Below are 53182 nucleotides of genomic sequence, written 5' to 3'. Positions count from 1 at the left end.
CTCCTGTCCGGATCAACAACCGTTGACCTTTCGAGCGACTGAGTAATCCGGTAAATAAGAGAATGACGAATACGAAAGCTAAAAATCCACCAATCGAGAGCACCGTGTAGCTGTACCATTGTTGATCCTGCCATTGTTCGAGCAACGGACTGAGTCGCGGTACGTCATAGACGCCGAGGACCAGTAAACCGACGCTGACTAACCCAAGCAGGCCGATGAGAACGAGTAAAAAACGATTGAACCCATTCATCTTCATCTCTCCTTTAGATAACGTTGTAAGATTCTTTCACATAAGACTTTCGCTAGCTGAAATATTATGTGTATGGTGTGTTTATTCCCGTTCACTAGACCTTAAAACATTTAAATGCACTTTTAATTAAAGTCCCATTATTCTGATAATTTAAAGGCAAATTCGCTAAAAACCAGTGTTTTATTTACTATATTTCATAAAAAAAGTCCCTTCCGTTAAAAAATAAAGGAAGGAACTTTCGTATTTCATGAAAAACGGTATTTACCATACGCTTCTTTCGTTGTCAATATCATTTTACCAGGACAGGAAAAGCGACGTTGCCGTCCCCTTTTTTCCACCAGGCATAGACATGATAGATATAAAGCCCTTTTTGGCTGGGAGCGGTAATCTGTTCATTCTTCAGCCGAATTGTTTTTTTCGTGTCCCCCTTCTGCCATTGTTCGGCCTTGATTCGCGTTGGGGAAGGACCATCATTAAATGCAACATCAATTTTCTCACCGGGTTTGACGATGGTTGGTGTTTGTTCCGCTGTCATGTCGAGTGGTATCGTCTCACTAAGGTCGATACACTTGCTGTTTAACAGGCTCTTCCAGCAGGACGAACCACTCGTCACAGCAATGTCCGTCCCGTTGACCGAAACATCCGGTTCCGGAGGGGTTCCGCGAAACGATTCGAGATATAACATCAATCCGACTACTAATAGAAGAACAAGCCAAAATCGTTTTTTCATGGTCGGGTTCCTTTCTTCCTTCGAACTGTCGGTCCGAGGTTTGCTTGTGTTGAAAAAAGGCTAATACTTTTAGGGTTGAGTTAAAAAATATACAGGAGGTTTTTTATATGGTCGAAAACAAAGTCGTCATCATTACAGGAGCATCAAGTGGTATTGGGGAAGCTACGGCTAAGTTACTGGCGAAACAGGGCGCGCAACTGGTTCTCGCAGCACGCCGGGAAGATCGTCTGAAAACCTTGCAACAGGAAATTGAACAGCTTGGCGGTAAAGCCGTTTATCAAGTAACAGACGTTACGGATTCAGCGCAAGTGGAGCAACTCGCAAAACTTGCCCAGGATACGTTTGGTTCGGTCGACGTCCTCGTCAACAACGCCGGTTTGATGCCGCTGTCGAAGCTGAATAAAAACAAGCAGGATGAGTGGAACACGATGGTTGACGTCAACATTAAAGGTGTCCTGTACGGAATCGGTGCCGTCCTGCCGTACATGCGTGAGCAAAAACGCGGACATATCATCAACATCTCATCCGTTGCCGGACACGATGTCATGCCGTCGAGTGCGGTCTACAGCGGGACGAAGTTTGCCGTCCGTGCGATTACGGAAGGCTTACGAAAAGAAGAATCGGTCGACAATAACATCCGGGCGACCATTATTTCACCGGGAGCAGTCGATACCGAGCTGAAAGATCACATCACGGATGAAGAAATCAAACAAGGTATCGGCAACTTAAAAGCGATGGACGCTGATGCGATTGCCCGGGCGATTGCCTACGCTGTCAACGAACCGGACGATGTGGCGGTCAATGAGATCCTGATCCGCCCGACGGCGCAACAATAAGAGAAAACGAACACCGCCTTAAAGCAGGCGGTGTTTTTTAACGGAGTAATCGTTCCGCGATCAACTGATAGGACCGGAGCCGCTTTTGCTGATCAAACGCGTTGTTGATCAATAAGAACTGATCGGTCTGGTAACGGTCGGACAATTCCTGCAATGCTTCGGCGACTTCGTCCGGTGTCCCGACGATCGTTCGCCGGCGGTCGTTTTGAATACGCCGTTGCTGTTCTTCGTTCCACTGTTTTGTCTCTGTCGTCGAAAATGACGGCACGATCGAATGACCGAGCCGGATGCCTTGAATCCAGGCGTCCTGTGTCCGGGCCAACGATTCCGCTTCTGCTGCCGTTTCGGCACAGATGACGAAGACACAGATGATGACGTTTGGTGTCCGTCCGTCGATCGGAACAAATTCGTCACGGTATGTCTGTAACGTTTCTTCCCATTTGTCGGGATTGATGAAATGACCGAATACGAGTCCGTGTCCGCGCTCAGCGGCCAGTGAGGCACTTCGCGGTGACAGGCCAAGCACGGATAACGGCAACTGTTCCTTGATCCGGGGTGTCGTCTTGACGATCCGGTACGGATGACGCGATGACAAGCGGTCGGTTAAAAAACCGTCCACCTCGTCCAGTAACCGCGGAAAGTCTGCTGCCGCGTTATCGGCGCCGTCCGTCAATGCCCGTCGTGTCCGTTCGCTGCCGCCCGGTGAATTGCCGATGCCGAGTTCAATCCGGTCCGGATAAAATGCGGCGAGGGTTGAAAATGTCTCGGCGATTTTGAGCGGATGATACTGGGGTAACAAAATGCCTCCAGACCCGAGTCTGATCCTGGAAGTCACTTCTCCCATCCGGGCAAGGAACAATTCCGGTGCCGCACTGAGCAGCCCGTTCGTATTATGATGTTCCGCAAACCAGTAGCGGTCATAGCCGAGACGTTCCGCCTCGACGACCAGTCGTTTTGTTGCTTCCATTGTCTGTTCGATCGTATCCTCTTCGTGAAGCGGAACTTGATCCAGGATTCCTAAGCGCATGACCTCGCCTCCTCTACAGATTCAGTGTACGCGGTCGATGCGGTGAATTCAAAAAGAAGGTGTCAGGTGCGGACCAGCCGTCGGTCTTCGATGACGAGACCGTCACGCATCTCGATTTTCCGGTTGGCCCGTTCGGCTAGAGCCGGATCATGGGTGACGAACAGAACACCGCACCCCTTCTCCTCGTTTAAACTGCGCAACAGGTTAAAGATGATTTCACCGGTTTCGGTATCGAGATTCCCGGTCGGTTCATCTGCGAGCAACCACTTCGGTTCATGGACAAGTGCCCGGGCGACGGCGACCCGTTGCTGTTGCCCACCGGACAGTTGTGACGGCAGCGAGCCGGCTTTATCGGCAAGTCCGACTTTTTCAAGCAAGGACATGGCCCGTTCTTTTTTGTCATAGGTCACTTTCCGTCCGAATAACGGCGCCATGACGTTTTCGAGTGCCGTCAGTGTCGGAATCAAATGGAACTGTTGAAAGATGAAGCCGACGTTCTCAAAACGGAAATCGGACAGTTCCTTGCTCTTGAGTTGATGAATCGCCTGATCCCCGTATGACAACGTGCCGCTTGTCGGACGATCGAGTGTCCCGATCAGGCTGAGCAACGTCGATTTGCCGGAGCCGGACGGACCGATGATGGAAATGAAATCGCCGGCATCCAGTGTCAGGTTGATATCGGATAACGCATGTGTCTCGATGCCGTCGCCTATAAACGACTTCCCGAGTTGTCGACAAATAAATGTATCTTGCATGAACATTCTCCTCCTCTTTATCAAAATCAGGCGAGAATACTCCCACTTCTAAACGTCTAGGGCGAAGCCCAAGTGAAAGTTGGAGATAAATCGCCTTCGGACAAGGCGTGTCTTGCGACACGTCAATTGTCCGACACTCTTGGTTTAAAAATAATCAAAATCAGGAATAAATTAACTGTCGCGTTCTTTGAAAACTGAAGATATCGGGTTGTGACAGGAAGCTCGTCTGTCACGTAAAATCTTCAACGTTCACCTTGCGGATGACCGAAGTAGCGAAAACCAAGCAGAGTAGGCATCCGCGCAAAAGAAACGGACAAGATAGACTTACAACCGTCGGGACGACGGGGTTAGCCTGATAAATTTTCGACCGATAGGTCGGATAACTCAGGAATCCTCCACCTCTTAACGAAGCGTAGGTGGAGGTAGTTCAAGTAGCTGTCTACCTGTTTCTCCTTTTTATTGGGAATTCCTGCAAAAAAGACCTTCTTTTTCAGAAGGTCTTTTTTTATTACGACATCGATGGACGATTCGCAGATGAATTTTTTTGGTACAGCCATTCATACGGCACGATATAAAACAGGCAGGCCAGTGTCGCAAATCGGACGATCCCGCTTAAGTTTTGCCGTGACTCGACAAATGTCTCCTGACCAAAATAATCATAAAAACCGACGAACAATAAAATCGTAAAGACACCGGCCGTCACATAAATCAAACAGCGTAAAGGAAATGGATACCGCCTTGTCAGGAAAAGTACCGGCAAGCCGACAGCGAATGTGAACAAGGTCGTCGCAAACGTACCGAACTGATACAAGAATTCATTTTCGATACTCGTCAGGAAGGCATAGGCCGTGAACAGCAAAAAGGATCCGATTGCACTGACGGCTGAATAACTGATCAGTCGCATCTTGACATTCCTCCTTTCAAAAGTGAAGGCGTTTTCATAAAACGACAGCCGACCATCATCTTGCCGGCACAAGACGGTGGAGGATATCCGCAAGCGTTTCGCTTCCGAGCTCTGCTTCAAGAGCCTGTTGAGCCCGGGTAAATGACTGGTTGAGTGTGGACTGGATGTCGCGGCCGACCGGACAGGCTGGATTCGGCTGCTCGTGCATGGAAAATAAGGTTTCTTTCGGTTCGACGGCCCGGTAAATCATCAGTAATGTGATGTCCTGCGGATCTTTTGTCAAAGTCGCCCCGCTTTTTCCGGCGACCGTCGACAGTAATCCGGCCTGGCGCAACGAGCCGATCAAGCGACGGATGACGACAGGATTGGTATTGACACTTCCGGCGATGTAGTCAGAAGACAAGGCTTGGTCCGGATGTGTCGCGATCAAGGCCAAGATGTGGACAGAAACCGCTAGTCGACTATTAATCATTTGTTTCACCACCAATGCATTTAGTGTAATGAGCATCCCGTTTAATGTCAATTGGCTTGACAATGATAAATTCTGTAACTAAAATAATTACATGTAAGGCTACATATAATCCTAAGGAGGCGTTTTGGATGAAGATTGCAATCATTGGAGCCAGTGGAAAAGCAGGACGGGTCATTTTAGAGGAATTGGCTGAACGGGGTCATGCGTTGACGGCAATCGTCCGGGATGCGGCGCGGACGCAACACGATACGGTGCTCGAGCGGAATGCGTTCGCACTGACGACGGAGGAATTGACGGATTTTGATGTCGTCATCAATGCGTTTGGAGCGTCAACGGGAAATGAACACCAACATGTTGATCTCGGCCGGCACTTGATTGATCAATTGCGTGGAACGTCGACACGACTGATTATCGTCGGCGGTGCAGGCAGCCTGTATGTCGACCAGGAACAGACACTCCGACTTGCTGATACACCGGACTTCCCGTCCGCTTACCTGCCGACGGCGAAAAACCAGGCGAAGAATCTCGAGGATTTACAACAGACCGTCGATCTCCACTGGACGTTTATCAGTCCGGCCGCATTTTTTGATCCGGAAGGACTACGGACCGGAAAGTATCAATTGGCGAAAGATGTTCTGACCGTCAATGCTGCGGGTGACAGTTACATCAGTTACGCCGACTATGCCGTTGCGTTAGCGGATGAAGTCGAGCATCACCGCCATGATAAAGAACGGATTTCTGTAGTATCCGTCTAATTTCATCCATCTGTGACGTTCCCGTCAGAAGGGAACGTCTTTTGTATCTCCGATCCGCGAATGACTCAACGGGACCCCCCTTCCTTTCTTCCAATCTGCTTTTCCCTTATACTTGAAGATGACTCAGTGAAAAGGACTCAATCAATCTTGCATCCGCGTCACTCCAATCGTTCATGAAAAATGGGATGACGTATTTTTTTCATGGCAACAGGCAATATGATTCGAGCGAGGAGAACATTATGAGAATTGGCTATATGCGACCATTTTTTGAAGATCCGACTTGTGAAAAACAGGTTGAGGTACTGAAGACATATGAAACAGATGAAATCAAAACAGAGGAACACGGGGCCTCGAAACGCCGGTACGTGCTCGATCAACTGTTGGAAGATCTGACGCCGGGTGATATCGTCCTGGTCTCGCATTTGTATGTGCTGGCAGATTCGACCCGTCATTTGATTGATGTATTAAACGAGCTTGATACGAAACAATCCTATCTTTTGTCCATCCGGGAAGGGATCGACACCCGGCAGCCGCTCGACCAATCCTTCCGGGACATCGTTCAGCATCTGGTCGCCCTGCAGAGCGACGTCGTCAGCATGGCGACCCGTGAAGGCTTGTCCAAAGCAAAGGAACTTGGCAAACAGACAGGACGTCCGCGAAAGCCGGATGAAAACGTCAAGCGGGCGATTGACATGTATCAAAGCAAACAGTACAGTCTGGCCGATATCCGGGAACAAACCGGAATCAGCAAAAGTACCCTTTACCGCTATTTAGAAAAATAACAGGCAGAAAGGCGGAAGAAACATGGACAAGGAGACGTTACAGGAAAACCTGCACCAACGCTGGCTCGATCATCCGGATCGGCATCCGGGAGTCCGGTGGGAGGAAATCGTGACACGGTTATCGCCGGAAATGCTCGAAGCGCTTGACTGGATGGAACAGACCGGCGGTGAACCGGATATCCTGTTGCTGCCGGACAGTCAGTTGCTTCTCGTCGATTGTGCACCAGAAAGTCCGGTCGGTCGCCGCAGTTTGTGTTATGACAATCTTGCGCTCGAAAAGCGGAAGAAAAATAAACCTGCCGGTAGTGCGGTCGCCAGCGCAACCGAACACGGCGTCCGGTTACTGACGGAAGAGCTCTACCGTCACTTGCAGACGGTCGGGGAATTTGATCTCAAGACGTCGAGCTGGATTGAAACTCCGGAAGCCATCCGGACGCAAGGTGGTGCTTTATATTGCGACCGGAGATACGGTCATGTTTTTCTCTATCACAACGGTGCCGATTCCTATTACGCCAATCGCGGATTTCGAACGTATCTCATGCTAGGAACGATTTAAAGAGGCTGACAAACTAATCTCTACAAAGTTAAGGATGACAGAATTGAAATCTGCCATCCTTATCGTGTTAAAAAAGAACCACTCTTTTCACACAACTCCTACAGGAAAAGCGCATTTTTGCGCTGTCAGAGACAAACAAGACCCGCTTTTCTGCCTGATTAAGGCAGGAAAACTGGCTTGTGTCTCGCCTGAGGAAAGGGCGTGAAAAAATGAGTGGTTCTTTTTTTGAGTCAGCACCTTTTGATTTTCTGTCATGGGATGATGACTAAGGACACGGTTCTTTTTGTCTCCGCCTCTTCGTGATGTGCGGATAAACCGTGATACTTTTCCAGTAAGGCAGCGAGCTCGGATTCAAACGTCCGAAATGTTTCATCGGGTAAATTGAGTTTTACAAGAGAAAATGTCGCCTGATCCGGGCTGTCAGTTAAAGAAAGCGTCTCCTGATAGTTCTTATAATTTTGCAAGATATACATAAAATAAAGCGAGACGAAATTGACTTTTTCGTCGTAAGTCGCAGAAGCCCAGTCCTCCTCTTTAATTTTATATCCGGAAGTATTCAAGGCATAAATTTTTTCCTCGACTTTTCCTGCACGCTGCACACCGATTACCTTCAACAAAGAATCTTGAAGCATCGCATTCACATGACGGTACAGCGTAGCTTGGGGAACATCATCGAGCCGTTTGTTCAGCTGCATGATGGACATTCCCTCATCCTGATCAATTAATTCCAGTGCGATTTTGAACCGGACCTGATTCTTAAACAAATCTAAATTCATTTCATCGCTCCCTTTCCTGGCACATTACATGTACCGTATTTCAAACAAAACACGTTCCGCTACATGAACATACCATATGTCCAGTGCAATTTTTATTAAAAGTAAAAACAGGTTGACTTATTAATTATCATTATCGATAATGATAATAGAAAGGAGTGACTGTATGAATACAGAGATAACGCCTTTACTTGAGATTGACTGGCTGCAATGGCTTCCCCTCCTCATCCCGATTTTCGCCTTACATGTATTGCTGATCGGAATCACCCTTTTTGACTGGTCGAACCGAAAAAAACAGATTGCTTTGCCGTATGTCTGGTTATTCGTCATTTTAAGTATGCAACTGATTGGCCCGATCCTGTACCTGATCGTCGGAAGGAGGAGCATCCGTCATGATTACCATTCATAATCTCCACAAAACGTTGAATAAACGAAAAATTCTCGACGGAATTGATTTTTCAATTCAGGAAAACGAATGCATCGGCTTGCTTGGACCCAATGGAGCAGGTAAAACAACGCTGATCAAATGCCTGATGGGAATTCTTTCATATGAATCAGGTGAGATTTCATTTCAGGATCAACCGATTGAACGTTATAAAAAGCAAATCGGTTACTTATCGCAATACACGGACTTCAAGCCCTGGATGACGTGCCGGGAATCTTTGCTCTTTTTCGGAAAATTATCCGGCATAAAAAAAGAGTTGCTGCAGAAGCGTATTTCAGAAACATTAAAAGAAGTCGGTCTTCAGGACAAACAAGATGTTCCGGTCGAACAGTTATCAGGCGGAATGAAACAACGCCTCGGAATTGCGCAAGCCATTCTGCATGAGCCGCAATTTTTAATTTTAGACGAACCTGTCGCCTCCCTCGATCCAATCGGGCGAAATGAAATCCGGAAACTGATCGATCGTCTGAAGCAACGGATGACGATTCTGTTGTCGACGCATATACTGCATGATATCCGGGAGATTTGTGACCGTTATATCATCATGAAAAACGGCCGGATCATCAAACACCTTTACCGGGAGGATCAAACGATTGATCTTCAACAGGTGCGCCTTCAGTTCAGGAATGCCGTATCAGTCAATCAGGTCCGACAATGCTTTCCATCCGTCACTGTAGAAAAACTATCCCCTGTCGCCTTTCTCATCACCGGAACACACACATTCGCTCTCAAACATGTCTTAACCGCCTGCTCTTTAAAACAGTTGGACGTGATATCCGTCGGGTTCCATGAAGTGGGACTGGAAGATATGTTTCTCGAACTGGCGGCAGATGTATGAGTCAGTTCGCGGCGCTCGTGCGGGTAGAACTGACAGAAGCAGCAAAGGAATATAAATACATCTGGTTGACGATTTTTTTTGTTCTCCTCGGTTTGACCCAACCGTTGATTAATCTGTATATGGACCTCATTCTGCAACAGATGGGCGGTTCAATCGGAGTCATCCTCGACCCGGACAAACCGGCTCCCACTGCAAACGAAGTATTTTTATCGACCATTTCCGGTCAATTCAATCAAATCGGACTGATTATCTTACTGATCAGCTTCATGGGACTGATTGCAACGGACCGTCAAAACGGGATGCAGGATTTTATTCTGACGCGCCCGGTTTCGATCCACTGTTATGTCTCCGCCAAACTGATTGCCCATTGGTTCATCAGCATGTTCAGTCTTGGATTCGGGATTCTGACCTCCTACGGCTGTACCGTGTATTTGTTCGGCGCGTTCCCGATGACAAAATTGATTTCTTTTTCGATTCCCTACAGTCTGTGGATTCTTTATCTGATCAGTCTGGTCATCGTCATCAGTATGTATGTAAAACATCAGGTGTTGATTGCTGTGTCTGCCATCGGAATCAGCTTTCTTCTCCTGTTCCTCAAGAACCTAGACCCTGTGTTTTCCGATTGGTTACCCTCGTCGATTTTAAACGTCGCGGAACATCAACTGATCAGATCATCCGCTATTTCTTATGTAAGTATCTGTTCGTGTCTCCTGTTTACTTTGTTCAATCTGATGTGGGCCAGTAAAAAATTGAAAAATTGAAAAATTGACGGTCTTTCATCTACCTTCTCAAGGTTACGAAAACACGGCACCTGCCAAAGCGGGTGCCGTGTTTAGGCTATTCAGGACTCTTTGAAATAAAAATGGGATTTTTTGTATATGGAAAACAGTTTCTTTGCTATACTTTACTGTGTCTGGTTTTACAAATCATTCCATCTTCAGATTAAGGAATAACTACATAAGGCAGGTGAACCCGTGTGCTGTGGGTCGGAATCATGATTGGAGTTGTATGTACGCTGCTTGGACGCTTCCTGTTCCAAAAAATGAAGCGGTCGTCTTCCGTCCAGCCAACGATCGTGACATTCGGAAAACATTCGAAAGATATCATGTACATTTTTGAAGTAAGACCGGTCTACCGGTTCCGTTATATCAGTCCGGCCCTCGATGAACATATCGGTGCCGGGACGGTCGAGGCGAGTTATGCCGACCCGTCAGATTGTTTCGACCGGATTCATCCGGATGATGTCGAGATTCTGATGTCGAAAATCTCCGGCAACTGTAACTATGACGAGCCGTTTCCGCAACGCTGGCGGACGAACGACGGAATCTACATCTGGTTTGAGGAATATACGACACCGATTTATGAAAACGGCGAAATCGTTGCCGTCCAGGGTGTCATCCGGAATATGGATGCCGCGAGAGCACGTCAGCAGGAACTCGAGCAACTGTGCGAACGTGATGCCTTGACGGGACTGTACAATCGGCATGCGTTTGATGGGCTGGTTTCGAAGTTGCAAGACGGTCCATTTCTTCCTCTGGGTTTGATAACCCTTGACCTCAATGACTTAAAACAAGTGAACGATCGGTTCGGACATGTGGCGGGAGACGCTCTGCTCGAACAGACAGCTCTTTGTCTAAGCCGGTTCAGCCAAGAAGCCTTTCGTCTCGGCGGGGACGAATTCGTCGTCGTCTGTCAAAATGAGACCGAACAAACTGTGCTCGATTTAATTGCAGCATTGCGATGCGATTTTAACCGTCATGAGTTGTCGGTTTCACTTGGTTTTGCTTACCGAACAGCGACGACAGACATCCTGGACTTGTTACGAAAGGCCGATCAAATGATGTATCAAGAAAAGCAGCTGTCGAAAACGTTGGTATGAGTCAGGTGACGTCGAGTTTGGTTACAGCTGAGATGACAAGATCCGGACGATCAAGATGAATCGCGTGTCCTGCACCCGTTGCTGTGATGAAGACAGCTTGTTTCGTTAATGTTGCCTGTCGTAAGACTAACCGGTGCCATGTCTCTTCGACTTGCCGCAACTCATCTTCCGGTAAGCCGTCGTTGATACCATCCTGGATGGAAAGTTCCGGGTCCCGACCGAGTACAATCAAGGGAACGTCCGGAAACGGGCCGGAGCGGATCCGCGCCGCATCCGTTTTCCAGTGTTCCACTTCAGAATCCATCATCGCATACAGATCTGGTTCGGTCTGAAAGTCGACTAGAGCGTCCTGGACTGCTTGGGGTAATCGCTGCTGAGCCTCGGTCAGGACCGGCTGCACCAATCGCTTGAGTTGTTCTTTTGTTTTGATTGCGTAGTCCCGACATAACGCTTGCCAGGCGGCATCCGATGATACCGCATCGAGAACCGGCGTATCGAGCGCATCAAGTTCATGTAAATCGACGGATGTGGAATCAACCAGTACCAGGCCTCTGATGCATTCCGGGAACAGTTTCGTAAATTCCTGAGCAATCAATCCCCCGTAGGAATGACCAATCAGTAGAATCGGTTCATCAACGTTTGATTCGCTTAACAGCGTCTGCAGTTGTTTTATTGCATGACGTGTCCGGTGAATACCGTCCCCTTCTTTCCAGGAATGGCGTTGGAAACTGAGAATCCTGTGGGCGGGTCGAAGTGACTGGATGACTTCATACCATTCTTCATAGGAACAGCCCATTCCAGTTAAAATGACGACCGGTGTTCCGGCTGATTTCGTGTCGAACCATTGTTTTGGATAGACTGATGGAGCATTGAAATGCATGTTGAACCTCCTTTTGTGGACAGGACTTGTAGTATAGAAACAATTGAATTATTCTTGTTCGCGTAATTTTATTTTAGTTAATATTACGGTAATTGAAATATTTAATATGTACAGGAGTTGTTTTCTGATGCCGATTCAAGCCCTCTTATTTGATCTCGATGGCACGTTGCTCGATCGCGAGATGTCTTTAGTGCGTTTTATCGCCGATCAACATCTCCGCTTGATCGCTCCGATCTCGGACTGTCCGGCTGATGCTTACCAGACCCTGTTCATCGAATGGGATCAACGTGGTCTCGTTTGGAAAGACCTCGTCTATCAGCAACTCGTCGCTCACTTTCAGCTGAACGTTTCCCCGGAAGTGCTGCTCGACGATTACTTGACCGGGTTCGCCAAGACGAGTGTCCTGTTCCCGGGAACGATTCCCTTGCTCGAGTCGCTGTCGCCCTCTTACCGCCTTGGTCTGATTACGAACGGGCGGAGCGATCTGCAACGGTCCGTCATCGAAACGCACGGTTTACAGGACTTTTTTGATCCGATTTTAATTTCGGAAGAAGTTGGTCTTTCCAAGCCAAATCCAACGTTGTTTTTACGTCCCGTTCAGGACTGGGAACTTAAACCGGAACACGTTCTTTTTATCGGCGACCATCCGTTGCATGACGTCGCCGGGGCTAAAGCTGTCGGGATGCCGGCACTTCTGAAATCGACCACGCCCGTTGACGGCACCTTACACGACTGGTCGCAGCTCTCCACTTTCATTACACGACTCAATCAGGAAAGCAGGTTTTATCGATGAAATCAGACTATCAGATCCGCCCCTATCAGGAACAGGACTTCCCCGCGATTCAGCGCTTAAATGCAGCGGAAGGCTGGAACCAGCTTGTCCGTCTGCATGACCGGACAAAACTCGCTTGGCAACATTCCAATGCGGCGCTTGTCGTCGAACATACGGGTGAGATCGTCGGGTATGTCCGCGGAATGACCGACACGCAAGTGACATTATACATTTGCGAATTACTGATTGATGCCGAATTCCGTGGCCAAGGTCTCGCACAACAGCTTTTTGCCCGTCTGCATGAGGCATATCCGACGACGCGGATCGAGGTCCTCGCGTCGAGCAGTTCGGAAAGTTTTTACCGCGGTCAGGCGTTCCGCCCGTTTTACGGATTCCGGAAATCCTTCGAATAAACGGTTCATTTCATGTCGTTCCAAACGGTCTCAAAAGCCGTTCCCTGCACGTCAAAATAAGCATGGAGCGGTTCATACAACACATATCCGCCTTCCAGCAGCTGAAACTGGTTCGTGACCCCGTCGGTCATCGTCACGTCGACAATCCGGACCTGCTGATTGTTCGGTCTTTCCGCAGGCAGTTCAGCGTCTGAAAGCGGCGCGGCTGCACTCAGACCGGTCAACAGGTCCGTCCAGGCTGCGGAAGGAACAAGCGGCTTTTTCTGCTCTGTCTCCCGCGTCCGTTCAGTTTGATAGCTGATTTGCGTGATGCCTTGATCGAGGCGGAGATTTTGGAAATAGTTCGGTTCGTAGGTCGTTCCGTCCAGAATCCGGATCATTGGCTTGCCCTCTTCCTGACCGATTGCGAGCAACCGGACTGTCGGAGCATAGCCGTCCAGTTCGTAAATCGTATAGTCTGCCAGGTTCGAGGCAAAGGAATCGTTTAACCGTGCCGGTTCATTTTCTTCCGTCAACGTGTTTTCAGACATGCCCAACTTCCGTCCGCGCAACTGTTGTGCCGCTGCTTCGGAGACCGTCGTCCCGGTCTCGGTATAGATCATCCCTTGATAAACAAGTCCCGGGATCATCGAAGCGGTCGTTTGCCCGGTCGGCGGATGTATCCACGACTCAATCCGGTCGACTTGCATCCATCCAATCAACAGACCGGCTTCCAAAATCAGTTGCGGTAACCGGTGTTTCCGTTTTGTCCGGCGGATTCCCTGCTCCATCCGTTTATGGACGCTGTCCGGTACGGGAAGTTCTTCTAACGCTGACTCCAGTTGCTGTTTCATCCGGACTCTCCTCCTTTTAGTTGTTGCCGCTGTAATTTTTGAATTGCCCGGTACAACGTACTTTTGACGGTGCTGACCGGAATGTCGAGCAGGTCGGCGATTTCCTGAAGCGAATAGTCGGCTTGATAGCGTAACGTCACTAATGAACGTTCCTTGACGTCGAGCCGATCGAGTAAGTCAGCCAGAAATAGTTGGTCCACGACAACGTGTTCAAACGAAGCGGTATGCGGTTCGTTCAAATGCGCTATTCCGTCGTTCGTCCAGACGAGCGTTTGATGTTTCTTGAGCTGATCGAGTGCCGCATTGATCGTGATCCGCGTCAGCCACGTTTTAAAATACATGATTTCTTTTAGCGACTTGCGATACTTCCAGGCCCGAAAAGCAACTTCCTGCACGTTTTCGAGTGCTTCCTGTTCCTGCTTCAAATATAGAAATGACATCCGATAGATGTAATGTTCTTCGGCATATAACGCCGCAAGGAACGTTTCATCCGTCCAACTTCCGGCACGCTTTTTTCGGAACACGGGACTTCCCTCCTTTCTTCTCTCTTCATTAGACTGAGCATACACCGTTTTAGTTTCAAAAATCTGTAAAAAATAAGATGTGAGGTGAATGCATGAACTTTTATACCGCCAGCAGCTTTCGCAATATCAAAGATGTCTGTTTCATTAATGATCAATTGATCCGGCAGGGTCATCAGCTGACATACGACTGGACAAGAGCAGAGCGGGTCGAAACAGCGGCAGAACTGAACCGGATCGGACAACTGGAACTCGACGCCGTACAGGCAAGTGACTGTTTGATTTTGGTTTTGCCTGCCGGTAAAGGCAGTCACGTCGAACTTGGGATTGCGCTCGCGAAACAACTCCCCGTGTTCCTCTGTATGACGGACGCGACCGGTTGGACCGGTCCGGAAGCAAGTACGTTTTATCATGTAGGTGATGTGACACCGTGTGTCGGCACCGGTGACGACTGGGTCCGGACAATCCTTGACGCGATGAAGGAACGGGCTGTCCGATGAAACGGATTGTCCTGTTGACTATCGGAAAGACGCATGCCGGAAAATCTACTTTTGCCAATCGTTTGGCACAATCGAGTCCGTCTTTTCTCGTCATCGATCAAGATGTGCACGCGCGGTTTTTAAACAACCAGTATGCGAAGCTGTTACCGCTGAACGGACCAAATACACTGAAGCACCAAGTGACGGACACCATCATTAAACATGCCCGGCTTCAGTACGACGGGCACCTGGTGGTTTGTAATGCCAATCTGACCCGAGAAGGACGAAGCCGCTTTTTTAATCAGTTTCCACGTGAACAGTTTCGGAGGATTCTCGTTCACTTTGATATTGCGGAAGAAGTCCTGTTGACACGTGCTACCGCCTCGACGAAAGACGGGACGGAAATCCGCGGATCTGAAGAGTACCGTCAGATTCTGTCCCGTCAACGATTGGAACGACCTGAGCCGGATGAGGCCGACCTCCTACTCCGGATTCGGACAAAGGCCGAGATGGATGATCTGCTTATGGAAAAGGAGTGGCTGACTAAATAAATAATTCAAACAGGAAAGTCCGGCTCAATTTGTTGTTTAGCCGGACTTTCCTGTTCGTCAATTAAAAGCTGTCCGTTCTTGTTTCTTCATCTCCTTTTTAAATAGACAAAATTTTCAAATAATATTACACTTATTTTACCTTAATTTGTAAAAGGAGTGATTCGGTGGATATTTTTGTGGAAGACGTTTCGCATACGTTTAGTCAGGCAGGGTTACAGAGTGAGGTTCTGCAAGAATTAAACTGTCAGTTTTCCGCTGCTGAAATTACAGCACTTGTCGGTCCGTCCGGCTCTGGCAAATCAACGTTTTTAAGCCTGATCGGTTCACTCGACCGGCCGACGGAAGGTCAGATTACATACGACGGACAGGACATTACGAAATGGAAGAACCGGCAACTGTCAAAATTCCGGGCGCAGGAAATCGGTTTTGTTTTTCAGCAGTTTCATCTGTTGCCGGCGTTGACGGTCAAAGAGAATCTGCTCGTCCCCCTGCTGAAACAAAAAACCGACTTCAACAAAGAAGAGCGGATTGCGGAGATCCTCGAGAAAGTCGGACTGACGGCAAAACAGCATGCCTTGCCGGCACAATTATCCGGCGGGCAGCAACAACGGGTCGCGATTGCCCGGGCCCTGATCAATCGTCCGCGCTGGATTCTCGCCGACGAACCGACCGGTAACCTTGACTCTGTCAACGGCGAGATGATTTTCCAACTGTTGCTTGATCTTCATCAGGAAGAAGAGTGCGGCATTTTGTTCGTGACACATGACTTGGCACTGGCTGAACGGGCGGACCGGATTTTATTTATGCAGGACGGCCGGATTGTTGAAGACCGGCGGAAACAGACCACCCACAGTGTATAAAGACCTTGTATGCAAAGGAGGTGAAAATCATCACAACACTGCGCTTCAGACTGATCGGTTTCACGTTGGGTTCATGTGTCCTCTTTTTTCTACTATCATTTGCGGTGCAATCGGCTTTTCAGACAGTACGTCAGGCGGATTTTTCCGAACAGGAAACAATCGTTGAACGGGGGTGCGGAAAGGACACGCTGTCCAACTTGCTTTTTTCCAAATACAACTGCGGCGAAGGCATTGTGACGGAAGATTCCGAAGGGGAAGCGCTCGGCGGATCAACCGGAAAAACGGAAAAAATCGAGGGCGCGTCACGCGGCAAAGTAAACACGGCTGAATCGGTCTCTTTCCTAAAGACAACCAAAGAGGCCGCCCGTTCCAAATCACCTTGGTGGTTGGCAGGTCTGTTGCTGATCGGAGTTTTTCTCTATCACCACTTTAACAAGCGGCGGTTCCGGATTCTTCCGCTCACCGAGACTTCGATCAACAACAGAAAGATTGCCTCACTCCAACTCTTATCCGTTCATCCGACGGATAAACCCAAGAAATCCGTCCCGCCGCAGGAATCGGTCCGGCTGCTTCTGTTCGACTTCAATCAGCAGTTGCCGAACCTGTTGCAACGACGGGATTACGAGTCCGTTACGGAATGGACCGAACGGATTAATCTGTCGACGCCGCTTGCCCCCTATCTGATCACCCGCTACGCAACGGAAGCGGAGCGCAAGGAACTTGATGCAGACGAACTTCATCATTTTCAGCAGGATTTAACAACATATTTGCGACAGCAATCTTCCGATTACTAAACAAAGGAGAATCCCTTATGCTACGTTTCGTATTGAATCACTGGCGCCGGCAACGGTTTAAATTCATCCTGACGCTTGTCGGTGCGCTCATTATCAGTGCCGGACTCAGTCTGATGTTCAACCTGACCGACTCGAGTCAAGGCACGGTCGAACAGACGTTACAGAAAAAATGGTCATCCGCTTACGATATCGTCGTCCGGCCGAAAGGCAGTCAAATGTCGACCGAATCAAGTGACCTGCTCGAACCCAACTATTTAAACGGTATCAATGGCGGGATTTCCTTAAAACAATACGAAACCATCAAACAGATGAAGGAAATCGATATCGCCGCACCGATTGCTGTCATGGGCTACGCCAACACATTTGTCATGTTCAAGAAAGCCATGACGTTTCCAAAGGAGCCCGGTATTTACCGCTTCAAGAGAACAACTTACACCGAGACAGGACTCGGTAAAGAACAGCAATTCGAAGACCTCATTCATATTGCTCAAGGAACAAAGATCCAGTTACCTGAAAAGGTCCCCTTCTCGACCTCACCGGTGGAAAGCTTCCGGGATGTCTCTGCTGGTAATCCGGTTCTGATCGTCGCTGTCGATCCGAAAGAGGAAGCCCGACTAGTCGGGCTCGATCAAAGCGTCAGTTCCAAAAATAATTCCCGGTATTTTTCACAACTGGATCAACATGAGTCACCTCGTGGGGCTGACGACAACATCATTCCGGTTCTTGTCAATCCGCATTCCTTTAATAAAGGGACATATGAATTTACGATTGAAAAGCTGGATGCCCCGTATCAAACCAAGCAGGATCAGGAAAAGCTGGTCCAAGAATTGGCCCAGAAACAGCCGGGCGGAGAGCGTGTAAATTCTATTCTTGAGACCTATCCGGCCAAATTGACCCAACGTCTTGAGATGCCTTCTTCTAAAGTCGAAGAAACATATCTTAAAACATTGTCGGAAGGGACAAACCTCCAGACGTTTGTTGCAGAAGATGCTCCAGGTGCCCAGTTGCTGTATAAATCAGGTCCGCTTCAGTTCGAGGAAACCCAAAGTCCATATCCGACGCGCTGGAAAAATGCTTTTGAAGTCAGCACCTCTGCGATTCATTTAAAGAACTGGTACTTTCCGGAGTCGACGCATCCTTCAAAAGGATATCGGTCACTTGTCTCGACCGGAAAAAAAGTTAAAAATCCGAGCGAGATGGAAATTCCGTTTAAGTATCCTTACCTCACCTTTAAAGTCGTCGGTCTCTATGATCCGAACAAAATTAAAGTATCAAAAGATCCGCTCAATGAACTGCCGATGGAAACCTACCGTCCGTCCTCTGCAGATCTTGTCCTTGACGCAAAAGGCAATCCTGTCAATCCTTCAAAGTCAATCGACACGTCCGGTAATCCGGTTGGTTTACTGACGAACTCGCCAAACATCCTAACAACGCTGGACAGTGCGTTTGCCGTCAACGGAAAACAGGCCATCTCGTCGATTCGGCTCAAAATCAAAGGCGCAACGACCGTCAGTGAAGAATCGGAACAATTGCTGCAAGACGTCAAGACACAAATCGAACAGGAAACCGGACTGCTGGCAACAATCACCAAGGGTTCGTCCCCGCAACCCGTCGTGACGAAAGTCGTCGATAACGGCAAGACACTCGGCTGGATTGAACAGCCGTGGGTCCATATCGGTGCCGCGATGACGATCTTCCGCGAAACGAGTGTCGGCTTCTCCGGTGTCATCTTCGCGATGCTCGCTGTTGCCATCGTCTATGTCCTCGCGACAAGTTATGTCTCGATGCTCGCCCGGCGGAAGGAATTTGCCGTCTTGCTGGCACTCGGTTGGCGGACAAAGGACTTGTACCGGATCGTCCTGATCGAGGCGGCACTGCTTGCCGGATTTGTCTCCCTCGTCGCTTTGATCGTCGAAAGCATTTTCTCATATGTCCGAAGTGAGGCGATGAACGGTTGGAGTCTGCTCTGGATCACACTGTTCAGTCTCGTGATTTACTTTGCCGGTGCCGCCTGGTCTGCCTTTACGATCCGGAAAATCTCGCCGTACGAAGCGATCAAGACGGGTGAATATGCCTCCTCGTCGCACGTTAAACTCGGTCTCCGGTCGACCTGGACACTGGCACTGAAAGAAATCTTCGGCAAATGGAAACGCAATGCGCTGTCGATTCTGTCGATCGCTTTACCGACCGCCCTATTGACGTTCTTCCTGTTCGTGACGTTCCACCTGCAAGGTGTCCTGTATACATCATGGCTCGGTCAGTTCGTTGCCTTACAGGTCGGTCCGATGCATTACGTGACGATGGGCGTTGCGATTACGATTGCGATTCTGACGACCGGGGAAATCATGTGGCAGAACGTCACTGAACGCCGGGCGTCGCTCGCCATCCTCAAAGCCGTCGGTTGGACGAACGGTTCCGTCCGTCAGTTGATTGTCTTGGAAGGGATGCTGATCGGATTTGTTGCCGGAATCGTCGGCCTGACCATCTCCTACATCACGATTTATGTCTTGTATGATCTCGTCCCGTGGGATGAGCCGCTTTTGATTGCTGTCTCCCTGCTTCTGCCGGTATTGTTCGGAACGATTGCTTCCCTGTTGCCGGCGCAAATCGCGGCCCGTGTCAATCCGTATCAGGAGCTGAAGGACGCCGGTTGACTTTAAAGTGAATCCCCTGAGGATGGACTCGCTGTACAGGAACTCGTGCTACACTGATTTCACATCAATTCCGTACAGAGAGGATGTTCGACATGGGAAATTGGCAATCGTGGCTTGAACTGTACAGCTACTGGGGTGTCCTGCTCGCTTTACTGGCCCATTTCATTCCGACTGAACTGATCATGGGCTATGCCGGTTATTTGGTGGCCTCGAATCAGATGTCGTTTCTGTTGATGTTTGCAGCCGGTTTAGTCGGATTTTATGTTTCCCAATCCATTCTGTACGGTCTCGCCTATTACGGCGGCGAACGGGTCCTGTCCTTCTTAACGCGGTTGCTTCATGTCAATCCGGTTCGGATGCAGCTGGTCGAAGCGAACCTTCGGACGTACGGCGGCTGGTATCTGTTGCTTTCGCCGATCTGGAAGACTTTATTCGGTTTGATGGCGGGAACGTTACGGATTCGTTTTTCAACGTTCACCCTCTCGACATTACTTTCCTTCACCGTCTGGTCGTTGTTTTTCATGACGAGCGGTTATCTGTTACAGGAGCGATGGACGCTTGTCGCGACATTTGCAGTGCGTCACCTCAGCTGGATCATCATCGCCAGCTTCCTCCTTTTTTTACTCGTGCGAACGGTCATCAAAAGACGAAATCTGAAAAAAGATCAACTGGAAGATTGACTTCATTTACCACTCTCTGAGGATATTTCCAAAAAAATATTGATACACTTAGCTAAATTCGATTGTCAGAGGAGGACGTTTTGATGTTAGGTGGAATTCCGCTTCATCCGTTACTTGTGCACATGCCGATTGGTCTTTTGCTGTTCGCGACCCTGTTGCTTCTCGGCAGCTTAAAGTGGACGCAACTAAAACCCTTTTCGCTGATTACGTTAGTTGCCGGGTTATTGTCCGGTATTGCCGCGTACCTAACAGGAGACGGCGCAGAGGAATTTGCTGAAAGTCAGTTGAACGTGGCACGGGATGCCATTCATACGCATGAAGACTTCGCCTTGTACAGTCTGTTGACGTTTGGTTTATCGCTCGTCCTGCTTTTGTTGCACTATCGCTCAAAAAAACAAGCGTTGCTGATTGCCAGTCTGCTCGTCGCTCTGATTGGAAGCGGACTTCTCGCTTACGCCGGACATCTCGGCGGACAGATGGTATATGTAAAATAAGACAAGCCAAGCTGATTCTGTTCTCGTTTTGAGAATGTAATCAGCTTGGCTTTTTGAATACCCAATAATTTTGGCCGATGAAATTCAGAACGGTATACAGGATCATTCCGACAAGAATCGCTCCCGTTCCGCCAAATGACGGAAGAAAGAAATCGATTACGTACAAACTGAGCCGATAGGCAATCAGGTAGCTCAGGAGTACGACCATCAAAAAACGCAGCCAGTCGTTTTTTAAGCTGGTCTTCGCTGAAAACGTAAACCGGCGATTCAGCAGATAACTGACTACGATTCCGCATCCGTTTCCGAGTGCCGTCGCGAACCAGTATCCTGTTCGAAATCCGTGATACAGCAAAAGCGTCACACCAAGTCCAATCAGCGTGTTGACGAGACCGACCAATAAGAAACGCAGGATTTTACCGGTCATTTTAACGTCTCCTCGACCGTGTAGGAGGGCCGCCGTTTGACTTCGTTAAAAATTTTACCGACATATTCGCCGATCAATCCGATTCCGAACAGCTGTATGCCGCCAATGAACCAGATCGATAGCATCAAGGACGCCCAGCCGCTCATCGTCTCTCCTTCCGCAAACCGGTACAACGTATATCCGACAAAACCGATGGACACGAGAACCATGAACAACGACAGGAAAAACAGCAGTTTGATCGGTCGGACGCTGAATGAAGTCACGCCGTCCCACGCTAATCCAAGCATCTTCCGGAGCGGATATTTTGATTCGCCGGCCGGGCGCTCCACCCGGGCATATGGTACTTCCTCTGTCCGAAAACCGAGCGTCGGAACAAGTCCGCGCAGATACAGATTCCGTTCCGGATAACTGGCCAATGCTGCAACTGCCCGCCGGCTCATCAACCGGTAGTCGGCATGATTGTAAACCGTTTCGACTCCAAGCATTTTTTCAACCCGGTAAAACCACTGGGCGGACGTCCGTTTAAACCAGCTGTCACTTGTCCGGTCGATCCGGACCCCATAGACGATATCCGCTCCGTCCCGGAATCGTTGCAGGAAAGATTGAATGATTCCGAGATCGTCCTGCAAATCGGCATCAACCGAGACGAGACAGTCTGCTCCTTCATAGGCTTCCATCAATCCGGCGTGAAGTGCGTGCTGGTGCCCGACATTATGTGCCAGTTTGATTCCCCGAAACCGCTGATCCAACTGATGAATCTGTTCAATTTGCCGCCACGTATCATCCCGACTGCCATCATCAATGAAAAAAACAAATGATCGTTCGGACAGTTGCCCCGTCGAAATCCATTCTGACAATCGTTCCTGAAAGGCTTCAATCGTCAGCGGCAACACTTCCGACTCGTTGTAACAAGGAATGACGATACCGAGAACCGGTGCTTCCGACATGGAATAACCTCCTTAAGGCGCGACACGATACAAGTAAATGATCCAGGCTGATTGCTTGTCACGAAACATTTTCTCAAATTTCAGACCAAGCGATGGGGCATTTTCAATCGGGACTGCCGACAACAAATAATCTCCGCCCATTCGTTTCAGCTGAACGGTATTGATATCCAACTGACGGACGGGCTGTTGATTCGTCTTCGTATAGTCATAGTTTTTTCCCAGTTCCGCGGAATAGATATAGACCCGATTCCCCCAGTCGTCAAAGTAGTGCTTCAGCTCGGGACTTTTATTCAGCTCCCCTTTAATGATCGTTCTGAATTTCTGTTTATAGGTCAGCGGGTAAAAGTTGACGTATCCGTCCAGTGTCCGAAAGCCGTTATACTGTGCGATTGCCGGGTGCAAGCCTAACGAAACGACCTGATACGTGTCGATCGGCTTTCCGATGTACGACTGAATCTGCGAAAACTGTTGGACCGCATAAAATTCACTGAAACTCGGCTGGTTCCGGTAAATGATTTCCGGATTCCAAATCAACAGGACGACTGCCTGTAACAGGACTGCGACAAGAACCAAACGTTGACGGGAACGCCGCCATAACCAATCCAGTGCCAATGCGAACAGGATATACCAGAGCATCGGTTCGATAAAATGAAATCGGGCAAAATTAAACGTCTGCATCACGTGAATCCGTTCTTTCAACGGTTGCCATCCCGTGTAAAACCAACCGGCGTACCACAACGATAATCCGGCAAGTAACACCAGGCCTTGTTTCAACCAACGGACAGTCGGATCTTTTCGGTGAACGGCGGCGATTAAGACACTAAGAATCAACACCAGGAGGACCGGCGTCTGTGCCGCCTCGGCATGCGTATGACCCAACACAAATTGTTTGAAAAACAGGCGGATCGTCCGCCAGAATCCGTTATGACCGATATCAAACTGGTCGCGGCTTGTCACGTCACTTTCCCATAACATCGAATAGACCAACCGGTATTCAATCAGAAGGTAGAGCAGGACCTGTGCTGCATATGCCGACCAAAATAAAGCGTGGAACGATTTGTGACGCCATTCCCTGTACAAACCGAACAGGACTAATAAAGCCAAGAAAAATACGATCCCGAGAACGAAGCTCGAGTAAAACGGGACAAGCACCAGTGTGACGATACTCGGTCCGATCCGTCTTTTCTGCCACAGGTTTAAGTAAGCCCATAACAATAGCGGCATCCCAAGCGTACTGAGCATCCCGGACGGCCAAACCGGTGTCCAGGCGAACAAAACCGACACAAGCACGATGACGTGGCGCGGTAGTTGAAGCTTCAGTTGATCCCGTAACAGAAAATATAAGCCTAGGAAGGCAAAGATTCGGATTAAGGTCTGACTGATGACATAGGCCGTGTAAGGGGTGAACCATTCATACAGCCACACGATCCCTGTCCATTCACTGACGAAGGCATTTCGTGAGACATTCCCTCCGACCAGATTCGGCACAGTGTCCTGTAAGCCGGCATGAACGCTTCCTGACTCGACTAAATTTTTATACCAGACGACATTGGAATCCAAATTGTCATGGATTCGAATGTGTGCCTGTTCACCGAACCAGATGAGCGGCAACAAATAGCAGAGGACCAAGACCAGTCCTGCGCCAACCCCAACCAGCTCCTGTCGCTTCATGTAACATACTCCCCTCTATAAGTTTGGCTCCTATGATTTCTTCTGCTTCGCCGAGTCTTTGCTGGCATGAAATTCTTTTAACGCACGGTTAAAATTGACGATCAGGGCACTGATGACACCGATTCCGAGCAGGACATACCCCATCGTAAAAATCTTGCCGATCGGCGTGACGGGATGAATATCGCCATAGCCGACCGTCGACAGCGTCATGACGGAAAAATACAATGCATCGAGATAACTCAATTCCTCCGCGCCGTGGTAAAAAAACATCCCGACTGCAAGGAGAAAAGCGACAGAGAACATGACGGCTTTTTGCTCGTCTTGCCGAAACAGGATACGTAACACGTGGTACATGTTGCGCATCAAGATGAAAAACGGAATCATCCTCACTGCCCCCTTCACAGGTAAACACGATCGTCCGCTGTTTTGCTTATCTGTTAGACAAATACCCGAAAAAAGGGAGAACGATTCTTCCGTCTTCTCCCTGCCTGCTATGGTAAAATCGTTTACATCAACTGCGCCTTATGCGCTAAGGAGGTTACCCCTTGCGGATTCAGATCATCGGTGGTTCCGGCACCGGCAAAAGTACGCTCGGAGAATGGATGGCACGTCACGAAAACATTCACTGGATCGACACGGATCATTACCTGTGGAAGGACCGCACCTTTACCGAAAAACGGTCGATTGCCGAACGTTATGCGTTATACAGATCGGATATCGAACAACATCGGCACTACATTGTATCCGGCTCCGTGTTCTCATGGAATCCCGACGGTTTTGCCGACCGGGAATTGCTTGTTTTTTTACGTTTAGATGAAAACACAAGGATGAACCGCTTAATCAAGCGGGAACAAGAACGCTATCCCGATTTCAACGAATCCAATGAATTTCTCGATTGGTGCCGGACGTATTTGACGGCGACTGATCCGGAGATGATTGGGACATTCGCTGAGCACCGTCTCCAAATGGAACAATCCGCATCTCCCGTCATTCAAATCGATGCCACGTTGTCGACAGACGCCATGTACAAACAAATCAAATCCGCCTATCAGAAACTATTGATCTGAGCTTATCGGACGGCATCGTAAATCTGTAGACCTATCCAGATGGTCAGCCCACACCAAAGCAACAGGATCAACGCGCCGACAAGCCAATTTTTCGGTTTATCCGTTCCGAGCCGTTGTTCTGCCTTGACGGTACAGTCGTCGATGACTTCCTGCGGTAACATCCTTAACGCAAGCAGGATGCCTAATGGGACAAGAATGATGTCGTCTAGATAACCTAATACCGGGATGAAATCCGGGATCAAGTCAATCGGACTGAACGCATACGCGACGACAGAGGCCGTAAATACTTTGGTATACCAGGCGACCCGTTCGTCCTGATAGGCAAAATACAGAATGAAAATCTGCTTTTTTAATTTTTTCGCGGTATCCTTCAATTTTTCCAACATGATGATTCTCCATTCTTCGTCCATTTGAACCGGTGGTAACCCGTTCGATATTTCCGGTTCACCGGAACCAGTCGGCTCCCTCGCGTTTGAGAAAATCGAGTTCTTGTTCGTAATGCGTGACATGCCCCTCTTCGATCATTCGTTGGAAGGCCTCGTCGCCTTCCGCTGCTTTCCGATGAATGATTTTAATCAATGCCTCCACACGAAGTAAAACCGTCTCGTATAACATGCTCGTCAGTTCCGGTGTCCCGTACGCGGACAAAAACAGCTCAATTCGTCGTCCAATCCGCTCCTGGTCTTCGACTGAATCATAAAGCTTCGGTTCACCGTCATCCGTCATCTGATGCCGGCTTAACGGAACACAGGTATAAAGCGTGTAGGCCAGATCCCAAATCCGCGGTCCCGGGGCAGCAACGTCAAAATCGATGATTCCGACCGGTTGTTCGTTTCGGAAGATCAGGTTATAGACAGCGAAGTCATTATGACAGATGAGTTCGAGCGGTTCCGGCGTTCCGTCGAGCGGCTGCCAATCGTTTGGTACCGGAAAATCAACGATGGCATCATGGTAGCCCCTTAACAACCGTGCCGTCGCCTCGAGGGCACGGTCTGACCGCATATACGGCTGAAGCGGATAATTCCCGGCCTCTCCTTCGATGAAGGACAGGATTTCACGGTCCTGTGAATCAATTCCTAAAAAGCGCGGGCTTCCTTCAAAACCGTTCTTCTCAAGATGATGCAGTACCCGGTGGACACGAAGACTCTCCGGTTTCTGTTCCCGTCTGACCGTCTCCCCGATCCGCGAGACGTCGGATACATTCCCGCCCATCAATGGTTCTTCCTGCTCCGATTGTTTCATGTTAGATCTTCCCCTTTCGAGCGATTGATTACCGGAACAAGAATCGCTGCTCCGGCTAAACTGATGATGAGATCGCGCCACGAAACCAACCCGATATTAAAATGAAGAAGCGTTGTTATTCCGTTCGAGACAATCAGTAAGAGGACGTACAATGTCAGACTGAGCGGCACCATCCGTTTAACGAACCGCGGCACCCGTATCCACAGCCGTAACAACCGTTCTCCTGTCTTGTTCATCTTACTCACCCCAAACTCCAAATTTTTCCTGTTCCAGATTAGCTTATCATGACTCGATGAATCGCTCAAAGTGTTCGGATGTTGGATCAACTGGTAGACTAAAAGCAGAAGCACCAGGAAATGGAGAGGATTCTCATGAAAGCGATGACGATTTCAAAATACGGACAGGTTCCGCTCGTACAAACCGAACAACCGCGTCCGGCTGTCAACCCGCATGATGTCCTTGTCGAGATTCACGCGGCGAGCATTAATCCGGTTGATTTTAAGATTCGGGACGGTGATGTCAAGTTGTTGATTCCGTATCAGTTTCCGCTGATTCTCGGAAATGACTTTTCCGGTATCGTAACTGAAGTCGGATCTGCCGTGACCCGGTTTCAAGTCGGCGACGCGGTGTACGGCCGGGCCGAGAAAAATCGAATCGGGACCTTTGCGGAATACATTGCGATCGATGAACAGATGCTTGCCTTAAAACCGGCGTCGCTCTCCTTTGAGGAAGCGGCCTCCATCCCGCTCGTCGGCTTGACATCCTATCAGGCACTACACGACGTCTTACAAGCGACGCCGGGACAGAAGATCCTGATCCAGGCAGGCGCAGGCGGAGTCGGAACGTTTGCCATTCAACTGGCGAAAGCAATGGGCTTGTACGTCGCAACGACGGCGAGTCCCGCCGGACATGACCTCGTCGCATCGCTCGGAGCTGATGAAATCATCGATTATCGAACGGCCGCATTTGACGAAATCCTGCATGATTATGACGGTGTCTACGATACAATCGGCGGTGAGACGCTCCGGCGTTCCTTTAAAATCGTCCGTCCGGGCGGACAAATCGTCTCGATTTCCGGGCTACCGAACGGCCGGTTTGGGAAGTCCTACCGGTCCGGCTTCCTAAAGACCAATCTATTCCGCCTGTTGACCCTTCGCGAGACATGGCTCGAACGGAAGCATCGTGTTACATACACGTTTTTGTTCATGCGACCGAGCGGACGCCAACTGGAACACATCTCAGAGTGGATTGAGACGGGACAAATCAAACCGGTAATCGACCGCATTTATCCGTTTGAAGAAGCACAGGCTGCGCTCGAGTATTCCGAGTCCGGTCGTGCGAAAGGAAAAGTCGTCTTACAAATTAAATAAGCCGGTTAAACGGTCAGGAAAACAACAGCCAAGCTGGGGACTTCCTGACCGTTTTTTCGTTGATGACTTCTTGAAATCTTTTTATCTGACAAAACTATAAATGATATAATATGTTAAATATAGGATAAAATTTCTGAAGTTGGAAAGGAGTACACTGATGGACGTCCGGACCGGAACGCCGTATAAGTATTATTTCTGGAAACGGTTTTTCCTGCTGTTCATTCCGCTGTTTTTGATTGGTGCGTTACCCAACCCGTTTATTATGGGGAATCCGTTTGCCAGTCTGGAGGATTATGGCGAGTTTGCTTTCGCCGTCTGTTTCTATTTAGTCACCTTGTCCGGTATTTCCGCTTGTTTAGTCTCGATGCGTTGGCGAATGAAACAAAACTGCCGTTGAGCTCGATTCCCTTACTTAACGTTAAAGGAGACCACCTACTATGTCCCGGAAAACTTTCTATGCAGCGGCGTTGATGCTGACGTGTGTCGTCACGGCAGGATGCACCGATTCGCCTGTTACGAAGCAGTACCCGAAAGTTCCGGCAGATTCGGCTCAATCTGCGCCAACCGTTGAACCGGTCAGTGCCCCGTTGTCTGACTATGGAAAATACATGCCGCTGAAAAGACAATCGGAAATGGTTACGCTTGGCAACCATCAGACATACAATCTGAGCCCATTCTTTACCGGACAAAGCGTCCTCATTGCGCCGGATTATCTGTATCAGCAATCGATCTACTGTAGGCACGTTAAACAAACGAGTGATACCGCCAGTAAAAGCTACATTTACCGGTACAGCCAAGGCTCGAACGATAATCAAGTATTGCATACAGTCAACCGGACCATCGGTATGATGACCGGGATATCGCATTACCTGTTTTGGGTCGAATCCAATCCGACCAAGTCGGGACAAAAATGGACGATTCGTTCGATGGACTTAAAGACGGGAAACATCGATACGCTGGATCAGGGCATCAGCCGTTATAATACGGCGATTCCTTATCTCGATGCCTCCTCAAAACGAATCTCCTGGATGACACAGGAAGCGACACCGACCCGAACGAAAGTCGTTTGATGTGGCGGAAGACACGCTCATCATTCATCAGCAGTATATTTTAAAGAAAGGTGACAAGCGGCAAGGTCAGTACCCGTTTGACTTCCGCCGGAGCGATGCTGGACTGATTTTGCATATTAAGAACGGTCATCAAACACCGACACTCGAGACGTTTGACGGCACGTTCAAACGACGGATGAACGGGCTGATTGATTTTGAGCACAGCAAAAAGTATGTCGCGACCGGTGAAGAAGGATCGGCCATCTTCATAAACAAAAAGGCGCAAAAAAACAGCTTACCAGTTCAAACCGGCCGATAACTGGCTGACGGTTGACGCGTTCCGCTTTTTGTCTGCTGACCACGTCATTTTCCGGGAGAGCATATCAAAACTTTGGTACGCCGATCTTGCGTATGGGATCGTCGCTCCTTTAACGGATATGGCTGATACGACATCCAAGCCGATTTATGCGATCGGAAAATTGGCGTATGCTGTATCAGACGGAGCACAGATTGAATTCCATGTCATCGATTTGAAAAAATGATTGAATACAGACCATCCTGTTCATCTGAACAGGATGGTCTGTTGTTTATTCGGGTGTCGAATCAAAGCGTTCGATATGCTACACTTCTGGTAATAATTAGGTTCAAGGAGGGAGTACGATGACGAAACACCGTTTGTATACGACAGCCTTTTCGAGTGTCTATCCGCTTTATATTAAGAAAGCGGAACGGAAAGATCGGACGAAACAGGAAGTCGATACGATCATTTCCTGGCTGACCGGCTACTCGGAACAGCAGCTCGCCGCATTAGCGACGGATCAGACGACATTTGAACGTTTTTTTGCCGATGCACCCCGAATGCAGGAACGTCGTTTTTTAATCAAAGGTGTCGTCTGCGGCGTCCGGGTCGAAGACGTCGAGGAGCCGTTAATGCGGGAAATTCGCTATCTCGACAAGCTGATTGATGAACTGGCGAAAGGAAAGGCTCTTGAAAAAATTCTACGGTAGAACACAAGGAGGACCACCCATATGCTGACAACGATTGCGTCATGCTTCGCCATCGCGACACTGGTGATAAGCGTTCTGTACGGCTATGTCTATGTTCAGAAAAAACAACGAGGTATCCAGCTGTCTCCCCGCTCCAAAGCCGTTTTTACATCTTTGATCATTCTTTTTGGTACGGCGTCCCTTCTAATCACGCAGTAACAAAAAACCGGGCACCTCAGGCAGGTGTCCGGTTCTTCTGTCTAACGTTAAAAGCGCTGATTTAACCAAAGCAGAACATCTGAAATCATCTGATCGGATACCGTATGATTGATGGACGGATACGTCAGGAACGTCAAATCACGATTCAGGTCCGTTGCCTGCTGCACGCAGTGTTCCTGCGTCTCGATCGGAATGACCGTGTCGCATTGACCATGAACGAATAACGTCGGTACGGACGATGCTTGCAGGACAGGATCATACGCCTGCAAACGTTGTTCTTCTTCCATTGTCAAATCAGCTCTGTTGTCGCGCCTCCGGAAAAGCTGTTCCGAAAACAAAAAAGATCCGGAGCCGTTAATATTGATTACCCCGGCACTGCCCTGTTGTTTCGCAGCGATACCGCTCGCGATGAATCCGCCCATCGAGACACCAAGCCAGATGATGTCTGCTTGTGTTGCGTTTAACTGCTTCACGAGCGTAACGGACTCCTCAATACTCTGAAAAACAATCTGCCAGAAATGTTGTTCGACGACACCGCGGTCAAAGTATGCCTCCAGCCGATCGCGGCTGTCATGCAAGTGCAGTTCCGGCACAATGACCGTAAACCCTTGTTCCGAAAGCATCCGGGCGAAGTCTTCATATTTTGTCACGCTTGATCCCCAGCCGTGGTACAAACAGATGATTTTGCGGTAATCCTGACGCTGAGCTGGAAATGTCCGGAGCGGCAGAGTGAAATCAGTTAACAGGTTCATTTAACACGTCTCCTTTTTAATCTTTAATAAATAAATGACAATTATGTAAGTTGCTTGAAATATCCATTTTTTGTTATGTTTATGGATGAGAGGAGGAGAAACATGCATTTCCTTTTATTTAATTTAATCATGCTTGCCTTTTACTTACCGAGTCTGATTCTGCATGAGTACGGGCATGCATTCGCCGCCCGCTTAGTCGGTCTGCGCTTACAATCAATTTCCATCGGAAAAGGTGAACCATTCTTACAAATCGGTCATTTTTCCATCGCCCGAAAGCAAATTTGGGAAGGACTGCACCGGTCTCAACCGTCAGCGATTTCGCTCAGTCGTGGACAACGAGCTGTTGTATTACTCGGCGGTATTGGCGCCAATTTTATCGCCGGAACGTTCGTCGCCGGATTAAGTCAGCTTTTTCCAAGTCCGGTTATGAATCTGCTGGCGCCACCGTTTATTCAGGTATCCATCATTTTCACCTTATTTAATCTGATTCCCATTCGGTTGACTAGTGGCTTTCCAAGTGACGGACTGCAATTAAAACGGTTGTTCTTTAACAAGAACTCACGGACTGACTGACAGGAGATGAATTCATGCTGAGACCCTTATTGCTCGCAAGCAGTTTAGTACTCGTCGGGTGTAACTCTTCCGAGCAACCGAAAACCGTTCCATGGGGAGAAGAGACACCGGCTCAAATCGAGCGGTTGAAAGCTCATGATATTGAGTTTACGGTCAAAGACGGCCAAGTCCTGATTCCGGAAAATCAGGTCGAAGAAGCAACGAGGTGTTGTACTTAACTTAAAACATGATCATATGGTTATTTCCTTTAAGAGTTCAGGAGATAGCCGTTTTTTTTACTGAATTACAACATCAAATCAAAATCCCATCTCCGACCGTAAACGCTTTAAACGCAACAGGTGACGACAATCGGATCCAGGTCGACGGCTTTCCATACTTCATCGAAGCATCGATAAACGTTTCCAGTGTCTCGACCGACGGCGTATACAATTTGACCATGAAGTTAAACGTTCCGGCGAGCCGGTGGCACTCGACGACATCCGGATGCTCCTTGCAAAATGCGATAAACGCGTCGCATTTTGTATCTTCAAACATCAAAATCGCCATGATGGTTTTCTCAAGCGCAACAGGATTGATGACGGCGCGGTACCCTTCGATGACACCACGGTCCTCGAGTTTCTTGACGCGCTCGTTGACGGCCGGTGTCGACAGACCTACTGTTTTGCCGAGTTCCGTCCAGGACATCCGTCCATCTGCCTGCAAGGTTTGGATAATCGCATAATCAATTTCGTCCATTTTTCAACCCTCCTAATATTATGAAGACATATCTTAAAATTACCATTCATTTTCAGGTGAAGCTACTGAATTCCAAGGAAAATCGTCTGTCCGGTTATGTTCTGCTTTCGTACAATGAAGACAGATCAAACATAAGTGAGGTGAACGACATGCAGGCAACAAACTGTACCCGCTGTGCGGAGACATTTGAAGAAGGTCAGGAAACGTATCATTGTTCGCACAACTGTACCTTTTGTAAAGAGTGTACCGAAACACTGAATTCGATTTGTCAAAATTGCGGCGAAACATTAGTCCGGGTAGAACAATAATACATACAGCAAGGGAGCGGATCATTGGAATCCGCTCCCTTCGTTCGTTATTCACGTGTCGCCACCTTGCGTTCCGCGAGGCGGTCCTTCGCCTGTTCCTGGTGTTTCTGAATTGTACTTTCGCCGACTGCTTTCGCCAGTCCCCGTGACGGCAGATTGACATACATCGTCTCGTAGTTGCCGATTTCAAACGTTTCATGGAAAATCCCGACGGCATGACTTGCCCGCGCCGACTGATTAAATTGTTTCCAGGCAGTCAGGTGGCGGTTGCCGTGCGAGTAGGCAATCAGAGCGTCGGAGGAACGCCAATACTGAATCAACGTGACCGACCGCCAACCGACGAGCATCTCATGCGACAACAAACCAACCTGCTGCTCATAACATTCCTCAATCATCGGGGTCATCGCCTGGACGGTCGGCCACCACTTCCGGACCGATCGCAGACGGTTGATTCGTAAGCCGATGATGAATACGACGACGTCTTCATTTGGTGTTGCGATCACGCGTTTCATCGTCTTTTCCTCCTTCGAGTGTCTGAACGGACGCTTCACACCATTCGAGCAAAGCTTGTGTTTTCCGTTTGCCGTAATCGAGCGTCAGCAACCAATACATGGCATCCTCCGCCTCTTTGTAGGCCAAAATCGATTGTTCAATCATCTGGTACGTCTCTAATCGTTCCCGGAGCAGAGCGGCATGTTGATTGATTTTTTGAATTGTCGTGTCCTTCGATTCATGCCGGGCGAAATAGAGTTTCAGCAACAGTTCATTCCGTTGTACCGGCAGTTCGGTCGTCGGCTCCTGGACCCAGTGTCCGAGTTCCGCCTCACCGTCCGGTGTCAGAACAAACGTCTTCCGGTCATCCCCATCTCCGGTCTTTTCGACGATCAACCCTTCCTGCGCCAATGTCTTCAGCATCGGATAGACCTGACCGAAGCTGATCTTCCAAAAGTGATTGAGGCTCGTATCAATCGTCTGTTTCATTTCGTAACCGGACGTACAGCCGCTCGCCAGCAATCCTAAAATTGCATACCGGGTCATGTTTTCTTTTGGCATAAGTCACTCCTGTATCTTTTAGATAGTATCTTTTAGATATATATTCCCGGTCTCTGCGATACTAAACAAATATTCAGAATATTCTACGGAATCTTCCTTTTTGTATCGTGGTTATGGTACCCTGTTTACAATTATTAACAAAGGGGGGCGCGGAATGCACGCGATTCAAAGCTACTTTATTCTGTATTTAAAAATCATGGTGACGGACAAAATTCCGTTTTTATGGACGATCGGGCTACCCCTTGTGCTTGCACTGGCATACGGGACACAAAATGACTTTACATATGCCGACTTCCTGTCCTTCATCCCGCTGTTTTGGGGCTACATCATCTTATCGACGTATCTGAACGGAATCGGTCTGCAACTCGCCCGGATGCGGGAACACGGCTTGATGAAAACCTATATCATGATCTCCGGCAGTAAACTGAGCTGTATCCTGGCCATGATTCTTGTCCAGATGGTGTTCGCAGCCGCCAGTCTCATCTTTTTTACGGTAACGGTATCGCTCGTTTCCGGCATGTTTTCGTTTCAACTGATCGGACTTGCCCTGCTTGTTTTACTCGGCAGTTTGCCGCTCGCTTTTGCAAGCACGCTTCTGACGCTGGTTCCTTTTAAGATCTCGAGCATGACGACACTTGCGAATATCGTCATGTACCCCTTGTTTTTACTGTCGACCCGTCAAAGCGAACACTGGTTCAGTTACTTGAATCCGTTTTATGCGATCCGCCAGCTGGCGTTTGAAATCCTGCAATTTTTTAAGGCATTGGATGTTGCGGTTAACGGTCCGGTTTTACTGACAGCACTGCTTGTTTATTTACTGAGCGGTCTGTTCGCCATCAAGCGTTTCAACTTATTGTCCATTCTGACCCGTTGAGGAGGAAAACGATGTTCGTTCAACATGTGAAATTTGCCTATCCGAAGTCCCGTCCGTTGTTGCAGGATGTCACCTTTACGTTGCAGCCGCAGAAACTGAATGTATTGATCGGAATGAACGGTTCCGGAAAAACGACCTTATTTGATTGTATGACCGGTGCTCTACGGCCTCAGGCCGGTGACATTTCACTTCCGGTTCAGTCCGAGATTCTGTATTTAACGCAGTCAATTTATTACTCCGATGAATTAAAAGGCAAAGATGTCGCCTTTTTTATCGGGCGTCTGGCCCGACTTGACGGCTTCAAACAAAAAACGACATACAGTGCGTTCCTGCAGAGCAAACGCGAAATTGATTTATTTCATCATCTGTGGGAGATCAAGGTCGGAAAGATGTCGGCCGGCGAAAAAAAGTGGTTGTTCGTCACGTTACTGACGTCGATCCCCCGCTCGCTTTATGTGTTTGACGAACCGACGAGCGGCGTCGATCCGGCGACACGTCTGCATATCATGCGCCGCTTTGAAAAGCTGATTGCCGACGGCCGGACCTGCTTATTCTCAACGCATCAGTTACATGATCTACTGCATACGGATGCCCATGTCATCTTCCTGCATGACGGATTAATTTTATATGAAGGTGATTTTCAGGACTGGTTACATGCGTTTCAGACGACCGATCCGGACGTTGCGTTCACAAAAATGCTTGACCAGACAACTGAACCGGAACGTGCCGACACGATGCCTTAAGAGGATCGTGTTTTTTCTTACATTTTTGTAAGCTCTCCTTCTTTTTTAGGGCAATCGATTTATTTCACTATACACTTATAGCGTTTTCATTTTCTTAAAACAGAACGGGAGTTTTCCGCTATGCCTTATTTTTTAAAGCTCAGCTTATCCAGTTTCATTCTGCTGCTGATCGGATGCAGTCCGCCGGAACCGACACGGCCCATTCCGGCACCAGCAGAATTAATTCGCAGTGAGGGCTTTTCGACACTTGGACCAAGTACAAGTTACGACTTAACAGATGTCTATCAACGTTACCCTCACCTGTCCGGTCCGAGCTATATCGATGAAGCAGCCGTGTACTTTTATGCCTCAAGCGAAAAAAACAGTTCGATTTTCCGTTACTCGCTGACGGATCGACACCTGAAAAAACTTTATTCGACGAGCCAAACCATCTATAAGTTGGTTGGTGTCGGACGACAACTGTTCTGGATCCGTTATCAGGACAACGGGAAGGACAGCAACTGGACACTCGAAATGATGGACCTAGCAACCGGTTCGCTTCAACAACTTGATCATGGAAGAGAATCGTCTCGTTTTTATCCGGATCTCCAAGTCACGACGGCACATGTCTCTTGGATCAAGCACATCAGTCAGAAAGATCAGACCCGGTCACTCGTCCAAAAATATGATGCGGCGACCGGATACGTCACGACACAAAAAACACTGACAGTGAAGGAAGCAGCACCCCGGAGCGGCGACTATGTCCAGTACTTACGGGACGGTGATGCGGGAATTCTTCTCGATCAAACAACATACAAAGCGGACGAAAAGACGACCGCCTATACGACGCTTTCCGGAAAAGCCGTCAAAAAAACGACGATGCCGTTTGATTTCGCCTATGGACAGCATTATCTGGTGACGGGAGCGGAAGGTTCTGCGGGATTTCAAGCTCACGTGTCGAACCATATCTCCTATCGTTACAAGACCCCCGAACCGTATTACCTGATTGACGGGTTTTGTTTTCTGACGCCGGATCATATCGTCTTTCGGGAAGAACACAATCAACTTCTGTATGCGGACCTGTCGAATGGAACCGTCGTCCCGTTGACGGACCAGGAAGGCGAATATTCAAAACCGGTCTTCACGAACGGTCGACTTGGTTACAGCGTCGTCCGGGATGATGGAACCGTGTCTTTCCGCATCATTCAAGTCAACAACTGAACACGAGAAAAGCCCGCTCCAGATTGGACGGGCTTTTTGCTGTCTGATCGTATTCACTGTTGTTCCGCGTAAACCTTGAACCGGTCAAGGATGGCCTGCCAACCGGCCTGTTGCATCTCCGGAGGATTTACCGACTCCGCCTCGAAGGTTTCCACGACTTCCGTTTCCTCCCCGTTCGCCGTAAACTGTACCGTTACATGCCGTCCGTCGTCGAGCGTATAGGCAAGTTTTTCATACAGAATGACTTCCTGGTAGACACCGGAGAAGTCAAACTCCATACTGCCGTCTTTGGCTGCCATGTGGCTCGAAAAACGGCCCCCCGCCTGAACATCATTCGTCGCTTCCGTCGTATGCCAATCGTCAGAAGCCGCGTTCCAGGCTTTAATGTGGTCCGTTTCCGTCCAGTACATCCAGACGTCTGCAACCGGACGTTGAATGACGGCGTTGATTTCAAGTGTTTGCGATTGCTCCATTTGAATCACTCCTTTGTCAGTAGAAAATCTGTTCTTTGTTTAACGTTCGGTTCGAATGAAACAAATCCTGCTTTTTTAAAATGGTTTATTTTGTCAACTATTCAGGTATACTAAGATTACAGTTAATAAAAGTTAACCGGTTAATAAAAGGAGTGATATAAATGAAACAACAAGCGATTTTAATTTTGGAACAGTACGAACAATTGAAAGTCATCAGCGATCCAATGCGGACGAAAATGCTGATGTATCTGATTGAACAGCCGCATACCGGCCAACAATTGGCACAAAAACTTGATGTCTCACGGGCCAAGATTCTATATCATCTGCGGGAGCTTGAAAAGTATCAGTTGATTCGGCTTGTCGAGGAAGAAGTCCGGGGCGGAAACGTCCTGAAGTATTATCAGGCAGTCGCCCGCGGATTTATTCCGGCCGACCATCTCCTGAATCTTGTCGAGACAAAACAGGCGACACGCCAGTCGTACATTGAAGTGCTCGACCGGGCGAAGACACGGGTCTTGACGGCACCCGACCGGTCGTTTACCCCGGGTTCCTCTGACGTCGAGAACTGGGAAAGTCTGTCGCTGCAAAAAGAACTCCGGCTTACACCTGAGCAATTCTTGACGTTTACGAAACGGTACCGCGAATTATTGCAGGAAGTCGAACACGATGCATCAGCAGATGAGGCAGATAAAAAATTATATTACGTGATGGCGACGGCGTTTGAGATTGATGCACCGTTAGTTCAAGCGGACGAGGAGGGAGGACATGCAGGCAACTGAGCAAAAACCACATCACCCGCTCTTGCGGAATCGTTCGTTTCGAGCACTTTGGCTCGCCAGTACCTGTTCCTTCCTCGCCTTATCGACCTACTTATTTGCCGAGCAGTGGTATATCCTCCGCGTCTTGAAACTGGATGCGTATTTAGGTCTCGTCTTGATGTTGACGTTGTTGCCGCGGATTTTTTTAATGGTGTTTGGCGGTGTCATTGCTGATCGGTTCAACAAATCGATCATTTTACGCTATTCCAGTCTGCTGCGATTTACCTTTGTTCTGCTGTTGCTGTCCGTCTATCACTTCGAGCTGTTGACGATTGTTCCGCTTGCATTATTTGCGTTTACGTTCGGTTGCATCGATGCCTTTTTCTCCCCTGCCAGTGCGTCCCTGTTGCCCCTTCTCGTTTCAAAAGAAGATCTGACGCGGGCCAACTCAATTCTTCAAACCTCCAATCAGATGGCCTTGTTCTCCGGACCGTTGCTTGGCGGCGTACTGCTGACCTTCTCATCGTTCCACTTCATATTTTTGACGATTGCACTGTTTCTTTTGCTCGCATCGCTCGGTACCTTTTTCATTCGCGAACATCCCATCGACAATCCGACTCGGACATCTGCCCGGATTGAACTTGCTCAAGGATTTCATTATGTGTTTGCCGACCCATACTTAAAACGGATCCTCTTCCTGCTGATTATCATCAACTTTTTCTTTTTTGGTCCGTTGCTGATGGGGATTCCGTTACTCGTCGATCGGGTTTTAGGAGGTCAAGCCCTGGACCTCAGTTATCTCCAAGGCGCGTATCAGCTCGGCATGCTGCTTGGTGCCGCCTGGATCGGCTTCAGCAACCTTATCAATCAATCTTTCCGCCTGTTGCTGTCGCTGATTGGTCTGCTTGGAGTCGGTCTTGTATTACTCGGACAAATCGGACACGTCTGGCATGGCATTCTGCTGTTGCTGACAATCGGAGGCATCTCCTCCATCATCAATGTCCTCATTTTGACGACGATTCAAACGACGACACGACCACAGATGATGGGCCGGGTCATGAGCCTTGTCAATGCCGCGTCAAACGGTCTGGTTCCATTGTCTTACGCTGCCCTGTCCCTCACACTGTCGTTTGAGATTCGTCTCGAACAGATTCTTTTCTTCTGCGGTTGCGGGATCGTTTTTGTAGTATGTACTGCATTCGTCCGGATCAGGTGAACGCGTCAAAAAAAGTCAGATCTTGTTTCAGGGAAGATATGACTTTAAGTTGTCGAAATGAAGAAACGGGAACAAAGAATAGAAGAACAATTCCATCAAAACTAACTGTGAGGAGTGTGCATCTATGGAGATAAACATCCGTCAATTGTCAGCTCATGAGAATCCGCCGATGGAGCTCTTGCTGATAGCGGACCCGTCTCAGAAACTAGTCGAAGAATATTTGAAAAGAGGTCGTTGTTTCGTTGCTGAAACAAGAAATCAACTGATTGGGGTGCATGTGCTTCTACCCACGAGACCGCAAACGATCGAAATCGTAAACATTGCAATAGACGAGCGGTATCAAGGCAACGGCGTCGGAAAATATCTCTTGAAACATGCAATCCAAACCGCACAAGCGATGGGATATACAACCATCGAAATCGGGACAGGAAATTCAAGCATTGGCCAGTTAGCTCTTTATCAAAAATGTGGATTTCGTATTGTTGGAGTCGATTTAAACTTCTTCTTGCGGCATTACGAAGAGGACATCATAGAAAACGGTATCCGGTGCACCGATATGATTCGGTTATCTCAGGATATATAAGAGTCTTCCTATCAAACAACTTGACGGATCAAAGTATGTCTCAGGAAAATGATTCAAAACGACAAAAAAGCGGTTCTTCTCGAAAAAGAGAAAAACCACTTCGTCTTCAGTCTCAAGTCATGTCGGAACTTAGGTCGTGACTTCCCATTTAAATGACTGTCGTAAATTTCTTTGCCGTTTCATTCAGTTCATGCGCCGACTGACTGACGGTATCAAACCGTTGCAACGTCTCTTCCATGACGGAAACACTCGACGAGGCATCGGCGTTCGCCCGTGTGATCCCCTGTTGAATCCGTTCCAGCTCCTTGTTCATCTGTTCCGTCGTATTTCGGACGTTAATGACGGCGAGTTCAACAAGCTTCGAGAGATTACGGACTTCCGTCGCGACGACGTTAAAGCCGCTTCCGTGCTCACCAGCACGTGCTGCTTCAATCGAGGCATTCAGCGACAGTAAGTTCGTCTGTGCGGCAATCTCTTTGATCGTCCCAGTGATTTTTGTGATTTCGGAAGACTGTTCCTGCAGATTCGCGAGTATCCGTAAATTCTCTTGGGCATCGTCTGCCATCTTCTCAATCGTTTGTTTCAGTTGACGGCTCTCCTGTTTGCCTTGCGTGGATCGGTCATCCAAATCGGTGGCGATGCCGGCAAAGGACGTCGCATACTCTTGGATGGTTTCCTGCCGATCCGTGATATCAGAAGCAATCTTGACGACACCGACAACTTGGTTTGCTTCGTAAATCGGCATATAAGTTGCTTCGAGCCATATTGAATCGCCGCGGGCATCAATCCGTTCGATTTTATCAGCCGAGCTGAAACCGGCCAGTAGTTTGCTCCATAATTTCTGATACGCCTCACTGTTTGCAAAATCTGCTCGACAAAACAGGTGGTGGTGCATGCCAATCATCTCATCGCGTTTATACTTCATCGTCTTCGCAAACAAGTCGTTGACATCAACGACCCGGCGTTGTGTATCAAAACGAATCATTGCGACATTGTGGGTCAGAGCCTCCAGAATATCATGAGAAGTGAGGGTTGGGTTTGTTAGTTGGGGTGTCGTCACGTGGTTAATCTCCTTCAGGTCATCATTTCAAATTCCATCCATTTAGTTTCGAAACTATTTTGTGGAAAAACGATTTTATCTGCCACTTATCATAACAAGTCCCATTTCCGCTTTACATCAATCTGCTCATTCCAAGAAAAACATTGACCCATCGCTCAAAACAGGGCTTTTTTGGGAATATCTATTTCCTTCTTTACAACTTCATACAAATCCTCAACATCCTTCGTCAGGAAGTGGTTCGCGAAAATCTGATACAAAAAAAGTCCTCTCCGATTCACAAGGAATCGAGGAAGACTTGCTTATTTCAGAATGAAACCACGGTCATTTATAAGCGTTTCCCATTCACTTAAGTACATATAATCCTTCGTACCCAGCGGATTGTCGAGCTTCGTGATGAATTCGAGACTGTTGCCGTCCGGATCATTAAAATGAATTTTCGCATGGGCATGCTGGGCAATCGGCATGACGAACGGTTCCGTCCCTTCAAAACCAAACGCCTTACGTGGCGTATAACCACGCTCCGTCAGCCAATGGACCGACTCACGCAAGCCGTCGAGCGAGACATGAAAGGCGATATGCCGGATCGACGGATGATACGGCAACCCGACTTGGTCCGCCTGCCAAAGACCAAGCCAGCTTTGCTCTTCCACAATCCAAAGAAAGGCGATTTTTTCATCCACGATGTGATCGAGTGTCAGACCAAGTCCGGTGTAGAACGCAATCGATTGCTGTAAGTCACGGACCGGCAGATGCGCTTCGTATAACCCGAGAATCATCGACGAACCCCGTGCTTGCCGTTTAACGCCTCGATATAGCGGCTTGCCGAACGCGCGACGGCGGCCTTCGCATCCGTTACGACGACTTTATGAAACGCATCATAAATCTGATTAAAACGGACATTGTCGAGAGCTGCCACCATCTCCTCCACCGTCACGGCCGGCAGTGGAATCAGGTTCGGATAACTGTACATGAAGCTGACCCACGCCCGGTCGGCGACGACACGGACAATGTCTCCGGTCAATAAAATCCCGCGTCCTTCGTCACCAGTCGTCCATTCGAGCACAGTCGCTCCGTCAAAATGACCGCCGATCCGGTGTAACACGACATCGTCAGCTAGCTTCAAACGGTCACCCGACCAAAAGACAATCCGCTCACTCGGACGGGTCACCCATTCCTTGTCCGCTTCATGAATGTACATCGGAATTTCAAATGTTTCCGCCCACTCGACCTGAGTCGCGTAATAGTGCGGATGCGACAAGGCCATCGCGTCGAGTTGTCCCACTTCCTCGATCACACTTTGATCGAGATAAGTGATGCAGTCCCAAAGAATCCGTTTTGTCCCTGTGACGAGGTAAGCTGTCTGCCCGATCCCGAACTTCGGGGTTGTGACGAGACTTTGAAGTCCCGCTTGTTCCTCCGTCACGGTCGTCTGATATGTACCGGACGAAATCATATCCGAAAGTGTCGTCCACGATTGACCGTTTGGATTCACATACTGCCGTTCATCGGTGCAAATCGGACAGATGTCGTCCCGCATTATGTTCTCATCCATTTGGACTCCGCATGTCGTACAAATTAAGTATGTCATGTCTATTTCCCCCTGCTGTTTAAGATTTTCTGACGCGTACCCAAATGATGTTGATCAGGGCAAAAATCAAAGCCCCGGCTACAAATCCAAGTAAGACGCTGCCGTCAAAGGTTCCGTTCGCTTCGTACACAATCAGTAAACCGACAATCGCGCCGATCAAAACACCTAATACACGAAGTGCAATCTTTCCATTTGTCATCGTCATGCCCCCCTTTTGTTCATTTGTTCTACAACGTTCTTGGTGCATCCGCCATCGCGTTAGCGAGAATCATGTAAATAATTAAATTGATCGGAAGCGGAATGACAATGAAAATCAGGCGGACGGCCAATGACGAAATACCGAAGTGTTCCGCGAGTCCGCCGCATACCCCCTGGATCGAGCGGTCTGTTGCTGATCTGCGTAGTGATTGTGCCAATCGTCTCCCCTTCTTTCTTTGATTCCATGTTGGGTGATTCATCCATATGTTACAATAATTAGTATAACGCAACGGGGTTCAATTTTGCAGGGGACAACCCCTTTGATTCGGAATCTGACAGAAAGGACGTGAGACGTTGGATATTTTTTATTTGATTCAGGAACGGGCGTTACCGTTCTCAATTTTGTCTTTACTGATGATGGCGAGTTCCGTCGTCGTGTATGTCGTCTGGAAAAGACAGATCAGCTTGCCGCTGCCGTTGCGTATTTTTACGACTGTCGTTTGCCTGATCTGTATCATAGGTTCGGCCGGATTGATGCTTTTCACACTGTTCGTCGGCTACAATGCCTAAAAGATGCAAGTACGTTAAACAAACAGACGTCACTTTCCCTCGTGAGGAGAATGACGTCTGTTTTTCATTCATCGCATGACTGCCCGCTCAAAAGCGGAAGGAGTGCGGTATTCTTGATTCTGCCAAATCCAACGCTTCGCTGTTCCTTTAGCCAAGCGATAGGTGTTCTGTTCGAATTGATTGCCGGAGCTTGTCTTAAAAAAGTGGGCGACAAACAGATTGTCTCGTCCCGTTGTAAATGTATTGTGGTCAATCCGGTTATCGCGGACATCATGCTGGACCAGCAGTTGTCCCCCTTCCAGCCCTTTCGTATCATTGCCGGTGACCTGATTCCGAGTAATCCGGACCTGCTTCGTTCCGCCCCGCTTCTTGTCGTAGCCGCCAATCGAAATACCGGTAAAGCGGTTTTGTTTGACCAGATTGCCGCTTACCGTGACTTGTTCTGCGTATTTCCCCGCATGTTCACTCGTTACTTCGATGCCGATATCATTCCGCTCGACGGTATTGTTTTCGATTGTCAGTCGTTTTCCACCGTCGACATAAATGCCGGCCGCATTGTACTCCTTGCCGTAAACCGGATTGCCGTAACTTGAACTGTCGGAGACAACATTCCCGGCAATCGTCCCGTTCCGTGCATAATCTTCGGCCGGATTCGTTGCGACCCCTTCATATCCAATTAAGTCGATCCCGATGTTATCGTTGCGCCGAACGATATTGTTCGTGACGGAAAATCCGTCGATGTTGCCGTTCAGCACCAAGGCTTCGCTTGCGCCCAGCCGGTTGTCTTCGACCCGATTTCCCCAGACGGTGATCTGCTTCAGCCGACCGGTTCCATAGATTGCAATCCCGTGGGCGTTGCCGTCTTTGGCGTTCGTCTTGATCCGACGGACCTGATTGTCGATCAATTGAATATTCCGCCCTGTGCCGGTGACAAACATTCCGATCGGCGTCTCATTAGTTCGTGTTGTTTCGATGTCTGCGACCACCAGTCCTTGAATCGTCACGTACTGTCGATTTTCAATCCGGATGAGCGTCGTGTCTCCATCTTTCGACTTCAACGTCTTCCCACTTAAGACCACTTTCTCCTTTTGATAATTCCTAAAGACGACCGGTGCTTGTTTCGTCCCGCTGTACTTGACGGTCAACGCTTCCGGATATGTTCCTTTACGCAGATAGACCGTTGTCCCGGCTTTCGCAAGCTGACTGGCTCGTTTCAGTGTTTTCAGCGGTTGTTTGATGGAACCGGTATTCGTATCCTGGCCGGTCGGCGCGACATAGAAAACTTTTTTCGCAGCTGTCGACTCCGCCGGTTGTTGTTGCCAAGTCGCCGAACAGCCAAACAGTCCGAGCGACAGTAAAAGAATAAAACGTTTTTTCATATAAATCCGTCCTTCCTGTGACACCTGATCAGATTGTAAATATCATCCATTCCCTTTACACTGAATGTACTTACATATGAAGGACGTGACGTGGATGTTGAAACAACTGCTTGTCTGTTCACTATCGGCTCTTTTACTTGCCGGTTGCACCGCAGAAGAAACCGGTCCGAAAAAAGTCATCAAATCAACGGAACTGCCGTTGACACTTAAATTCGTTGAGTCCAAAAAACCGGCAGATGCCTTTGTAAATAGCGCGACCTATCTCATGACCGGTCAAACGGATCAACCCCTTTACCTGACCGGAATCGAGTATTTTGCGTCGGGCAAGCAGAAAATCTGGTTTTCCGAGACCATCAAACCCGGTCAATATGACGGAATATCACTGAAACTCAGTCAACAGTCTGATCGCACAAAAGGCTACCGGTCCTACAGATATGAGCTCGAGAGTACGATGAATGAGTGGTCCGAAGAATCAAATGATTTTAAAAAATTCTTGATGACGGGTGTCGAGTTTCAAAACCAATCATTCCATGCATCTGAATATGACCTGTTGATGTTAGAAAAGTCGACCGTCCATGAGTCCATGGTCGGAAGATCATTAGCTGCTATCGATTCTCCTGCAGGCATCAAACTCAAAAAGGGCGAGCATGCTTTTACGATTTCATTATCGACTAAATCCTTCGGTACACCAAGTGCACGTACACTATGAAAACAGACCTGTCTCTTTATCGAAAAGAGGCAGGTCTGTTTCGTTCAGTGCCGCTGATGCGGCAAGGGAATCGTCAACGGTTTAAAGTCCGGTCCGAGCAGGATCTTCATCAAAAAAATCAGCTGTCCGGTGTGATAGGCATAATGCGCGAGTTGCCGTTCCATCGCGTCGACGACGAGATGCGGTTCGCCGCGGATTAAAACGGTCCGTTCCAAATCGTCCGGTGTCAAGGAAGCAAGCGTTGATTCGACGAGTTGCCAGCCGTCGTTCCACAGTGTCAGCAAGGTCTCTTTATCATGCCCCTGGTCGACAAACTCGGCGTCCCGGTTGCGGTCCGGCTTTTCCCCGTCCGTCGTCAAAAAATCGGTCCAGCGTGACGTCATATTGTTCGTCATATGCTGAATCAACAACGCGACGCTGTTCGTATCCGGTGCCAGTGTCTGATGGAACTGTTCCTCGTTCAGCCAACCGAGTGCCTGCTCCGCCGGTTCGCGGACGGCCCGGAACCTCGCTTGAATTGCCGTCAAATACACCTCTTCAAACGCCATTTTATTTCCTCCCTTTGCTGTTAGTCCATCACGAAGTCCACACCGTTTGCTCCTTCGACCGGTATCGTCCGTAACGTTTTTAAGTTGTCATCCGTGACGATCAATTTGCCTTTTCCGGAAAGTGACGTTTTACTTTCCGTGAAATACGACGTTTTCTGATACGGATTCCGGTAGAGGTACCGGTAATAGTGACCCTGCTTCCAGAAATCCGGTCGGACCTCTTCAACCCGGAACGCTTGTCCGAACGTCCACTTCACAAGCCGTTGATCGGTATCGTTTTCACCGGTGCCGATGATTTGATAACCGGTCTGTTTGTTGATCATCCGCATCGGTTCCGTTGCCCAGTAGTTGACATCATCTAATACTGAAAATGACTTTTGCTGCATCGTTCCGTCCGTCTTCAGCCGGATCATCACGCCGTCGGTCGTCGCAAAATACGCGGTGTCTTTCGCACCGTATAACGCCGTATAGGCATACGGTTCGTCCGCTTTTCGAATGACGCGTGATTTTCCGGTCGTCTGGTCGAGCAGAACCATACCAGCCGCCCCTTCTTGATCATCCTCGGTACCGTTGTTGGCATAAGCAATCGTCTGATTCAGTTCAAGAATCGGTGAATCAAAGACCGGCATCAGCCGATCTTCAATCGGATACCGCTTGTCTGTCCGGACGTTGATTAACTGAATGTTTTCCTTTGGCTTCGAGGCATTCGATTCCAGCCAGACATCTTTCCCGTAATGGGAAACGGATGTGATCGCTGTATTCGGGACCTGATGTTTTGTAAACGTGCCCCGTTTTAAATCATACGTAAAAAAGTGATCTGCTTCGATGCCTTGCGGATGATGCGCATAGATGTGTCGCGGGTCGGTTCCTTTTTGTGACAGCCTCATCCAATAGAAATCCGGGTCAACAATCGCTTCCCTCTTCAGCTCTTTACCCGTTTTCGACAGTGTCGTCATCAATCCCGGTTCCTGCGGATCATCCTGTGTTTCCTTAAAACGATTAATATCGCTTCCGTACAGCAGGATGACCTGACCATCTTTTGGTGTGAACGTCATCGCCGTGAGATCCTTCGAAATAACCGGATAGGAAACGGCTTTTGGTTCCTCCGGACGCAATCCGAGATATAAAGCACCTGCACTGATAAAAACGGCCAGGCCCGCCGCTCCGTAGAGCATTCGTTTTTTCCATGATTGAAGCACTGCTATCATCCTCTTCTCTGTCATTCTCTTTTTAATTATACGCATTTACTGGAAAATTGACCCTAATTTAAATAGAGAAAGACCAAGGATTTACGGAATAAATACCCAGTACTTTTTTTATTCAGGTGTCATTCATTTTTTGAAAAACTGTCCGATAGATTAGTAAGCAACACGAATTACTCATCAGGAGGTTTATATGAACACGACTCGGACTCATTCCATCAGAACACGTTTACTGCTCATCATCAGCTTGATTCTCATCCTGTTCTTTGTTTTCAGCAGTGTCTCGCTTTACCTGACGACGAAACAAACGGCGTTATCGACGCTTAAAAAGACAGCGGAACAGGATGCGCTCCGGATTGCCAAAACGGTTGATTCCGACGCCTACCAAACATTTTTAACGAATCCGACGAACGACGCGACGTATGACCAATTACGCGAATCGCTTGATCAATTACGCAAACAAAACGGCTTGTTGTATGTCTATACGGCAAAAATCGATCAAGACAAGGTCAAACTGTTGATTGACGGGCTTCCGGTTGCTGACGCCGCTAAGATCAATGATCCGGCAACAGGGGCTGTCGCCTCTGACATGAAAGAAGTTTTACAGGGAAAAACCCACGCAACTGATGTCATTGATGATCCAAAGTACGGAAAATATATCAGCGTCTACGTCCCCTTAAAAAGTCCGACCGGTGACATCATCGGCATTTTAGGAACCGACATTGCCGCGAAAGATGTCGAGAACTTGACGTCGGCGATGCTCAAACAATCGTTGCCGCTCTTCATCGGTCTATTGGTCGGTTTACTGGCTATGACACTGGGGCTCCTCTACTACATACTCGGTCGAAAACTGAAACCGCTCGAAACGCTTCAATCCGTTGCGCGAATGATTGCCTACGGAAAACTTTCGCAAGCCGATCAGACGATGCAACAACTGAAGATTCCGGCAAAAGATGAAATCTACACGCTCGCCCGTTCGATTCAGCAGATGAACGAAACACTCCGCCTGATGATCGTCGACATCAAACGGACGACGGCTCTCGTCACGGACACGAGTCAGGCGATTGATGCCGGGACGACGGAAGTCCTCGACGGTTCAACGCAGATTGCCGAGACGATGTCGGAAATCGCGACCGGTACGGAAAGTCAAACGCACACGACACTCGCCTTGACCGATGAGATGACCGGCTTCTCTTCGCTCGTTCAAAAGACGACCGATGACAGTCAGCACATCGAACAGACGGTTGAGACGATGCGTGTCGCGACACGCGACGGACAAACGCAGATGAAACAGTCCGTCATCCGGATGAACACGATTCATACGCACGTCGTCGAAGCGACGGAGCAGGTCCGACAACTGAAACAACAATCCACCGACATCCAAGCGCTCGTCACGATCATCCGCGACATCGCGGCACAGACGAACTTACTCGCACTTAATGCGGCCATCGAAGCGGCTCGTGCCGGCGAACAGGGCAAAGGGTTTGCTGTCGTCGCAACCGAGGTCAAACAGTTATCGACGCATGTCGCGAGCAGTGTCAATCAGATTGCTGCAATCGTCCAGAATATCACCGGGAATTCGACGCAAATGGAAGTCCGGTTCGCCGAGACCTTACAGGAGACGGTCTCCGGTCAACAGGAGATTCAAGCGACGGACGGCTCGTTCACCCAAATCGCGGAACAAGTCGGAACAGTCGCGGCGTCCGCTGCCGGAATGCGTCAACAAATGCTTGACGTTGCCAGAACGGAAGCCCAGATTCGCAATGCCCTGACGGAAATTGCCGCTGTCGCCGAAGAACACACGGCCGGCAATGAAGAAGTAGCGGCGGAGTCCGAGCAGATGATTGCGACAATCACCGGACTGCATGTCCTCGTCGAAACGTTGAATGAAACATCGACCTACTTAACGAATCAGACGGAGAAATTCGATCTGACGTCATGAAAAAACGTCCGTTTCCTTACGAGGAGACGGACGTTTGTTTTCGGTGGAATCGTAAATATAAAATGAGCCTACTTTTTCACGGATTCAGTCGAGGATTGTATCATGTCGTTCGTTTTATTCTTGAGCGCATCCGGCACAAGCGGAGATTGCAATGCCCGGGTCATCTGTTGGATAGAGGGATTGGTTTCGAGCGTATTTTTAAGTTCGACGGTCCCGTGTGTTGAAAAGGCAGTATGCCACTTTTCCGATTTTAAGTACCGCGTCGCAAACAGGTACGTTTGACCTTTTTTTAACAGGGCGTCTTCGTTGTATAGAACCAGAATGCGATGCCCGCCTGGATTTTTTTCGAAGCCGCCCAGTTGATTGACTGTGATATGACCGTTTAACGTTCCCTTCAAGTTTTTTTTCACTTGAACCGCATACTGTGTTTCAGGAAATCCGTCAGGACGTCTGCTGCTCACTTCCGTTATGACTTCACCTATGAATACGTTGTCCGCGGCACCTGCAAGGAGTTGAGGATTCGAGAAATCCGCAATCTCATTCCGTTGACGGTATACCAGTTCAGGAGGCTTTGTCATATTTATATAGTAGAAAGTTAAAATACCTAAGACTACAGCTACAGTCGTGAGTAGACCTTTTTTCATTCTGGACCCTCCCCCTTGGTTCATTCGCTTCACTTGTTCGAACAGCGTCTGATGCCGTTCATAACGGTAAGATGTATTTTCTATTATTTTACAATGAGGATATCGTTATTTCTACTCCGATGGACGTTATTCTGTTGACTGGAATGTAAAGCGTCCGTTTCCTTGCGAGGAGACGGACGCTTGTTTATGATAAAATTTGATTTGATATTGCTAGCGGCTACATACGAACCGCCCCAACTGAAAGGATGATTGACGATGAAACAAATCCATCACCTCTGTATCCAGACGACCGACTACACCGCGTCAAAAACGTTTTATGAACAACTGGGATTCGAACTGGTCCAAGAATCCCCTGATTTCCACACACGTGCTTTTAACAGTTGGTTGAAGCTCGGTGATTTTTACATCGAACTGCAGACGAACAAAGTCGACGAGACCTTGACGCCTTATACGAAACATACGTCCGGCCCCGTTCATTTCGCACTATACGTCGATGATCTGCAGGCAGAAGTCGCACGGCTCGAACAACTCGGTATGCCGTTTTTGCCGAAACACGGCGGTAACATCTACTTCGTCGTCGACGGTCACCTCAGTAAGTTAAAAGCCCCGGAAGGAACGATCATCGAGTTACGGGATACATGGACGATTAACGGCTGAGACAGTTCCGTGTTACTTACGGTTAATCGTTTCATTTAATTTGGTACGATATCGATCATTCCAGGAAGGTTCGCCCTTGATGAGATCGTCACAGAACGCGGCGACATCCGGTCCCGTGATGTCTGTGACGGTTTTCCCTTCTGCTGCCCCCATCTCAAACAAGTCGAGTAATCCCTCAAAAATGCGACGGGTCGACGGCCAATCCACCGGTCCTCCGGCAATCGCCAGATACTTCTGAATCGCACGATAGGCATGGAGATAGTCGGCAGGTAAAGTTTTCGCGCGACGCTCCATCGCGCGGTAGTGCCGTTTATCATCTAAGTTACCCATGATTTTTTCAACGATACTCATACTCGTTCTCCTTTCGGTTGACTCATTTTCAGCTCTGTCAGCTTGCTTGAAACGAAGCGCCAACGCTCCCAGAACGAAGCCAGCCGCGCTTGACCGGCAGCATTCAAGGTATAAAACTTCCGTGGTGGTCCTTGTGTCGATGGTTTTTTGACGGTATCGACGAGTTGATTTTTTTCAAGCCGCATCGTGATCGTGTAGACCGTTCCTTCCACTACATCCGTAAAGCCCAACTCACGTAACTGTCTTGTGATTTCATATCCGTACGTCTCTTCCCGGCTGATGATTTCGAGCACACATCCTTCGAGCACGCCTTTCAACATTTCTGTGATGTCTTCCACGGCATTCCCTCCACTTCAGTACTCTGTATTAATATCTACAAGTATATAGTATAACTAACTAGTGAATGTGTCAATGAGGGATTAAATGTTTTGACTGCAAACGATCATGTTGATGTATGTATTAGCAAGTAGTTAAAAAAAAGGAAAAAACAACGCATGCCGACTACAATCATGCGTTGTTTTATGTATAGCCATCAAATTATTTTATAAGATTCAAGGTTTTGTGCGGGAAATGTTCGAACCCATTTACCGTATTTTGCTCAGGCTTATTCATGTAAAGTTATCTCAAATACTGTTAACCTAAGACCAGTAGGGAAAATATGGTTTGTGTGATTTTCAAAAAAATAAAATAAGGAAAATTTATCACGACCACTCTCTATTTATGGTACAGATGATTTCTCATTTTCAAACATTTTAAACACAACGACAAAGGAGGAGTGGTTTTGAAGAAGTTACTCTTGTTCGTTGTACTCCTCACGGGAACAATCGTTTTAAACGGGTGTACAACCATGACTTCAACCAAAATAAGTGACGATAGACCGGTAATTCATTTTGATGCAACTTCAATCCTTTCGCTTGGCCGTGCTCATCAAATAAAGATGCTTATGCTGTCTAGTGTCCCTACAGATTCAGTCGCTGTGTCAGATGCGAATGACCAGTTACGCGTGATGAAAGCAGATAATTCCAAGCACTTAGAAGAGATGACCATTCTACAGCACGATGAACCCGCTGCGGAAGAATTTAAAACCCTTGTCATCGACTATCTTGAAGTAGAAAACGCATATATAGACAAAAAGATTGAGAGCCTTTATTCAGACAACGTACGTCACCCGAGTCGATTTTCGATGGAGACACTGTATTCAAGAGTCGATGCTGAACTCCCTAACTTCCGATATGAGCCGAATTAACAATCAAAACTCTTTCTGAGCGAACAGTTGAATTCCATCAATTTGCAAGATCTCAATAATATAAAAAGATTCGAATTGATACGATGAAGGGATTTTCCAATCAAAAAAAGTAATTTATTCTGAAAAGAGGAATCAGGCAATGAATTTAAACTATCAAATGACTTTTGAAGACTTTATGGCACTACAAAAGGATGCTTTAAACAGGACACGCCATCATCAAGCAAGATCTAATGTGGCTTTCATAGCGTTGGCTCTGATGGTGTTGCTACTCAGCCTTATCATTTTCACTATTCTCGAACCACTTTTTCTTGGGTTTTTTTCGGAAAATGTACGCCAACTCATCATCATCTGCTTGTCTTTTGTTCCAGTTCTCTTATTGAAATCGACTTTAGTAAAGTATTATGAATTCGTTACACTCCGGCAAGTGAGATCTTCACTTAAAAACGATAAGCGATGGCCGCGAAATGTAACGTTACACCTTCATGAAACGGGCATTCAATCAAATTCCATGTATAACGGTATCGTTAAAAACACGGACATCGCATGGGAAGAGTTTAAAGCAGTCAGTGAAGATGATGACCGCCTCTTCCTCTACTTTGAAAATAACGAAGCACTTATTTTACCGAAAACTTACTCTTCATGGACTGAAACAGAACACATGCTGCTTCGTGATTTAATAAAACAACACTTGAACCATGACTTTAGACAAGAAAAAAAATAACCGTCTGTTTACAGTTCTATTCTTAATCTAAACGCCCCCTACCTTTGCTGTACTTAAAGGTGGGGGGCGTTTACATTCATAAGGTTTGATAACTTTTCCCGCTCTCTCAAACGTATACCTGTTAAAGAATGGTGCTTGTATACCTAAGATACTAAATTGGTACCGAACAGACGTATTTTCACTTGATTCCTAAATTCTCGAGATAAGTCGTTTTTGTCTTGTCGAGTTCATCGGACACCACTTTCAGTTCTTTGCGGACATATTGGTCGTCACGCTTTTGATACACACTGTGTTGCGGCGATTGCTGGTCCGGTACATCATAATATAATTCAATCCAGTCCCCGTCATCACTGACCTCGATACCGGTCTCTTTCCGCTCGAGTGGTGCCTTGTTCTGACGAATACGTTCTTCGTTCTCAAGTTTCAGCACGGTCTCGATGGGTTCGTTGAATTTCTTTTGATAGTCTGGTGGCGGCTCCGGTTCTCTGAATATGTAAAATACGATCAGCGCGCCCAGACTGACAAGCAGCATCTTTCGAAAATTCATTTTCCCACTCCTGTTCGATAGGTCTCAACTGTTCGTTTCAAACTGACAGGCAATCCGTAAATCAGACCGTTTGTCCCAGCCTTTATCAGTCACCCGTTGTTGAAAGATGGCGTGGCGCGGTAATCCTTTTGAAAACAACGGGGTTGGACGAATCGTCCGGGTCTGTAAATCTGATGCGCCATATGCCAGGTACAACTGAAATTGTCCGTCTGTTAACTTCGCCGCAATCGCCGTCACCGTCTCCGGAAAATGTGCGATTGCGTCACAGGTCGATTGATACGGTGGCAACTCGTTTTTTAGATGCATCCGGGCCTGATTTTTGACCGACCATGGCAACGGCTTCCACGATTTCAACTGTTCCTCATACTGTTTTTCCGCTTCTTCCGATTTATCTGCCGTGTCGTAATATACGACATCGATGTCCTGTTCCTCCGTCAAAGTCAGTCCCCAGATCAATGACCGGATATAGCCGGCGCAAATCCAGGCGTCCGGCAGTCCGAGCCGGTCGACGAGCATTAACTGTTCACGCAGTGTTTCATTTTCGGATAATGAATTGTAAATTTCGTTTGTTCCTTGCATCGATTGGCCTCCATTTAAGTCTTCAGCTTTTTCCACGTCTTCGGATACGTCCGCAACTCTTTTT

At 48.2% G+C, this 53182-nt stretch carries 75 protein-coding genes (2 of these 75 cut by a window edge); 39 read left to right on the top strand and 36 right to left on the bottom strand.

Going from position 1 to position 53182, the window contains the following annotated elements; genetic code table 11:
• On the bottom strand, nt 1-250 hold the beginning of the coding sequence (gene amaP, locus R7V76_RS07265) for an alkaline shock response membrane anchor protein AmaP (RefSeq protein ID WP_012370438.1). 293 nt of this gene lie to the left of the window's left edge; only the first 250 of its 543 coding nucleotides appear in the window; its start codon is at nt 248-250; the stop codon falls past the left edge of the window.
• A 289-nt stretch (nt 251-539) separates the two neighbouring features.
• Nucleotides 540-980: a hypothetical protein gene (locus R7V76_RS07260; protein ID WP_318091808.1), complete on the bottom strand. Its 441-nt coding sequence runs from the start codon at nt 978-980 to the stop codon at nt 540-542.
• A 107-nt stretch (nt 981-1087) separates the two neighbouring features.
• Between R7V76_RS07260 and R7V76_RS07255 the strand changes: the two genes are divergently transcribed.
• Nucleotides 1088-1816 carry an SDR family oxidoreductase gene (locus tag R7V76_RS07255; protein WP_318091807.1) on the top strand — a complete coding sequence of 243 codons (729 nt, stop codon included), beginning with the start codon at nt 1088-1090 and terminating at the stop codon, nt 1814-1816.
• A gap of 37 nt (nt 1817-1853) precedes the next feature.
• Here the strand turns inward: R7V76_RS07255 and R7V76_RS07250 are convergent, their stop codons facing one another.
• From R7V76_RS07250 to R7V76_RS07235, 4 genes are all read right to left on the bottom strand, one after another.
• Nucleotides 1854-2843 carry an LLM class flavin-dependent oxidoreductase gene (locus R7V76_RS07250; protein WP_318091806.1) on the bottom strand — a complete coding sequence of 330 codons (990 nt, stop codon included), beginning with the start codon at nt 2841-2843 and terminating at the stop codon, nt 1854-1856.
• 62 nt (nt 2844-2905) lie between these two features.
• The gene (locus tag R7V76_RS07245) at nt 2906-3598 is read right to left on the bottom strand and encodes an ABC transporter ATP-binding protein (RefSeq protein ID WP_318091805.1); all 693 of its coding nucleotides are present in this window, start codon (nt 3596-3598) and stop codon (nt 2906-2908) included.
• Nucleotides 3599-4106: 508 nt separating this feature from the next.
• Nucleotides 4107-4502, bottom strand: coding sequence for a hypothetical protein (locus R7V76_RS07240; RefSeq protein WP_318091804.1), 396 nt, complete (start codon nt 4500-4502; stop codon nt 4107-4109).
• Nucleotides 4503-4557: 55 nt separating this feature from the next.
• The gene (locus R7V76_RS07235) at nt 4558-4974 is read right to left on the bottom strand and encodes an Rrf2 family transcriptional regulator (RefSeq protein WP_318091803.1); all 417 of its coding nucleotides are present in this window, start codon (nt 4972-4974) and stop codon (nt 4558-4560) included.
• 128 nt (nt 4975-5102) lie between these two features.
• On the opposite strand from R7V76_RS07235, the gene R7V76_RS07230 reads away from it, so the two are divergent.
• The 3 genes from R7V76_RS07230 (at nt 5103) to R7V76_RS07220 (ending at nt 7067) form a co-directional block, all read left to right on the top strand.
• Nucleotides 5103-5729 carry an NAD(P)-dependent oxidoreductase gene (locus R7V76_RS07230; protein ID WP_318091802.1) on the top strand — a complete coding sequence of 209 codons (627 nt, stop codon included), beginning with the start codon at nt 5103-5105 and terminating at the stop codon, nt 5727-5729.
• A 239-nt stretch (nt 5730-5968) separates the two neighbouring features.
• Nucleotides 5969-6511 (top strand): recombinase family protein, encoded by a 543-nt coding sequence (locus R7V76_RS07225; protein ID WP_318091801.1) that lies wholly within the window; start codon nt 5969-5971, stop codon nt 6509-6511.
• Between the two features lie 22 nt (nt 6512-6533).
• Nucleotides 6534-7067: a DUF4256 domain-containing protein gene (locus R7V76_RS07220; protein ID WP_318091800.1), complete on the top strand. Its 534-nt coding sequence runs from the start codon at nt 6534-6536 to the stop codon at nt 7065-7067.
• A gap of 251 nt (nt 7068-7318) precedes the next feature.
• Here the strand turns inward: R7V76_RS07220 and R7V76_RS07215 are convergent, their stop codons facing one another.
• The gene (locus R7V76_RS07215) at nt 7319-7843 is read right to left on the bottom strand and encodes a transcriptional regulator (RefSeq protein WP_318091799.1); all 525 of its coding nucleotides are present in this window, start codon (nt 7841-7843) and stop codon (nt 7319-7321) included.
• Between the two features lie 163 nt (nt 7844-8006).
• Here R7V76_RS07215 and R7V76_RS07210 point away from each other — a divergent pair, with 163 nt between their 5' ends.
• From R7V76_RS07210 to R7V76_RS07195, 4 genes are all read left to right on the top strand, one after another.
• Nucleotides 8007-8249, top strand: a complete 243-nt coding sequence (locus R7V76_RS07210; protein ID WP_318091798.1) for a PLDc N-terminal domain-containing protein — start codon at nt 8007-8009, stop codon at nt 8247-8249.
• The gene (locus tag R7V76_RS07205; RefSeq protein WP_318091797.1) at nt 8233-9123 is read left to right on the top strand and encodes an ABC transporter ATP-binding protein; all 891 of its coding nucleotides are present in this window, start codon (nt 8233-8235) and stop codon (nt 9121-9123) included. Before R7V76_RS07210 ends, R7V76_RS07205 begins: the two co-directional genes overlap by 17 nt.
• A complete protein-coding gene (locus R7V76_RS07200) occupies nt 9120-9884 on the top strand; it encodes an ABC transporter permease (protein ID WP_318091796.1) in 765 nt (254 codons plus the stop codon). The genes R7V76_RS07205 and R7V76_RS07200 overlap by 4 nt, the downstream gene beginning before the upstream one ends.
• A 233-nt stretch (nt 9885-10117) precedes the next feature.
• Nucleotides 10118-11002 carry a sensor domain-containing diguanylate cyclase gene (locus tag R7V76_RS07195; RefSeq protein ID WP_318091795.1) on the top strand — a complete coding sequence of 295 codons (885 nt, stop codon included), beginning with the start codon at nt 10118-10120 and terminating at the stop codon, nt 11000-11002.
• 1 nt (nt 11003) lies between these two features.
• Here the strand turns inward: R7V76_RS07195 and R7V76_RS07190 are convergent, their stop codons facing one another.
• Nucleotides 11004-11882, bottom strand: coding sequence for an alpha/beta fold hydrolase (locus R7V76_RS07190; protein WP_318091794.1), 879 nt, complete (start codon nt 11880-11882; stop codon nt 11004-11006).
• Nucleotides 11883-12009: 127 nt separating this feature from the next.
• Here R7V76_RS07190 and R7V76_RS07185 point away from each other — a divergent pair, with 127 nt between their 5' ends.
• Nucleotides 12010-12675 (top strand): HAD family hydrolase, encoded by a 666-nt coding sequence (locus R7V76_RS07185; protein ID WP_318091793.1) that lies wholly within the window; start codon nt 12010-12012, stop codon nt 12673-12675.
• Nucleotides 12672-13067: a GNAT family N-acetyltransferase gene (locus R7V76_RS07180; protein ID WP_318091792.1), complete on the top strand. Its 396-nt coding sequence runs from the start codon at nt 12672-12674 to the stop codon at nt 13065-13067. The genes R7V76_RS07185 and R7V76_RS07180 overlap by 4 nt, the downstream gene beginning before the upstream one ends.
• 5 nt (nt 13068-13072) lie before the next feature.
• On the opposite strand, the gene R7V76_RS07175 is transcribed toward R7V76_RS07180, so the two are convergent.
• Together R7V76_RS07175 and R7V76_RS07170 are read right to left on the bottom strand one after the other, a co-directional pair.
• Nucleotides 13073-13900, bottom strand: coding sequence for a hypothetical protein (locus R7V76_RS07175; protein ID WP_318091791.1), 828 nt, complete (start codon nt 13898-13900; stop codon nt 13073-13075).
• Nucleotides 13897-14424: an RNA polymerase sigma factor gene (locus R7V76_RS07170; RefSeq protein ID WP_318091790.1), complete on the bottom strand. Its 528-nt coding sequence runs from the start codon at nt 14422-14424 to the stop codon at nt 13897-13899. The genes R7V76_RS07175 and R7V76_RS07170 overlap by 4 nt, the downstream gene beginning before the upstream one ends.
• A gap of 92 nt (nt 14425-14516) precedes the next feature.
• Here R7V76_RS07170 and R7V76_RS07165 point away from each other — a divergent pair, with 92 nt between their 5' ends.
• The 7 genes from R7V76_RS07165 (at nt 14517) to R7V76_RS07135 (ending at nt 20933) form a co-directional block, all read left to right on the top strand.
• Complete coding sequence (locus tag R7V76_RS07165; protein WP_131503779.1) at nt 14517-14921, top strand: group-specific protein; 405 nt, start codon at nt 14517-14519, stop codon at nt 14919-14921.
• The gene (locus R7V76_RS07160) at nt 14918-15451 is read left to right on the top strand and encodes an AAA family ATPase (protein WP_318091789.1); all 534 of its coding nucleotides are present in this window, start codon (nt 14918-14920) and stop codon (nt 15449-15451) included. The genes R7V76_RS07165 and R7V76_RS07160 overlap by 4 nt, the downstream gene beginning before the upstream one ends.
• Before the next feature lie 164 nt (nt 15452-15615).
• Nucleotides 15616-16311 (top strand): ABC transporter ATP-binding protein, encoded by a 696-nt coding sequence (locus tag R7V76_RS07155; RefSeq protein WP_318091788.1) that lies wholly within the window; start codon nt 15616-15618, stop codon nt 16309-16311.
• A 104-nt stretch (nt 16312-16415) separates the two neighbouring features.
• Complete coding sequence (locus R7V76_RS07150) at nt 16416-17105, top strand: BatA domain-containing protein (RefSeq protein WP_318091787.1); 690 nt, start codon at nt 16416-16418, stop codon at nt 17103-17105.
• Between the two features lie 17 nt (nt 17106-17122).
• Nucleotides 17123-19759 (top strand): ABC transporter permease, encoded by a 2637-nt coding sequence (locus tag R7V76_RS07145; protein ID WP_318091786.1) that lies wholly within the window; start codon nt 17123-17125, stop codon nt 19757-19759.
• A 92-nt stretch (nt 19760-19851) separates the two neighbouring features.
• Nucleotides 19852-20439 carry a DedA family protein gene (locus R7V76_RS07140; protein WP_318091785.1) on the top strand — a complete coding sequence of 196 codons (588 nt, stop codon included), beginning with the start codon at nt 19852-19854 and terminating at the stop codon, nt 20437-20439.
• An 83-nt stretch (nt 20440-20522) separates the two neighbouring features.
• Nucleotides 20523-20933, top strand: coding sequence for a DUF2231 domain-containing protein (locus tag R7V76_RS07135; protein ID WP_318091784.1), 411 nt, complete (start codon nt 20523-20525; stop codon nt 20931-20933).
• 40 nt (nt 20934-20973) lie between these two features.
• Here the strand turns inward: R7V76_RS07135 and R7V76_RS07130 are convergent, their stop codons facing one another.
• From R7V76_RS07130 to R7V76_RS07115, 4 genes are read right to left on the bottom strand one after another with little or no spacing between them, the layout of a single operon-like run.
• Nucleotides 20974-21357, bottom strand: a complete 384-nt coding sequence (locus tag R7V76_RS07130) for a GtrA family protein (protein WP_318091783.1) — start codon at nt 21355-21357, stop codon at nt 20974-20976.
• On the bottom strand, nt 21354-22304 hold the full coding sequence (locus R7V76_RS07125) for a glycosyltransferase family 2 protein (RefSeq protein ID WP_318091782.1): 951 nt from the start codon (nt 22302-22304) through the stop codon (nt 21354-21356). Before R7V76_RS07125 ends, R7V76_RS07130 begins: the two co-directional genes overlap by 4 nt.
• A 12-nt stretch (nt 22305-22316) precedes the next feature.
• On the bottom strand, nt 22317-23975 hold the full coding sequence (locus R7V76_RS07120) for a DUF6044 family protein (protein ID WP_318091781.1): 1659 nt from the start codon (nt 23973-23975) through the stop codon (nt 22317-22319).
• Nucleotides 23976-24005: 30 nt separating this feature from the next.
• Entirely contained in the window at nt 24006-24359 is a 354-nt protein-coding gene (locus R7V76_RS07115; RefSeq protein WP_318091779.1) for a potassium channel family protein, read from the bottom strand.
• Between the two features lie 161 nt (nt 24360-24520).
• Between R7V76_RS07115 and R7V76_RS07110 the strand changes: the two genes are divergently transcribed.
• Nucleotides 24521-25042: an AAA family ATPase gene (locus tag R7V76_RS07110; protein WP_131503791.1), complete on the top strand. Its 522-nt coding sequence runs from the start codon at nt 24521-24523 to the stop codon at nt 25040-25042.
• Between the two features lie 2 nt (nt 25043-25044).
• On the opposite strand, the gene R7V76_RS07105 is transcribed toward R7V76_RS07110, so the two are convergent.
• The 3 genes from R7V76_RS07105 to R7V76_RS07095 are packed head-to-tail and all read right to left on the bottom strand — an operon-like array spanning nt 25045 to nt 26520.
• Nucleotides 25045-25428 carry a YkvA family protein gene (locus R7V76_RS07105; RefSeq protein WP_318091868.1) on the bottom strand — a complete coding sequence of 128 codons (384 nt, stop codon included), beginning with the start codon at nt 25426-25428 and terminating at the stop codon, nt 25045-25047.
• Between the two features lie 58 nt (nt 25429-25486).
• On the bottom strand, nt 25487-26284 hold the full coding sequence (locus tag R7V76_RS07100) for an aminoglycoside phosphotransferase family protein (RefSeq protein WP_318091778.1): 798 nt from the start codon (nt 26282-26284) through the stop codon (nt 25487-25489).
• Nucleotides 26281-26520 (bottom strand): hypothetical protein, encoded by a 240-nt coding sequence (locus R7V76_RS07095; RefSeq protein ID WP_318091777.1) that lies wholly within the window; start codon nt 26518-26520, stop codon nt 26281-26283. Before R7V76_RS07095 ends, R7V76_RS07100 begins: the two co-directional genes overlap by 4 nt.
• 135 nt (nt 26521-26655) lie before the next feature.
• Between R7V76_RS07095 and R7V76_RS07090 the strand changes: the two genes are divergently transcribed.
• From R7V76_RS07090 to R7V76_RS07065, 6 genes are all read left to right on the top strand, one after another.
• Nucleotides 26656-27654, top strand: coding sequence for an NADP-dependent oxidoreductase (locus R7V76_RS07090; protein ID WP_318091776.1), 999 nt, complete (start codon nt 26656-26658; stop codon nt 27652-27654).
• Between the two features lie 157 nt (nt 27655-27811).
• Nucleotides 27812-28051 carry a hypothetical protein gene (locus R7V76_RS07085; RefSeq protein WP_318091775.1) on the top strand — a complete coding sequence of 80 codons (240 nt, stop codon included), beginning with the start codon at nt 27812-27814 and terminating at the stop codon, nt 28049-28051.
• 40 nt (nt 28052-28091) lie between these two features.
• Nucleotides 28092-28724, top strand: coding sequence for a hypothetical protein (locus R7V76_RS07080; RefSeq protein ID WP_318091774.1), 633 nt, complete (start codon nt 28092-28094; stop codon nt 28722-28724).
• Nucleotide 28725: 1 nt separating this feature from the next.
• Nucleotides 28726-29022, top strand: coding sequence for a hypothetical protein (locus R7V76_RS07075; RefSeq protein WP_318091773.1), 297 nt, complete (start codon nt 28726-28728; stop codon nt 29020-29022).
• Nucleotides 29023-29363: 341 nt separating this feature from the next.
• A complete protein-coding gene (locus R7V76_RS07070) occupies nt 29364-29711 on the top strand; it encodes a DUF2200 domain-containing protein (protein WP_318091772.1) in 348 nt (115 codons plus the stop codon).
• A gap of 21 nt (nt 29712-29732) precedes the next feature.
• Nucleotides 29733-29909 carry a hypothetical protein gene (locus R7V76_RS07065; RefSeq protein WP_318091771.1) on the top strand — a complete coding sequence of 59 codons (177 nt, stop codon included), beginning with the start codon at nt 29733-29735 and terminating at the stop codon, nt 29907-29909.
• 47 nt (nt 29910-29956) lie between these two features.
• On the opposite strand, the gene R7V76_RS07060 is transcribed toward R7V76_RS07065, so the two are convergent.
• Nucleotides 29957-30661 carry a serine aminopeptidase domain-containing protein gene (locus R7V76_RS07060; protein ID WP_318091770.1) on the bottom strand — a complete coding sequence of 235 codons (705 nt, stop codon included), beginning with the start codon at nt 30659-30661 and terminating at the stop codon, nt 29957-29959.
• A gap of 102 nt (nt 30662-30763) precedes the next feature.
• Between R7V76_RS07060 and R7V76_RS07055 the strand changes: the two genes are divergently transcribed.
• On the top strand, nt 30764-31234 hold the full coding sequence (locus R7V76_RS07055; RefSeq protein ID WP_318091768.1) for a M50 family metallopeptidase: 471 nt from the start codon (nt 30764-30766) through the stop codon (nt 31232-31234).
• Nucleotides 31235-31248: 14 nt separating this feature from the next.
• Entirely contained in the window at nt 31249-31452 is a 204-nt protein-coding gene (locus R7V76_RS07050; protein WP_318091767.1) for a hypothetical protein, read from the top strand.
• Nucleotides 31453-31525: 73 nt separating this feature from the next.
• On the opposite strand, the gene R7V76_RS07045 is transcribed toward R7V76_RS07050, so the two are convergent.
• A complete protein-coding gene (locus R7V76_RS07045; RefSeq protein WP_318091765.1) occupies nt 31526-31969 on the bottom strand; it encodes an Lrp/AsnC family transcriptional regulator in 444 nt (147 codons plus the stop codon).
• 20 nt (nt 31970-31989) lie between these two features.
• On the opposite strand from R7V76_RS07045, the gene R7V76_RS07040 reads away from it, so the two are divergent.
• The gene (locus R7V76_RS07040; RefSeq protein WP_318091764.1) at nt 31990-32277 is read left to right on the top strand and encodes a DUF1272 domain-containing protein; all 288 of its coding nucleotides are present in this window, start codon (nt 31990-31992) and stop codon (nt 32275-32277) included.
• A gap of 47 nt (nt 32278-32324) precedes the next feature.
• On the opposite strand, the gene R7V76_RS07035 is transcribed toward R7V76_RS07040, so the two are convergent.
• The gene (locus tag R7V76_RS07035; RefSeq protein WP_318091763.1) at nt 32325-32789 is read right to left on the bottom strand and encodes a DUF4188 domain-containing protein; all 465 of its coding nucleotides are present in this window, start codon (nt 32787-32789) and stop codon (nt 32325-32327) included.
• The gene (locus R7V76_RS07030) at nt 32761-33330 is read right to left on the bottom strand and encodes a PadR family transcriptional regulator (protein WP_318091761.1); all 570 of its coding nucleotides are present in this window, start codon (nt 33328-33330) and stop codon (nt 32761-32763) included. Before R7V76_RS07030 ends, R7V76_RS07035 begins: the two co-directional genes overlap by 29 nt.
• A gap of 154 nt (nt 33331-33484) precedes the next feature.
• On the opposite strand from R7V76_RS07030, the gene R7V76_RS07025 reads away from it, so the two are divergent.
• The 3 genes from R7V76_RS07025 to R7V76_RS07015 all read left to right on the top strand — a co-directional run bounded on the left by R7V76_RS07025 (nt 33485) and on the right by R7V76_RS07015 (nt 36147).
• Nucleotides 33485-34204, top strand: a complete 720-nt coding sequence (locus R7V76_RS07025) for a hypothetical protein (protein ID WP_318091759.1) — start codon at nt 33485-33487, stop codon at nt 34202-34204.
• A gap of 11 nt (nt 34205-34215) precedes the next feature.
• Entirely contained in the window at nt 34216-34947 is a 732-nt protein-coding gene (locus tag R7V76_RS07020; RefSeq protein ID WP_318091758.1) for an AAA family ATPase, read from the top strand.
• A 120-nt stretch (nt 34948-35067) separates the two neighbouring features.
• Entirely contained in the window at nt 35068-36147 is a 1080-nt protein-coding gene (locus R7V76_RS07015) for a hypothetical protein (protein ID WP_318091757.1), read from the top strand.
• A 53-nt stretch (nt 36148-36200) separates the two neighbouring features.
• On the opposite strand, the gene R7V76_RS07010 is transcribed toward R7V76_RS07015, so the two are convergent.
• Complete coding sequence (locus R7V76_RS07010) at nt 36201-36620, bottom strand: SRPBCC domain-containing protein (RefSeq protein ID WP_318091756.1); 420 nt, start codon at nt 36618-36620, stop codon at nt 36201-36203.
• Between the two features lie 161 nt (nt 36621-36781).
• Here R7V76_RS07010 and R7V76_RS07005 point away from each other — a divergent pair, with 161 nt between their 5' ends.
• The 3 genes from R7V76_RS07005 (at nt 36782) to R7V76_RS06995 (ending at nt 39177) form a co-directional block, all read left to right on the top strand.
• Complete coding sequence (locus R7V76_RS07005; protein WP_318091755.1) at nt 36782-37399, top strand: ArsR/SmtB family transcription factor; 618 nt, start codon at nt 36782-36784, stop codon at nt 37397-37399.
• The gene (locus R7V76_RS07000; protein ID WP_318091754.1) at nt 37386-38594 is read left to right on the top strand and encodes an MFS transporter; all 1209 of its coding nucleotides are present in this window, start codon (nt 37386-37388) and stop codon (nt 38592-38594) included. Before R7V76_RS07005 ends, R7V76_RS07000 begins: the two co-directional genes overlap by 14 nt.
• A gap of 130 nt (nt 38595-38724) precedes the next feature.
• Nucleotides 38725-39177 carry a GNAT family N-acetyltransferase gene (locus tag R7V76_RS06995; protein WP_318091866.1) on the top strand — a complete coding sequence of 151 codons (453 nt, stop codon included), beginning with the start codon at nt 38725-38727 and terminating at the stop codon, nt 39175-39177.
• A 148-nt stretch (nt 39178-39325) separates the two neighbouring features.
• Here the strand turns inward: R7V76_RS06995 and R7V76_RS06990 are convergent, their stop codons facing one another.
• The 5 genes from R7V76_RS06990 to R7V76_RS06970 form a co-directional block, all read right to left on the bottom strand.
• Nucleotides 39326-40237 (bottom strand): methyl-accepting chemotaxis protein, encoded by a 912-nt coding sequence (locus tag R7V76_RS06990; protein WP_318091753.1) that lies wholly within the window; start codon nt 40235-40237, stop codon nt 39326-39328.
• Between the two features lie 299 nt (nt 40238-40536).
• Nucleotides 40537-41013, bottom strand: a complete 477-nt coding sequence (locus R7V76_RS06985; RefSeq protein WP_318091752.1) for a VOC family protein — start codon at nt 41011-41013, stop codon at nt 40537-40539.
• Complete coding sequence (locus R7V76_RS06980; protein WP_318091751.1) at nt 41010-41825, bottom strand: hypothetical protein; 816 nt, start codon at nt 41823-41825, stop codon at nt 41010-41012. The genes R7V76_RS06985 and R7V76_RS06980 overlap by 4 nt, the downstream gene beginning before the upstream one ends.
• Nucleotides 41826-41844: 19 nt before the next feature.
• Complete coding sequence (locus R7V76_RS06975) at nt 41845-42024, bottom strand: hypothetical protein (RefSeq protein ID WP_114595807.1); 180 nt, start codon at nt 42022-42024, stop codon at nt 41845-41847.
• A 28-nt stretch (nt 42025-42052) separates the two neighbouring features.
• Nucleotides 42053-42241: a PspC domain-containing protein gene (locus R7V76_RS06970; RefSeq protein WP_012370394.1), complete on the bottom strand. Its 189-nt coding sequence runs from the start codon at nt 42239-42241 to the stop codon at nt 42053-42055.
• A 136-nt stretch (nt 42242-42377) separates the two neighbouring features.
• Between R7V76_RS06970 and R7V76_RS06965 the strand changes: the two genes are divergently transcribed.
• Nucleotides 42378-42593, top strand: a complete 216-nt coding sequence (locus R7V76_RS06965) for a hypothetical protein (protein ID WP_318091749.1) — start codon at nt 42378-42380, stop codon at nt 42591-42593.
• 68 nt (nt 42594-42661) lie between these two features.
• On the opposite strand, the gene R7V76_RS06960 is transcribed toward R7V76_RS06965, so the two are convergent.
• Nucleotides 42662-43972, bottom strand: coding sequence for a right-handed parallel beta-helix repeat-containing protein (locus R7V76_RS06960; protein ID WP_318091748.1), 1311 nt, complete (start codon nt 43970-43972; stop codon nt 42662-42664).
• Nucleotides 43973-44066: 94 nt separating this feature from the next.
• On the opposite strand from R7V76_RS06960, the gene R7V76_RS06955 reads away from it, so the two are divergent.
• Nucleotides 44067-44681: a hypothetical protein gene (locus R7V76_RS06955; protein ID WP_318091747.1), complete on the top strand. Its 615-nt coding sequence runs from the start codon at nt 44067-44069 to the stop codon at nt 44679-44681.
• A 44-nt stretch (nt 44682-44725) separates the two neighbouring features.
• Here the strand turns inward: R7V76_RS06955 and R7V76_RS06950 are convergent, their stop codons facing one another.
• Both R7V76_RS06950 and R7V76_RS06945 read right to left on the bottom strand, forming a co-directional pair.
• On the bottom strand, nt 44726-45229 hold the full coding sequence (locus tag R7V76_RS06950) for a DUF1572 family protein (RefSeq protein WP_318091746.1): 504 nt from the start codon (nt 45227-45229) through the stop codon (nt 44726-44728).
• 20 nt (nt 45230-45249) lie between these two features.
• Nucleotides 45250-46437 carry a hypothetical protein gene (locus R7V76_RS06945; protein WP_318091745.1) on the bottom strand — a complete coding sequence of 396 codons (1188 nt, stop codon included), beginning with the start codon at nt 46435-46437 and terminating at the stop codon, nt 45250-45252.
• A 187-nt stretch (nt 46438-46624) separates the two neighbouring features.
• On the opposite strand from R7V76_RS06945, the gene R7V76_RS06940 reads away from it, so the two are divergent.
• On the top strand, nt 46625-48373 hold the full coding sequence (locus R7V76_RS06940; RefSeq protein ID WP_318091743.1) for a methyl-accepting chemotaxis protein: 1749 nt from the start codon (nt 46625-46627) through the stop codon (nt 48371-48373).
• A 68-nt stretch (nt 48374-48441) separates the two neighbouring features.
• Here the strand turns inward: R7V76_RS06940 and R7V76_RS06935 are convergent, their stop codons facing one another.
• Nucleotides 48442-48951 (bottom strand): hypothetical protein, encoded by a 510-nt coding sequence (locus R7V76_RS06935; protein ID WP_318091742.1) that lies wholly within the window; start codon nt 48949-48951, stop codon nt 48442-48444.
• Nucleotides 48952-49272: 321 nt separating this feature from the next.
• Here R7V76_RS06935 and R7V76_RS06930 point away from each other — a divergent pair, with 321 nt between their 5' ends.
• On the top strand, nt 49273-49674 hold the full coding sequence (locus R7V76_RS06930; RefSeq protein WP_318091741.1) for a VOC family protein: 402 nt from the start codon (nt 49273-49275) through the stop codon (nt 49672-49674).
• 12 nt (nt 49675-49686) lie between these two features.
• On the opposite strand, the gene R7V76_RS06925 is transcribed toward R7V76_RS06930, so the two are convergent.
• The gene (locus tag R7V76_RS06925) at nt 49687-50025 is read right to left on the bottom strand and encodes a DUF1048 domain-containing protein (RefSeq protein ID WP_318091740.1); all 339 of its coding nucleotides are present in this window, start codon (nt 50023-50025) and stop codon (nt 49687-49689) included.
• Nucleotides 50022-50363 carry a PadR family transcriptional regulator gene (locus tag R7V76_RS06920; protein WP_114595817.1) on the bottom strand — a complete coding sequence of 114 codons (342 nt, stop codon included), beginning with the start codon at nt 50361-50363 and terminating at the stop codon, nt 50022-50024. The genes R7V76_RS06925 and R7V76_RS06920 overlap by 4 nt, the downstream gene beginning before the upstream one ends.
• Nucleotides 50364-50806: 443 nt before the next feature.
• Between R7V76_RS06920 and R7V76_RS06915 the strand changes: the two genes are divergently transcribed.
• Nucleotides 50807-51271: a hypothetical protein gene (locus tag R7V76_RS06915; RefSeq protein ID WP_318091738.1), complete on the top strand. Its 465-nt coding sequence runs from the start codon at nt 50807-50809 to the stop codon at nt 51269-51271.
• 139 nt (nt 51272-51410) lie between these two features.
• Entirely contained in the window at nt 51411-51992 is a 582-nt protein-coding gene (locus R7V76_RS06910; RefSeq protein WP_318091737.1) for a YcxB family protein, read from the top strand.
• Nucleotides 51993-52170: 178 nt separating this feature from the next.
• On the opposite strand, the gene R7V76_RS06905 is transcribed toward R7V76_RS06910, so the two are convergent.
• The 3 genes in view from R7V76_RS06905 to R7V76_RS06895 are tightly spaced (at most 24 nt apart) and all read right to left on the bottom strand, a layout consistent with a single transcriptional unit that may run on beyond the window.
• Complete coding sequence (locus tag R7V76_RS06905; RefSeq protein ID WP_318091736.1) at nt 52171-52539, bottom strand: hypothetical protein; 369 nt, start codon at nt 52537-52539, stop codon at nt 52171-52173.
• A 24-nt stretch (nt 52540-52563) separates the two neighbouring features.
• Nucleotides 52564-53154 carry a nucleotidyltransferase family protein gene (locus R7V76_RS06900; protein WP_318091735.1) on the bottom strand — a complete coding sequence of 197 codons (591 nt, stop codon included), beginning with the start codon at nt 53152-53154 and terminating at the stop codon, nt 52564-52566.
• Nucleotides 53133-53182: the final stretch of a hypothetical protein gene (locus tag R7V76_RS06895; RefSeq protein WP_318091733.1), read on the bottom strand. The gene runs 427 nt beyond the window's last position; only the last 50 of its 477 coding nucleotides appear in the window; its start codon lies beyond the right edge, outside the window; it ends in the stop codon at nt 53133-53135. The genes R7V76_RS06900 and R7V76_RS06895 overlap by 22 nt, the downstream gene beginning before the upstream one ends.

It is taken from the genome of Exiguobacterium artemiae, assembly GCF_033342815.1.
In the GTDB taxonomy this organism is placed as follows: domain Bacteria; phylum Bacillota; class Bacilli; order Exiguobacteriales; family Exiguobacteriaceae; genus Exiguobacterium_A; species Exiguobacterium_A artemiae_A.
The sequence above is the reverse complement of the archived record's forward strand: the minus strand, read 5'-3'. Positions and strand labels throughout refer to the sequence as shown.

Coding starts and splice junctions, on each gene's coding strand:
- R7V76_RS07015 (WP_318091757.1), top strand. CDS start 35,068: ATGCCTTATTTTTTAAAGCTCAGCTTATCCAGTTTCATTCTGCTGCTG.
- R7V76_RS07235 (WP_318091803.1), bottom strand. CDS start 4,974: ATGATTAATAGTCGACTAGCGGTTTCTGTCCACATCTTGGCCTTGATC.
- R7V76_RS06940 (WP_318091743.1), top strand. CDS start 46,625: ATGAACACGACTCGGACTCATTCCATCAGAACACGTTTACTGCTCATC.
- R7V76_RS07260 (WP_318091808.1), bottom strand. CDS start 980: ATGAAAAAACGATTTTGGCTTGTTCTTCTATTAGTAGTCGGATTGATG.
- R7V76_RS06985 (WP_318091752.1), bottom strand. CDS start 41,013: ATGATTCTCGGGTTATACGAAGCGCATCTGCCGGTCCGTGACTTACAG.
- R7V76_RS07095 (WP_318091777.1), bottom strand. CDS start 26,520: ATGAACAAGACAGGAGAACGGTTGTTACGGCTGTGGATACGGGTGCCG.
- R7V76_RS07085 (WP_318091775.1), top strand. CDS start 27,812: ATGGACGTCCGGACCGGAACGCCGTATAAGTATTATTTCTGGAAACGG.
- R7V76_RS07065 (WP_318091771.1), top strand. CDS start 29,733: ATGCTGACAACGATTGCGTCATGCTTCGCCATCGCGACACTGGTGATA.
- R7V76_RS07100 (WP_318091778.1), bottom strand. CDS start 26,284: ATGAAACAATCGGAGCAGGAAGAACCATTGATGGGCGGGAATGTATCC.
- R7V76_RS07245 (WP_318091805.1), bottom strand. CDS start 3,598: ATGCAAGATACATTTATTTGTCGACAACTCGGGAAGTCGTTTATAGGC.
- R7V76_RS07210 (WP_318091798.1), top strand. CDS start 8,007: ATGAATACAGAGATAACGCCTTTACTTGAGATTGACTGGCTGCAATGG.
- R7V76_RS07160 (WP_318091789.1), top strand. CDS start 14,918: ATGAAACGGATTGTCCTGTTGACTATCGGAAAGACGCATGCCGGAAAA.
- R7V76_RS07030 (WP_318091761.1), bottom strand. CDS start 33,330: ATGCCAAAAGAAAACATGACCCGGTATGCAATTTTAGGATTGCTGGCG.
- R7V76_RS07230 (WP_318091802.1), top strand. CDS start 5,103: ATGAAGATTGCAATCATTGGAGCCAGTGGAAAAGCAGGACGGGTCATT.
- R7V76_RS07135 (WP_318091784.1), top strand. CDS start 20,523: ATGTTAGGTGGAATTCCGCTTCATCCGTTACTTGTGCACATGCCGATT.
- R7V76_RS07125 (WP_318091782.1), bottom strand. CDS start 22,304: ATGTCGGAAGCACCGGTTCTCGGTATCGTCATTCCTTGTTACAACGAG.
- R7V76_RS07220 (WP_318091800.1), top strand. CDS start 6,534: ATGGACAAGGAGACGTTACAGGAAAACCTGCACCAACGCTGGCTCGAT.
- R7V76_RS06910 (WP_318091737.1), top strand. CDS start 51,411: ATGAATTTAAACTATCAAATGACTTTTGAAGACTTTATGGCACTACAA.
- R7V76_RS07165 (WP_131503779.1), top strand. CDS start 14,517: ATGAACTTTTATACCGCCAGCAGCTTTCGCAATATCAAAGATGTCTGT.
- R7V76_RS07080 (WP_318091774.1), top strand. CDS start 28,092: ATGTCCCGGAAAACTTTCTATGCAGCGGCGTTGATGCTGACGTGTGTC.
- R7V76_RS06935 (WP_318091742.1), bottom strand. CDS start 48,951: ATGACAAAGCCTCCTGAACTGGTATACCGTCAACGGAATGAGATTGCG.
- R7V76_RS07010 (WP_318091756.1), bottom strand. CDS start 36,620: ATGGAGCAATCGCAAACACTTGAAATCAACGCCGTCATTCAACGTCCG.
- R7V76_RS07145 (WP_318091786.1), top strand. CDS start 17,123: ATGCTACGTTTCGTATTGAATCACTGGCGCCGGCAACGGTTTAAATTC.
- R7V76_RS07045 (WP_318091765.1), bottom strand. CDS start 31,969: ATGGACGAAATTGATTATGCGATTATCCAAACCTTGCAGGCAGATGGA.
- R7V76_RS07120 (WP_318091781.1), bottom strand. CDS start 23,975: ATGAAGCGACAGGAGCTGGTTGGGGTTGGCGCAGGACTGGTCTTGGTC.
- R7V76_RS06930 (WP_318091741.1), top strand. CDS start 49,273: ATGAAACAAATCCATCACCTCTGTATCCAGACGACCGACTACACCGCG.
- R7V76_RS07035 (WP_318091763.1), bottom strand. CDS start 32,789: ATGAAACGCGTGATCGCAACACCAAATGAAGACGTCGTCGTATTCATC.
- R7V76_RS07130 (WP_318091783.1), bottom strand. CDS start 21,357: ATGACCGGTAAAATCCTGCGTTTCTTATTGGTCGGTCTCGTCAACACG.
- R7V76_RS07040 (WP_318091764.1), top strand. CDS start 31,990: ATGAAGACATATCTTAAAATTACCATTCATTTTCAGGTGAAGCTACTG.
- R7V76_RS06980 (WP_318091751.1), bottom strand. CDS start 41,825: ATGACATACTTAATTTGTACGACATGCGGAGTCCAAATGGATGAGAAC.
- R7V76_RS07180 (WP_318091792.1), top strand. CDS start 12,672: ATGAAATCAGACTATCAGATCCGCCCCTATCAGGAACAGGACTTCCCC.
- R7V76_RS07090 (WP_318091776.1), top strand. CDS start 26,656: ATGAAAGCGATGACGATTTCAAAATACGGACAGGTTCCGCTCGTACAA.
- R7V76_RS06905 (WP_318091736.1), bottom strand. CDS start 52,539: ATGAATTTTCGAAAGATGCTGCTTGTCAGTCTGGGCGCGCTGATCGTA.
- R7V76_RS07105 (WP_318091868.1), bottom strand. CDS start 25,428: ATGTTGGAAAAATTGAAGGATACCGCGAAAAAATTAAAAAAGCAGATT.
- R7V76_RS07115 (WP_318091779.1), bottom strand. CDS start 24,359: ATGATTCCGTTTTTCATCTTGATGCGCAACATGTACCACGTGTTACGT.
- R7V76_RS07250 (WP_318091806.1), bottom strand. CDS start 2,843: ATGCGCTTAGGAATCCTGGATCAAGTTCCGCTTCACGAAGAGGATACG.
- R7V76_RS07190 (WP_318091794.1), bottom strand. CDS start 11,882: ATGCATTTCAATGCTCCATCAGTCTATCCAAAACAATGGTTCGACACG.
- R7V76_RS07200 (WP_318091796.1), top strand. CDS start 9,120: ATGAGTCAGTTCGCGGCGCTCGTGCGGGTAGAACTGACAGAAGCAGCA.
- R7V76_RS06955 (WP_318091747.1), top strand. CDS start 44,067: ATGTTGAAACAACTGCTTGTCTGTTCACTATCGGCTCTTTTACTTGCC.
- R7V76_RS07140 (WP_318091785.1), top strand. CDS start 19,852: ATGGGAAATTGGCAATCGTGGCTTGAACTGTACAGCTACTGGGGTGTC.
- R7V76_RS07215 (WP_318091799.1), bottom strand. CDS start 7,843: ATGAATTTAGATTTGTTTAAGAATCAGGTCCGGTTCAAAATCGCACTG.
- R7V76_RS07175 (WP_318091791.1), bottom strand. CDS start 13,900: ATGAAACAGCAACTGGAGTCAGCGTTAGAAGAACTTCCCGTACCGGAC.
- R7V76_RS06975 (WP_114595807.1), bottom strand. CDS start 42,024: ATGACAAATGGAAAGATTGCACTTCGTGTATTAGGTGTTTTGATCGGC.
- R7V76_RS07055 (WP_318091768.1), top strand. CDS start 30,764: ATGCATTTCCTTTTATTTAATTTAATCATGCTTGCCTTTTACTTACCG.
- R7V76_RS07255 (WP_318091807.1), top strand. CDS start 1,088: ATGGTCGAAAACAAAGTCGTCATCATTACAGGAGCATCAAGTGGTATT.
- R7V76_RS06960 (WP_318091748.1), bottom strand. CDS start 43,972: ATGAAAAAACGTTTTATTCTTTTACTGTCGCTCGGACTGTTTGGCTGT.
- R7V76_RS07195 (WP_318091795.1), top strand. CDS start 10,118: ATGATTGGAGTTGTATGTACGCTGCTTGGACGCTTCCTGTTCCAAAAA.
- R7V76_RS07060 (WP_318091770.1), bottom strand. CDS start 30,661: ATGAACCTGTTAACTGATTTCACTCTGCCGCTCCGGACATTTCCAGCT.
- R7V76_RS07225 (WP_318091801.1), top strand. CDS start 5,969: ATGAGAATTGGCTATATGCGACCATTTTTTGAAGATCCGACTTGTGAA.
- R7V76_RS07020 (WP_318091758.1), top strand. CDS start 34,216: ATGTTCGTTCAACATGTGAAATTTGCCTATCCGAAGTCCCGTCCGTTG.
- R7V76_RS07205 (WP_318091797.1), top strand. CDS start 8,233: ATGATTACCATTCATAATCTCCACAAAACGTTGAATAAACGAAAAATT.
- R7V76_RS07050 (WP_318091767.1), top strand. CDS start 31,249: ATGCTGAGACCCTTATTGCTCGCAAGCAGTTTAGTACTCGTCGGGTGT.
- R7V76_RS07070 (WP_318091772.1), top strand. CDS start 29,364: ATGACGAAACACCGTTTGTATACGACAGCCTTTTCGAGTGTCTATCCG.
- R7V76_RS07240 (WP_318091804.1), bottom strand. CDS start 4,502: ATGCGACTGATCAGTTATTCAGCCGTCAGTGCAATCGGATCCTTTTTG.
- R7V76_RS07185 (WP_318091793.1), top strand. CDS start 12,010: ATGCCGATTCAAGCCCTCTTATTTGATCTCGATGGCACGTTGCTCGAT.
- R7V76_RS07025 (WP_318091759.1), top strand. CDS start 33,485: ATGCACGCGATTCAAAGCTACTTTATTCTGTATTTAAAAATCATGGTG.
- R7V76_RS06950 (WP_318091746.1), bottom strand. CDS start 45,229: ATGGCGTTTGAAGAGGTGTATTTGACGGCAATTCAAGCGAGGTTCCGG.
- R7V76_RS06945 (WP_318091745.1), bottom strand. CDS start 46,437: ATGATAGCAGTGCTTCAATCATGGAAAAAACGAATGCTCTACGGAGCG.
- R7V76_RS07000 (WP_318091754.1), top strand. CDS start 37,386: ATGCAGGCAACTGAGCAAAAACCACATCACCCGCTCTTGCGGAATCGT.
- R7V76_RS07005 (WP_318091755.1), top strand. CDS start 36,782: ATGAAACAACAAGCGATTTTAATTTTGGAACAGTACGAACAATTGAAA.
- R7V76_RS06925 (WP_318091740.1), bottom strand. CDS start 50,025: ATGAGTATCGTTGAAAAAATCATGGGTAACTTAGATGATAAACGGCAC.